Raw genomic sequence first — 57,671 nt, 5'->3', positions numbered from 1 at the left:
GCCGGGCCCACCTCGTTACCATGCGTGGACGCAACCAGGGTCCGTCAGGGCGACCCTGGCGACTGCGACCAACCGCAACAGACGACAGGGACGGACGTGCGCGTGGCCGAGGCGGCAGTCTTCCAGGGGGGCTCTTCCCCTTCCCCGGCCCGCCGGTGGCTGCGCCACAGAGCCTCGGCGCTGGTCGGTGCGGTGCTGCTGACGGGGCTGCTGGGCGGGACGCTGCCCGCCACGGCCCAGGCGGCTCCCCGGGACGCCTCCGAGGCCCGGTCGGACGCGGATACGGTCGATGTGTCCCTCACCACATTCTCACCGGCGGCTCCGGTGGCCGGCCAGACCCTGAAGATCAGCGGAACGGTGGTCAACCAGGGCAAGCGGCCCATCCAGGACGCCGAGGTCACCCTGCGGGTGGGGCCCCCGCTGTTCGGCCGGACCGGGATCGACCGGGCGACCGAGCGGACCGACTTCCATCCGAGCTTCGACGGCACCCCGGTCGACGACTCCTTCACCTACAAGCTGCCCAAGCTGGCCTCCGGGATAAGCCGGGACTTCTCCCTGCGGGTCCCGGTCGACGAGCTGAACCTCGGCGCCGACGGGGTCTACCAGCTCGGGGTGACCGTCTCCGGCCGGACGGGCCAGCACTCCTTCAGCGAGGTGCTGGGCATCGAGCGGACCTTCCTGCCCTGGCAGCCGGACGCACTGGAGAAGAAGACCCGGATCACCTACCTCTGGCCGCTGATCTCCTCGTCCCATCTGACCTCCCAGACCACCTCCGGGAACCAGCAGGTCCCCGTCTTCAAGGACGAGTCGCTGGCCCGGGAGATCGCCCCGGACGGCAGGCTGGGCCAGATGGTCTCCCTCGGCCGGGATCTGCCGGTCACCTGGGTGATCGACCCCGATCTGCTGACCAGTGTCGCCGCCATGGCCGAGGGCTACCGGGTGCAGCGCGAGAACGGTGAGGGCACGGTCGCCGGGGAGAGCCAGGAGGTCGCCAAGAGCTGGCTCAAGGAACTCCAGCAGGCGGTCGCGGACGACGAGGACGGCACGGTGGTCGCCCTGCCGTTCGCCGACCCCGATCTGGCCTCGCTGGCCCACCGGGGCAAGGAGGTCTCCGGCTCCCTGAACCAGCTCCAGCAGGCCACGGAGGTCGCCGCCGACACGGTGGAGACGGTGCTCCATGTCGAGCCGTCCACGGACTTCGCCTGGCCGGTGGAGGGGGCGATCGACTCCTCGATCGTGGATGTCGCCACCTCGGCGGGGGCCGACAAGATCATCACCCGGAGCGACAGCCTCCAGGACAACCTCACCTACACGGCCAGTGCCGCCCGGCCGATCGGCGGCGGCACCACCGCCGTGGTCGCCGACTCCCGGCTCTCCAAGGCGTTCCAGGGCGACATGCTCAGCTCCGGCGCCTCGACCCCGGCCGTCCAGGAGTTCCTCGCGCAGACGCTGGCGGTGACGCTCCAGAACACCGACCAGCAGCGGAGCCTGGTGGTCGCGCCGCAGCGGACACCGACGGCCTCCCAGGCCCGCTCCATGGCGGAGGTGCTGGTCGCGCTGGGTGCCCAGCGGTGGACCCAGCCGATGGACCTGGTCCCGGCGGCCGGGATCAAGCCCGACCCCAGCGCCAACAGCAAGGTGCCCCCGGCCTCCCGCTACCCCGCCGCCCTGCGCAAGCAGGAGCTGCCGGTGGAGGCGTTCCAGGACATCCGGGACACCCAGGACGCCCTCAACAAGTTCTCCGTGATCCTCACGCAGAAGGACCGGGTGGAGACGCCCTTCGGCCGGGCCATCGACCGGGAGCTGTCCACCACCTGGCGGGGGCAGCCGGTCGAGGCGGCGGAGTACCGCTCGGCGGTCCGGGACAATCTGCGGGTCCTCACCGAGCAGGTGCGGCTCATCAAGAAGTCCCAGATCACCCTCTCGGGGCGGAGCGCGACGATCCCCATCACCGTGCAGAACCGGCTGATGCAGGATGTCGACCGGCTGGTCCTGCGGCTCAGCTCGAACAACGCGGGCCGGCTCAGCCTCGACGGCGACCGGGGCGGGGTCGCCAGCCGGCCGATCGAGATCCAGGCCGGCCACAGCCAGTCCGTGAAGTTCGACGCCAACGCGAACGCCAACGGCCAGGTACGGATGAAGGCCCGTCTCTACACCGAGGACGGCAAGCCGTACGGTCCGGAGATGGAGTTCACGGTGATGGTCTCGGAGATCACTCCGACCGTGATGCTCGTCATCGCGGGCGGGGTGCTGCTCCTGGTCCTCGCCGGTGTGCGGATGTACACCCAGCGCAAGCGCGCGGCGGCCCAGGACCGGGCGGCCGCCGCCGGGGACGGTCCGGACGGCGGGGACGGTCCGGACGGCGGGCAGCCGGAGGACTCCGGGAACGGCGCTCCGGAGGGGCCCGGGACGCCCGGGGCCGACGGTGGCTCCGGATCCGGCGAGGACGCCCCGGAGCAATCCCCGGAGGACTCCCCCAAGGAGGGGCCCCGCTCCGAGGGCGGCATGGGCGCCGCCGATCCCGGGCAGCCGAGTGACCCGACGCCGGACACCGGTCCCGAAACCGGCAAGCCGTCGGGCACGGGTGAGAAAGTGGACCGTTGAGCGATGTCGTGGCCGGCCCGGCCCGGGACGATGAGGTGGGGTACTGATGAACGCGCCGTACGACGGTGACCGAGGCCAGGGCCCGGGTGTGGACCCGGCAGGCCAGGTCCCGCCGCAGCCCGCCCCGGACCCCTCCTCGCAGGATCCCTACGCCCCGGGGGCGTACCCCCCTGCCCAGGGTCCCCAGGACCAGCAGATGTACCCGCAGGGTGGCTACGCGCCGGAGGGGTACGGCTATCCCCCGTACACCCAGAACGCCCAGAACACGCAGAACATCCAGGACGCTCCGGGCCAGGGTGCCCCCGGTCAGGGCGGTCCGGGCCAGGATCCGCAGCTCCAGGATCCCTACGCCCAGGACCCCTATATCCAGGACGCCTACGCCCAGGATCCCTACCGGCGCCAGGATCTGTCCGCCCAGGACCCGGTGACCGAGGCCCTGTACGACCGGTCCGCGCACCCCCCGCCGCCGCCCGGCACCTACCCGGAGCCGCAGCCGCTCTACCAGCAGCCCCCGGCCTCCCCGTACGCGCCGGACCCGCGGGTCTGGGCCCAGACCCCGCCGCCCGAGCCCGCCGGCCCCTCCCGGCACCTGCCCTATGGCGACGACGCCCGGACCACCCAGTACACGGGCGTCGACGAGCTGGTCACCGGTGACCGCAGGGCCGAGCCCGACGCGTTCGCCCATCTCTTCCGGGACCAGCAGGTCACGGCGCAGACCGTGCCCGCGCCCGCCGCCGCCCCCGAGCCGCCCGCCGAACCCGCTCCGGCCCCGGCGCCGAAGAGCTCCGGCGGCGGCCGGACCTCCGGTCTGCTGAAGTCCAGCGCGGTGATGGCCGCCGGAACCATCGTCTCCCGGCTCACCGGCTTCCTCCGGACGCTGGTGATGGCCGCCGCGATCGGTGTCAGCGGCCTCAACGACTCGTACCAGATCGCCAATGTGCTGCCGACGATGATCTACGTCCTCGTCGGCGGCGGCGCCCTCAACGCGGTCTTCATCCCCCAGCTCGTCCGGGCGATGAAGAACGACGACGACGGCGGCGAGGCCTACGCCAACCGGCTGCTGACGCTGGTCGTCGTCCTTCTCGCGGCCGTCACCACCGTCTGTGTGCTCGCCGCCCCGCTGCTCATCCAGATGATGTCGGACCCCATCGCCTCCGATCCGGAGCGCATGGAGGTCGCGGTCACCTTCGCCCAGTACTGCATCCCGACCATGTTCTTCATGGGTCTGCATGTGGTGCTCGGGCAGATCCTCAACGCCCGGGGCCGCTTCGGCGCGATGATGTGGACCCCGGTCCTCAACAACATCATCACCATCGTGACCTTCACCGCCTTCATCTGGGCGTTCGGCGGCTTCACCAGCACCGGGGTCACCGAGTCGACCATCACCCCCGAGGGGGTCCGGCTGCTCGGCATCGGCACCCTCCTCGGGCTCGCCGTCCAGTCGCTGGCGATGATCCCGTATCTGCGGGACGCCGGTTTCAAGCTGCGGTTCCGCTTCGACTTCAAGGGCCAGGGCCTCAGCAAGGAGCTGGGCCTCGCCAAGTGGACCTTCCTCTTCGTCCTCGCCAACCAGCTGGGCATGATCGTGGTGACCCAGCTGGCGACCTGGGCGGGCTCCGAGGCCGCCAAGGACAACGTCGAGGGCGCCGGTATCACCGCGTACAACTACGCGCTGCTCCTCTGGCAGATGCCCCAGGCCATCATCACCGTCTCCGTGATGACCGCCGTCCTGCCCAGGATCTCCCGCTCCGCCCACGACGGCGACCACGCGGCCGTCCGGGACGACATCTCGTACGGGCTCCGCACCTCGGCCGTCGCGATCGTGCCCTGCTCCTTCGCCTTCCTCGCCCTCGGACTGCCGATGGCGACCCTGCTGTACGCGGGCTCCGGAGACGGCGCCCGGGGCATCGGATTCACTCTGATGGCCTTCGGTCTCGGACTGATTCCGTACTCCGTGCAGTACGTCGTCCTCCGCGGCTTCTACGCCTACGAGGACACCCGGACGCCGTTCTACAACACGGTCGTCGTCGCCCTGGTCAACGCCGCCGCCTCCACCGTCTGCTTCATGCTGCTCCCGGCCCGCTGGGCGGTCGTCGGCATGGCCGCCTCCTACGGCCTCGCCTACATGGTCGGCGTGGGCATCGCCTGGCGTCGGCTGAAGCGGCTCCTCGGCGGTGACCTGGACGGTGCCCATGTCATGCGTACCTACGCCCGGCTCTGCATCGCCTCCGTCCCGGCCGCCGCGGCCGCCGGAGCGGTCGCCTACCTCGTCCTCCAGACCCTGGGCAGCGGCGCCCTCGGTTCGCTCGCGGCGCTCGCCTCCGGTGGGCTCGTCCTGCTGGCCGTCTTCTTCCTCGCCGCGAAGAAGATGCGCATCGCCGAGCTGAACTCCATGGTCGGCATGGTGCGGGGGCGCCTCGGCCGCTAGCGGGACCGCCCGCTCGCACAACCATCGCCCTCGGCCGTGTGTCGTGCATAGCAGCGGACTGTGGGCACAATTGGCTTGGCTGTTGGATATGCGCAACGGATGGGGAGGCAGGAACGACGGTGGCGGAACGTAGCACGGCCGCCGTCGACGTGGCCGACAACAGCGGGAAGGAACCGCTGACCGCGCAGGCGGACAAGGCCACGGCCGACGGGGCGGACCGATCCCAGGAGACAGCGGAGCGGACGACACCGGACACGGACGGTGCCCCAACCGGCACCGAGCCCGCCATCGTCACGCCCGAGCTGCACAGTGGCCACAAGCTGGCCAGACGGTACCGGCTTGAGGAGTGCATCACCCGGCTGGACGGCTTCAGCAGCTGGCGGGCGGTGGACGAGAAGCTGCGCCGGGCCGTGGGGGTGCATATCCTCCCCGCCGACCACCCGCGCGCCCGTTCCGTCCTCGCCGCGGCCCGCTCCGCCGCACTCCTCGGCGACCCCCGCTTTGTCATGGTCCTCGACGCCGTCGAGGAGAACGACCTGGTCTATGTCGTCCATGAGTGGCTTCCCGACGCCGAGGAGCTGACGACCCTCCTCGCCCTCGGCCCGATGGAGCCGCACGACGCCTACCAGCTGGTCGACCAGGTCTCCCAGGCCATGGCGGCGGCCCACCGCGAGGGGCTGGCCCATCTCCGGCTCACCCCCGGGGCGGTGCTGCGCACCTCCACCGGGCAGTACCGCATCCGCGGACTCGCGGTGAACGCCGCCCTGCGCGGCATCACGGCCGAGCGGCCCCAGCGCACCGACACCGAGGCGATCGGGGCGCTGCTGTACGCCGCCCTGACCCAGCGCTGGCCCTATGAGTCCCAGGCCCATGGGCTCGCCGGGCTGCCCAAGGGGGTCGGTCTCCTCCCGCCGGACCAGGTGAAGGCGGGGATCCACCGCGGTCTCTCCGAGCTGGCCATGCGGGCCCTCGTCAACGACGGTGCCACCGCCTCCCGCCAGGAACCGCCCTGCACCACTCCGGAGGAGCTGGTGAGGGCGGTGGCGGCCATGCCCCGCATCCGCCGCCCCGAGACCACCTTCGCCTCCCCCGACGAGTACCGGCGCACGGGCTATGCCTCGGGGGGCTACGGCCCTCCCGGGGTGCGTCCGGGACAGGGCTCCGCCCAGCCGGTACCGCTTCCCCCGCCGCCCCTGGAGAGCCGCCTGGGCCGGGCCCTGAAGTGGACGGCCTCCGCCCTGCTGATCGCCGCCCTGGGACTGGGCAGCTGGCAGATCGCCGACCAGGTGATCGACCGGGACAAGAAGCAGGGGACCGAGCAGGAGAAGTCCATCACCGGCGACGAGAAGAACACCAAGAAGTCGCAGGCCGGTGCCCGCACCGGAAAGCCGGTCGCCATCCAGCACGCCCGGGACTTCGACCCCTTCGGCCAGGACCCGTCGGAGAAGCCCCTGGAGATAGGGAAGGCCCACGACGGTGACGCCGGCACCTACTGGTACACCGATGTCTATGCCACCTCGGACTTCGGACGGCTGAAGCGCGGCCTCGGGGTCATGCTCGACCTGGGCTCGGTCCAGCAGATCGGCTCGGCGAATGTCTCCTTCATCGGGACCACCTCGGTCGAACTGCTCACCGCTCCCGAGGGCACGGCCGTGCAGCCGACCGACTTCGCGCAGTTCTCCAAGGCCGCCGAGGCCTCGGGCACCAATGTGGCGCTGACCCCTCGGAAACCGGTCCGATCACGATACGTTCTGGTCTGGCTGACGAATCTTCCTTCCGATCCGGGTGGGTTCCGGGGCAAGGTCACGGAGATCAAGATCACCAGCTGAGGGCCGCAGGGGAGGGGGCACACCGGTGGAGGACGCGCCACTCCAGGGCGCCAGCGACCAGGAGCTCCTGGCCCGCCATGTGGAGGGTCACCCGGAGGCATTCGGTGAGCTGGTCCGCAGGCATCGCGACCGCCTCTGGGCGGTCGCCCTGCGGACCCTCGGCGATCGTGAGGAAGCGGCCGACGCCGTCCAGGACGCCCTGGTCTCCGCCTTCCGGGCGGCCCACACCTTCCGCGGCCACTCCGCCGTGACCACCTGGCTGCACCGCATCACCGTGAACGCCTGCCTCGACCGCGCGCGGAAGACCGCCTCCCGGAGAACCTCTCCGGTCGAGGACACCGAGCGGCTGGAGCAGTTGTTGGAGCCCCATGAGTCCGCCGAGGCACCCGCCGAGCGCCAGGCTCTGCACCATGAACTTCTCACCGCTCTGGCACAGCTTCCCGCGGAACAACGGGCGGTCCTGGTACTGGTGGACATGCAGGGATATCCAGTGGCCGAGGCCGCGCGAATCCTCGATGTACCGACCGGCACCGTCAAGAGCCGCTGCGCCCGGGGACGGGCGCGGCTGCTGCCGCTCCTCACCCATCTGCGCGGTGACGGCGGGGGTAGCAGAGAACCGGCCGGGGGAAGGAACCGGACGCCGGGGGATTCCGTCCCACCGGCGACGAGACACAGGGACGCGGGGCCACATGACCCTGCCGAGGTGAAGGGCGGAGGTGGGCGCACATGACATCGACGGCCGACTCGACTCAGCACCCCGACGTCTCCGAGATCTCCGACCTCACGGAAGGGCTGCTGCCGCCCGCGCGGAGCACTGAACTCCGTCAGCATCTCGATGCCTGTGAGCTGTGCGCCGATGTCCGCGCGTCGCTGGAGGAGATCCGGGGGCTGCTCGGCACCCTGCCGGGAGCCTCCCGGATGCCCGCCGATGTCGCCGAGCGCATCGACGCGGCACTGGCCGCCGAGGCCCTGCTGGCCTCCACCGCCCCGGATACCGCGCCCGCCACCGCACACGGCACCGCACCCGCCACCGCGCCGGGCGATGTTTCACGTGAAACATCGCCCGCCGTCCCCGTCGCGGAACCCTCTCCCGCCCGGGAGACCGCACCGGGACCCCTGGTCCCCGCACAGTCCGTGCCGTCCCCGGAGAGCCACTCCGCCGAGCGACCGGCGAGCGACCGGCCCGCCGGCCATACCCGGGGCGCGGCCGGACCCGGCCGCCGCCCCCGCGCCCGACGGGGACGCCGGGCGCTCAGCGCCGTACTCGCCGTGGCCGCCATCGGTGTGAGCGTGCTGCTGATCCAGTCCTTCACCGGTACCGAGAGCCCACAGCGCCCCAACACCACGGACCAGACCGTCACCACCCCGCTGGGAGCCACCACGGAGTTCTCCGGCTCCCGGCTGGAGGACCATGTCCGTGCCCTCGCCTCCCCGTCCTCTCCGGTGCCACCACGGACCCGTGACGGCTCCGGCTTCCATACGCATGAGCTGGGCCCCAGCCCACTGAAGGGCGCGACCACGGCACCCCCCTGTGTCGAGAGGGCCACCGGTCGCACCGATCCCCCGCTGGGGGTCGAAGCCGGTACCTATCGCGGCACCGACGCGTTCCTGTTCGTCTACACCGACCCCACGGATCCCGACCAGCTCCTGGCCCTGGTGATCGGTGCGGAGTGCACCGACTCAGAAGGAACCTCCAGCGGGAAGGTCCTCTTCAGGCACTCCTACCCCCGCGGCTGAACTCGGCTCTCCTGCGCTGCGCCGCCGTCTCGGGAATGTCAGCCCCTTAGGATCCGTTGGGTGGGGTGAGAGTCATTGACCGGCCCCGTAGACAGCAGCGCAGTCTTCAGAGACGAGGAATCCATCCGTGAGCGACGTCCGTAACGTGATCATCATCGGCTCCGGTCCGGCCGGCTACACGGCGGCGCTCTACACGGCGCGCGCTTCCCTCAAGCCGCTGGTGTTCGAGGGAGCCGTCACCGCCGGTGGCGCCCTGATGAACACCACCGATGTGGAGAACTTCCCGGGCTTCCGTGACGGCATCATGGGTCCGGATCTGATGGACAACATGCGCGCCCAGGCCGAGCGCTTCGGTGCCGAGCTGATCCCCGACGATGTGGTCTCCGTCGATCTGACCGGCGAGATCAAGACCGTCACGGACACCGCCGGTACGGTGCACCGGGCCAAGGCCGTCATCGTCACCACCGGCTCGCAGCACCGCAAGCTGGGTCTGCCCAATGAGGACGCGCTCTCGGGCCGCGGCGTCTCCTGGTGCGCGACCTGTGACGGCTTCTTCTTCAAGGACCAGGACATCGCTGTGATCGGTGGCGGTGACACCGCGATGGAGGAGGCGACCTTCCTCTCCCGGTTCGCCAAGTCCGTCACCATCGTGCACCGCCGGGACTCGCTGCGTGCCTCCAAGGCCATGCAGGAGCGCGCCTTCGCCGACCCGAAGATCTCCTTCGCCTGGGACAGCGAGGTCGCCGAGATCCACGGAGACCAGAAGCTCACCGGTCTGACGCTGCGCAACACCAAGACGGGGGAGACCTCGGAGCTGGCCGTCACCGGTCTCTTCATCGCCGTGGGCCACGACCCCCGCACGGAGCTGTTCAAGGGCCAGCTCGACCTGGACGACGAGGGTTACCTCAAGGTCCAGGCGCCGTCCACCCGTACCAACATCACCGGCGTCTTCGCCGCGGGCGACGTGGTCGACCACACCTACCGCCAGGCCATCACGGCCGCCGGTACGGGCTGCTCCGCCGCGCTGGACTCCGAGCGGTTCCTCGCCGCTCTCGCCGACAGCGAGAAGGCCGCCGAGACGACCCCTGCGGTCTGATCGTTCCCCCCACCCACCCCACTCAAGGAGGCCGCCGTGGCCGGCGTGCTGAAGACCGTTACCGAATCCAGCTTCGACGCTGATGTCCTCAAGAACGACAAGCCTGTCCTGGTGGACTTCTGGGCCGAATGGTGCGGGCCGTGCCGTCAGATCGCGCCCTCCCTGGAGGCCATCGCGGCCGAGCACGGCGACAAGATCGAGATCGTCAAGCTCAACATCGACCAGAACCCCGGCATCGCCGCGCGCTACGGCGTGATGTCGATTCCGACGCTGAACGTCTACCAGAACGGCGAGGTCGTCAAGACGATCGTCGGCGCCAAGCCCAAGGCCGCGCTCCTCCGCGACCTGGACGAGTTCATCACCAAGTAGCGGCTCACCGCCGCCGCGTATCGCGGCGGCACCGGTCGCCGGGCACCGCACCGCGACGCGATGTTTCACGTGAAACATCATGAGGGCTCATCCCACCCGGGATGAGCCCTCTTCGCTGTCCGTCCTCAGAGAGGTCGCAGCGCCGGTTCCTTCTGGACCGCCCCCAGCAGGCGGTCGAGCGCCATCTCGACATCCTCTTTCCAGGAGAGGGTCGTCCTCAGCTCCAGTCGCAGCCGGGGGGAAGTCTGATGGGGGCGTACGGTCTTGAAGCCCACCGCCAGCAGATGATCGGCGGGGAGCATACAGGCGGGCTCCTTCCACCGTGCGTCGCCAAAGGCCTCGATCGCCCGGAACCCCCGCCGCAGCAGATCCTTGGCGACGGTCTGCACCATCACCCGGCCCAGCCCCTGTCCCTGGTAGGCGGGGTTGATCCAGGCGGTCATCAGCTGGACGGCATCGGCCGATACCGGGCTGGTGGGAAAGGCCATGGAGCGGGGGACATAGGCCGGAGGGGCGTAGAGAACAAAGCCCACCGGGACATCGTCCACGCGAACCACCCGGCCGCAGGAGCCCCACTCCAGCAGGACGGCGGAGATCCAGGCTTCCTTCTCCTGCTCCGAGCGCCCCGCCTTCACCGCGGCACCTCCGCTGACGGGGTCCAGCTCCCAGAAGACACAGGACCGGCAGCGCCGGGGCAACTCGGAGAGGTTGTCCAGGGTGAGCGGTACAAGCCGGCGCCCCATGGGAGCAGTTCCTCGCTTCCGGCACAGCGGCGGGCTGTGGAGACCACAGCCCGCCTCTCTGGTCCTGCGGTGGTCGGTCAGTCCTCGTCGTCCACGGCCGTGTCGCCGCGCGGTCCCTGATCCAGGACCCGGCCCTCGCCCGGTGCGAGGGTGCCGAGGATCCGCTCCAGATCGTCCATCGAGGCGAACTCCACGACGATCTTCCCCTTCTTCTGCCCGAGGTCGACCTTCACCCGGGTCTCAAAGCGATCGGAGAGCCGTGCGGCCAGATCGGAGAGAGCGGGGGAGAGCCGGGTACCGGCCCGGGGACCCTTGGGCTTGGCCGCACTCGTGGGGTGTGCGTTGAGGAGCGTGACGATCTCCTCGACCGCCCGCACGGAAAGCCCCTCGGCCACAATGCGATGGGCCAGCCGGTCCTGTGCCTCGGAGTCGTCCACCGAGAGGAGTGCGCGGGCATGACCGGCCGAGAGCACCCCGGCCGCGACCCGTCGCTGGACGGAGGGCGAAAGCCGCAGCAGCCGGAGGGTATTGGAGACCTGCGGGCGGGAGCGTCCGATCCGGTCGGCCAGCTGGTCATGGGTGCAGTTGAAGTCCCTCAGCAGCTGGTCATAGGCCGCCGCCTCTTCCAGCGGGTTGAGCTGGGCCCGGTGCAGGTTCTCCAGCAGGGCGTCCAGCAGCAACTTCTCGTCGTCGGTATGACGGACGATCGCCGGGATGTAGTCGAGTCCGGCGTCACGGCAGGCGCGCCAGCGGCGCTCCCCCATGATCAGCTCATAGCGCTCCGGGGAGAGCTGACGGACCACCACCGGCTGGAGCAGTCCCACCTCCTTGATGGAGGTGACCAGCTCCGCCAGGGCGTCCTCGTCGAAGACCTCACGGGGCTGGCGCGGGTTGGGGGTGATCGCGTCGAGAGGCAACTCGGCGAAGTGCGCCTCGGAGGGTTCCCGGTCGATCCGGCCCGGTTCCGATGCCGGAGCGGGCACCAGCACTTCGGGCGCCGCCGGGGGCAGGGTGGTCACCTTGGCGGCGGCCACACCACGGTCCCCGGCCACCGCCGGAATCGCCCCCGGAGAGCCGACGACCCCGCTGGGGGTCACCTGCTTCTCCTGGGGAGCGGCAGGAATCAGGGCACCCAGCCCACGCCCCAATCCCCTACGACGCTCAGTCACTGGATCCCCTCCGAGATATTCCGCTGGCTGTTCTGGCTGCCCAGATGGGCATGCTGCGGGTCGTACTGAACTCCCACGCCGCGCAAGGCGATCTCACGAGCCGCCTCAAGATAGGACAGGGCCCCGCTGGAGCCCGGGTCATAGGTCAGTACCGTCTGCCCATAGCTCGGGGCCTCCGAGATACGGACCGAGCGAGGGATGCTGGTCCGCAGCACCTCTTCGCCGAAGTGGCTGCGGACTTCCTCGGCCACCTGCGAGGCAAGACGGGTCCGCCCGTCGTACATGGTGAGCAGGATGGTGGACACATGGAGCGTCGGATTCAGGTGCCCCCGCACCAGATCCACGTTCCTCAGCAGCTGTCCCAGGCCCTCCAGGGCGTAGTACTCGCACTGGATGGGGATCAGGACCTCGGCCCCGGCCACCATCGCATTGACGGTCAGCAGACCGAGCGACGGAGGGCAGTCGATGAGGATGTAGTCGAGGGGCTGCTCATAGGCGAGGATGGCCCGCTGGAGCCGGCTCTCCCTGGCGACCAGCGAGACCAGCTCGATCTCCGCACCGGCGAGGTCGATGGTGGCGGGGGCGCAGAAGAGTCCTTCGACATCCGGGACCGGCTGCACCACATCCGCGAGCGGCCTGCTCTCCACCAGGACGTCATAGATGGAGGGGACTTCGGCGTGGTGGTCGATCCCCAGCGCCGTCGAGGCATTGCCCTGCGGGTCGAGGTCGACCACCAGGACCCGCGCCCCGTGCAGGGCGAGCGAGGCGGCGAGATTGACCGTCGTCGTGGTCTTCCCTACGCCGCCCTTCTGGTTGGCGACGACCATGATCCGGGTCTGCTGGGGACGGGGCAGCGCCGAACCGGCCCGCCCCAGCGCCTCCACCGCCAGCTGGGCTGCTCGACCGATGGGGGTGTCGTCCATCGGAGGCGGTGTTTCACGTGAAACATCGTCTCCCAGCGACTCGGTGCGGGGACCGGGGACCGGATCGGCCATCGGCCCCGCGATGTTGGCGTCGGACCGCAACGGTTCACTCTCCTCGACTTCAGGCTCGCGATGAACAGAGCCTGCCATGCTTTCGGGTTCATGAACCAGCGAGGCCCGTGCTTCTGTGGATGAATCCACCTCTGTGGACAACTCCGTAGCCCGTCCAAGGGGCTGCCTGAAGCTCCGGATCGGGGCGGCAGCGCGCCCGCGGCTGATGATTCCGTGCAGCAGTGAGCGACGTTTCACGTGAAACACGATGCCCGCGCAGGGGGATCAGCTCAGCCCGACACTCCGAGCAAAGAGCGCAAAACGACTTTTATTGAGCATTCCGGACAGGAATCTCGATAGGTGCTGCGGCCATGGGCCCGTGGTCCACCCCCGGGCCCATGCCTGTGGTCCACCCCGGACCCATGGAGCACCGTTCAGCGACGGCGGCGGGTACGGCCCGTCCGGGCCGCCTTGGCGCGCTTGGTCGCGAACCGCACACCGCCGGGGCTCTCCCCGACCTCCACCCGGACCACCGTGGAGAGCGGATCGACCAGCCCCTCGCCGACCTGGAGCACGGAGGTCGCGACCGCACCGAGCTTGCTGAGCGCCGCCCGCGCGCTCTGCAGCTCCTCCTCGGCCGTGTCCCCCTTGAGCAACAGCATCTCCCCATAGGGGCGGAGCAGCGGCACCCCCCAGCCCGCGAGCCGGTCCAGCGGAGCGACCGCCCGTGCGGTCACCACATGCACCGGGGGCAGCTTCCCCAGTACCTCCTCCGCCCGGCCCCGCACCACGGTCACATGGTCGAGCCCCAGCAGCTCGACCACTTCCTGGAGGAAGTTCGTCCGCCGCAGCAGGGGCTCCAGGAGCGTGATCTTCAGATCGGGCCGTACCAGCGCCAGCGGGATCCCCGGCAGACCGGCACCGGACCCCACATCACAGACGGTGACACCCTCCGGGACCACCTCCGAGAGCACGGCACAGTTCAGCAGATGGCGCTCCCACAGTCGGGGCACCTCACGCGGACCGATGAGGCCGCGTTTCACTCCGGCGTCCGCGAGCAGCTCCGCGTAGCGCACCGCCTCGGGGAAGAACTCCCCGAAGATCGTCCGCGCAGCGTCGGGTGCCTCGGGAAGCTCCTGTGCTGCCTCCGTCACGGGGACCGTCCTTCCATACCGCACTGTCGCAATGGTGAACTCAGGCTGACAAAGATCGGCCCCGCCTGCGCGACAGACGGGGCCGAGAAAACGCTGGAGACTCAGGCAGGGAGCACGACGACGAAGCGCTGCGGCTCCTCGCCCTCGGACTCACTGCGCAGACCTGCGGCGGCGACCGCGTCGTGGACGACCTTGCGCTCGAAGGGCGTCATGGGATTCAGCTTCACCGGCTCGCCGGAGCTCTTGACCTCGTCGGCCGCCTGGGCGCCCAGGTGGGCCAGCTCAGTGCGCTTCTTCGCCCGGAAGCCCGCGATGTCCAGCATCAGTCGGCTGCGGTCACCGGTCTCCCGGTGCACGGCGAGCCGGGTCAGCTCCTGGAGCGCCTCCAGGACCTCACCGTCACGGCCGACCAGCTTCTGAAGCTCCCGGCTGGAACTGTCGCTGATGATGGAGACAGCGGCCCGGTCGGCCTCGACGTCCATGTCGATGTCGCCGTCGAGATCGGCGATGTCAAGAAGACCTTCGAGGTAGTCGGCGGCGATCTCACCCTCCTGCTCCAGGCGGGTCAGGGTGTCGCCCTCGGCCTCGGCGGCGGCGGGGATGGTGCCTTCCGTCACGGATGGACTCCTTCTTACTTCTTGGACGACGGGTGCTTGGGCCGCTGCTGGCCCTTGCGCTGTCCCGCCTTGGGCTGCTGGCGGCCGGCGGGCTTGCCGGGAGTCTTCGGCTTGCTGTCCTTCTCCGTCTCCTCCGCCGTCTCCTTCTCCAGGGAGATCGCGTCGGATTCGCCCGCGGCCTTGGCGACGGTCTGGGCACGCTGGGACTTGGACTGGCGCTTGGGCTGCTGGCGCCGGCCGCCCGCGGCGGTGGTGCCCGACTCGTCGACCGTCTCCTCGCCCCGGATCACGGTGCCGTCGGCCTGGGGGACAAAGCCGGCCTTCGACAGGCTGCTGATGAACTTGCGCTCGTTGTCGTTGCGGTTCGGGCCCTTGGCCACGATGCCCTGGACGACCTTGCGCTTGCGCCGCGAGCGCAGCTCGCCCCGGTGGGAGACGGCCTTCAGCAGACGGCCGAGGTACTCGTCCTGGGCCTTGGAGCCCGGGGTCGGGTTCTGGTTGATCACGTACATCTGCTGGCCCATGGTCCACACATTGGTGGTCAGCCAGTAGACGAGAACACCGACGGGGAAGTTGATGCCCATCACGGCGAAGATGACCGGGAAGATGTACATGAGCATCTTCTGCTGCTGCATGTACGGCGTCTTGACCGAGAGGTCGACGTTCTTCTGCATCAGCTGGCGCTGCGTGTAGAACTGCGACGCCGACATCATGATGATCATGATCGCGGTGACGATGCGGACCGAGGTCAGCGAGGCGTCCAGCGAGGCGACCTTCTCCGGGCTGTCCATGAACTTGGCGGCCAGCGGGGCGCCGAAGATATGGGCCTGACGAGCGCTTTCGAGCAGCGACTCGTTGATCACGCCGACGGTCTTGCCGGAGGCGATGTTGGAGAGCACGTAGTACAGCGCGAAGAAGAACGGCGACTGCGCCAGAATCGGCAGACACGAGGAGAGCGGGTTGGTACCCGTCTCCTTGTACAGCTTCATCATCTCTTCGGACTGACGCTGCCGGTCGTTCTTGTAGCGCTCCTGGATCGCCTTCATCTTCGGCTGGAGCGCCTGCATGTTCCGCATCGACTTGATCTGCTTCACAAAGAGCGGGATCAGACAGATACGGATGAGGACCACGAGGGAGACGATCGAGAGACCCCAGGCCCAGCCCGTGTCAGGGCCGAAGATGGCCCCGTAGAGCTTGTGGAACTGGACAATGATCCACGAGACCGGTGTGGTGATAAAGCTGAAGAAACTGGCAATCGTGTCCACTAATCAGGCTCCTTGAGCATGGGGCGGGGTCTCTGCGGCCGGACCCGGGAGCTCGGAGACGGGCTCCCGGCTGGGCTTTTCGGCGGCGGAGTTCCCGCCCTTGCTGCCCCGGAGGGCATCACGCAGCGTTTCGTGCCAGCGCGGTCGCTTACGGGGCGGGACGTGATCCACGCCACCCGGCGACCAGGGATTGCACCGCAGGATCCGCCAGGCGGTCAGCACCGTGCCCTTGACCGCGCCGTGCCGGTCGATGGCCGTGTATCCGTAGTGGGAACACGACGGGTAGTACCTGCAGACGGGCCCCAGCAGGGGACTGATCGTCCACTGGTACAGCTTGATCAGAGCCAGCAGCGGGTACTTCATCGCGCGCCCCCTCCCAGCAGCCGCTGGAAGGCGGCATCCAGGTCTTGGGCCAGCTGTTCGTGATCGGCGTCGCCCGCGCCGGGCAGCGCCCGTACCACCACCAGGCTACCGGGGGGCAGCTCGGCGAGACGGTCACGTATGAGGTGCCGCAGCCGGCGTTTGACCTGGTTGCGTACGACCGCTCCGCCCACTGCCTTGCTCACGACGAAACCCGCACACGCCGGGGGAGCGCTCTCCCCAGGCGCGTGCGGGTCCGGTGAACCGCTGCGTAGATGGACGACGAGGAGCGGGCGTCCTGCCCGCCGCCCTCGTCGTACCGCGGTCGCGAAGTCCTCGCGCCGCCTCAGCCGATTCTCGGTAGGCAGCACGTCATGACCTGTTCGCGGTCAGGCGGACAGGCGGGCGCGACCCTTGTCACGGCGAGACGCGAGAATCGCGCGGCCGGCGCGGGTACGCATGCGCAGACGGAAACCGTGGGTCTTGGCCCGACGACGGTTGTTCGGCTGGAAGGTGCGCTTGCTCACTCGGGGGCTCCAGAAATGGCTCGTAGATGGCGGGACATCGCCTGGCTGTCACCGTGCGCCCACGAGAAGCTCGCGTTTACGCCCGAGTGCACCGCTTCATAATCACAGAGAGTGATCTTTGCCCATCGGAGGCAGGCGGCAGCAGCCATCGACAACTCGACCTGGTTACGGTACGCGCGGCTACGCCATCCGGTCAAACCAGGGCGATGGCGGGGGCCACTGTGCACAGGCTGTGGACAACAACTTGAACCGCGCGGGTCGCCCTGACTACCGTGGCTGGACTCCGGAACTTTTCCTTTCTGTCCTTGCCTGTCTGAGACTCCCCCCACCCCATCCCATCGTCCCGAGAACCACACATTCGTGGGACCTGCGAGAGAGCGTGCCCTGTGGCTGACGTACCTGCCGATCTTGCCGCAGTGTGGCCGCGAGTGCTGGAACACCTTCTCGCCGAGGGACGGCAGGGGATCGAGCCGAAGGACAAGCAGTGGATCGAGCGCTGCCGTCCGCTGGCCCTGGTCGCGGGCACCGCGCTGCTCTCCGTCCCCAATGAGTGGGGCAAGCGGGTCCTGGAGGGCCGGCTCGCGCCGCTGATCAGCGAGACGCTGAGCCGTGAGTGCGGCGGACCGATCCGGATCGCGATCACCGTCGACGACTCCGCCCCCGACGCCCCGGTGTCGCAGGAGCCCGGAGCGCAGCAGCCCTCCGGATACCCGGGACCCTCCCACGACGAACCGCAGGGCTACCGGGACGACCCGTACGGCGGCTACCCGACGCATCGCGGCCCCGACGACGGGCTGCCCGAGGTCCGTCCCGCGTACCCCGACTACCCGCAGCAGCGCCCCGAGCCCGGCTCCTGGCCGCGTACCCAGGAGGATCTGTCCTGGCAGCAGCCCCGGCTCGGCGGCTTCCCGGAGCGGGACGCCTACCAGGAACGCGACCCCTACGCCACGGCACGGCCGGAGCGGACCCCGCACGACTACCGCTCGCCCCAGCCGCCGGAGCGCTCCGGGTACGAGACCCGGCCGGAGCGCCGGCAGCTGCCCGAGCCCGGACCGGCGCACCGCGGCGGCCCCGGGGGTACGGGTCCGCTGGGAGGGCAGTCGTCGTCCTCCGGCGCCGGTGAGCCGCACGCCCGGCTGAACCCCAAGTACCTCTTCGACACCTTTGTCATCGGCGCCTCCAACCGCTTCGCGCACGCGGCGGCGGTCGCGGTCGCCGAGGCGCCGGCGAAGGCGTACAACCCGCTCTTCGTCTATGGCGAGTCGGGGCTCGGCAAGACCCATCTCCTCCATGCCATCGGGCACTACGCGCGCAGCCTCTACCCGGGCACCCGGGTGCGCTACGTCAGCTCGGAGGAGTTCACCAACGAGTTCATCAACTCGATCCGCGACGGCAAGGGCGACGCCTTCCGCAAGCGGTACCGCGATGTGGACATCCTGCTCGTGGACGACATCCAGTTCCTGGCGAGCAAGGAGTCGACGCAGGAGGAGTTCTTCCACACCTTCAACACCCTCCACAACGCCAACAAGCAGATCGTGCTCTCCTCCGACCGGCCGCCGAAACAGCTGGTGACGCTGGAGGACCGGCTCCGGAACCGCTTCGAGTGGGGGCTCACCACCGATGTCCAGCCGCCGGAGCTGGAGACCCGGATCGCGATCCTGCGCAAGAAGGCGGTCCAGGAGCAGCTGAACGCCCCGCCGGAGGTGCTGGAGTTCATCGCCTCCCGGATCTCGCGGAACATCCGTGAGCTGGAGGGTGCGCTGATCCGGGTGACGGCGTTCGCGTCGCTCAACCGGCAGCCGGTGGATCTCGGGCTCACCGAGATCGTGCTCAAGGATCTGATCCCGGGGGGCGAGGACTCCGCTCCCGAGATCACCGCCGGGGCGATCATGGCGGCGACGGCGGACTACTTCGGGCTGACCGTGGAGGACCTCTGCGGCTCCTCGCGCAGCCGGGTGCTGGTCACCGCGCGCCAGATCGCGATGTACCTCTGCCGCGAGCTGACCGATCTGTCGCTGCCGAAGATCGGGGCGCAGTTCGGCGGGCGGGACCATACGACGGTGATGCACGCGGACCGGAAGATCCGTGCGCTGATGGCCGAACGGCGCTCGATCTACAACCAGGTCACCGAGCTGACCAACCGCATCAAGAACGGCTGACGGCGCCCCTGGCGGCACGGGCATGCCTGCCCCGGCCGTCTGCCGTCTCTGGCATCTCTCCTGCCTCTTCTGCCTCTTCTGCCCCCTTCGCATCTCCCGCCCCCGGAGCCCTCAGGGCCGCTCCGGGGGTCCGTCATGCCCGCCCACCGGCCGCGCCCGCTGGGACGTGCAGCGGCCCCGAGGGTGCCCGTACGGCGGCTCCCTGGACATCCGTATGGGCGGCTTCGCAGGGCCCGCACAGCGGCTTCGCGGTGCCCGTACGGCGGCTTCGCGGGGGTCTTTACGGGCTTCCGCGCCCCTTCCCGGTGCCTCCGGGCCGCCCTGGCCGACCGCGCCGTCCCCAGGGCGCTGTTCGATTAGGGAGGTGTGTCACCGTGTTCTCCACAGCTGAGGCGAAAATCCACCGTCCACAGCCTGGGGACTCCGAAGTTGTCCAGACGCTGTCCACAGCTCACCCGGAAGAAAGATCATCACAGCAGGTCAGGTGGCTGTGGAATTGTGGCAAACCTTCGTCCACAGCCTGTGGACAGATCATCCGTCCACAGCGGCCCGGTCGCGTTGTCCACCGGCAACCCACAGGCAGCGGCCGGTTGCCCACAGCTTCTCCACAGCGCTGTCCACTGTTCGGCAACGAACGAGCCCCTCTCACCGTGTCGAGTGAAAGCGGTCACACCGATGCGCGGGATTGGGCTGTGGGGAACCGGGGTAAAGCTGGGGACAGAGCTGGGGAGAACTCCCCGTGGGCTGTGCATGGCCTGTGCAGAACTTTCCGGTGTCCACAGAGGACCCCGGTTGTCCACCGGCTCCACCCACAGGCGCAGTGGATAAAAAAGCGGCCCTGAGCTGCGAAAACGGGGTTATCCACCGTTTCCACAGGCCCTACTACTACTCCCACATAGAGTTAGCTGGGATTTCGCTTCGAAGTGGGCCCTGTGCACAACTCGACGCCGGGCGCCGCGACACCCCCGGTCACGACTTGACCCCGACCCGCGCCGACTGTCAGTGCGGTGCGTCAGACTGGTCCCCGGCAACACAGCCGACGAGAAGGCCAGCAAGGCGAGCCAGCAACAGCAGGAGGCGGTTTCCGGTGAAGATCCGGGTTGAGCGCGATGTACTCGCGGAGGCGGTGGCCTGGGTGGCCCGGAGCCTCCCGGCCCGTCCGCCGGCGCCCGTGCTCGCGGGGCTGCTGCTGAAGGCCGAGGACGGCGCTCTCAGCTTCTCCAGCTTCGACTACGAGGTCTCCGCCCGTGTCTCCGTCGAGGCCGAGGTGGACGAGGACGGCACCGTGCTGGTCTCCGGACGCCTCCTCGCCGACATCTGCCGTGCCCTCCCCAACCGCCCGGTGGAGATCTCCACGGACGGTGTCCGGGCCACCGTGGTCTGCGGCTCCTCCCGCTTCACCCTCCACACCCTCCCGGTGGAGGAGTACCCGGCGCTGCCGCAGATGCCCACCGCCACCGGCACCGTCCCCGGCGAGGTCTTCGCCTCCGCCGCCGCCCAGGTCGCCATCGCCGCGGGCCGTGACGACACCCTGCCCGTGCTCACCGGTGTCCGGATCGAGATCGAGGGCGACACCGTCACCCTGGCCTCCACCGACCGCTACCGCTTCGCCGTCCGCGAGTTCCTGTGGAAGCCGGAGAACCCGGAGGCCTCCGCGGTCGCCCTGGTCCCCGCCAAGACCCTTCTCGACACCGCCAAGTCGCTGACCAGCGGTGACACCGTCTCCATCGCCCTCTCGGGCTCGGGCGCCGGTGAGGGCCTGATCGGTTTCGAGGGCGCCGGCCGCCGGACCACCACCCGGCTGCTCGAAGGCGATCTCCCGAAGTACCGCACCCTCTTCCCGACCGAGTTCAACTCGGTGGCGGTCATCGAGACCGCGCCCTTCGTCGAGGCCGTGAAGCGAGTGGCCCTCGTCGCCGAGCGGAACACCCCGGTCCGGCTGAGCTTCGAGCAGGGCGTGCTGATCCTGGAGGCCGGATCCAGCGACGACGCACAGGCTGTGGAGCGGGTCGACGCGCAGCTGGAGGGCGACGACATCTCCATCGCCTTCAACCCGACCTTCCTGCTGGACGGTCTGAGCGCCATCGACTCCCCGGTCGCCCAGCTCTCCTTCACCACCTCCACCAAGCCCGCCCTGCTCAGCGGCAAGCCCGCCCTGGACGCCGAGGCGGACGAGGCGTACAAGTACCTGATCATGCCCGTACGGCTGTCGGGCTGAGCCCCCGTACCGGAGCACCGATCACGCCGTCATGACGGGCCTGTTCCCAGCCGGACAGGCCCGTCGGGCTGCGCGGCCCGCTCCGGCGTAGGCTCGGAACGTTCACGCACCCGACGTTTAAGGACAGTGAGATGCAGCTCGGCCTCGTCGGCCTCGGCAAAATGGGCGGCAACATGCGCGAGCGCATCCGCCGCGCGGGCCACACCGTCATCGGTTACGACCGCAACCCGGACGTCTCCGACGTCCACAGCCTCCAGGAGCTTGTGGACAGCCTGGAGGGTCCGCGGGTGGTGTGGGTGATGGTCCCGGCCGGCGCCGCGACCCAGTCCACCATCGACGAGCTGGCCGAGCTGCTCTCCCCCGGCGATGTCGTCGTGGACGGCGGCAACTCCCGCTGGACCGATGACGAGCGTCACGCCGTCGAGCTGGGCATCAAGGGCATCGGCTTCGTCGACTGCGGTGTCTCCGGCGGTGTCTGGGGCCTGGAGAACGGCTATGCGCTGATGTACGGCGGCGACGCCGAGCATGTCGCCCGGGTGCAGCCGGTCCTCGACGCCCTCAAGCCCGCCGGCCCGTACGGCTCGGTCCACGCGGGCAAGGTCGGCGCCGGTCACTTCGCCAAGATGGTCCACAACGGCATCGAGTACGCGATGATGCAGGCGTACGCCGAGGGCTGGGAGCTGCTGGAGAAGGTCGACTCCGTCACCGATGTGCGCGAGGTCTTCCGCTCCTGGCAGGAGGGCACGGTCATCCGTTCCTGGCTGCTCGACCTGGCGGTCAACGCCCTGGACGAGGACGAGCACCTCGACAAGCTGCGCGGCTACGCCTCGGACAGCGGCGAGGGCCGGTGGACGGTCGAGGCCGCCATCGACAACGCCGTCCCGCTCCCGGCGATCACCGCCTCGCTCTTCGCGCGGTTCGCCTCCCGTCAGGACGACTCCCCGCAGATGAAGATGATCGCCGCGCTGCGCAACCAGTTCGGCGGCCACGCGGTGGAGACCAAGTAACACACCCTTCAGCCGGGGGAGGTCGGCGATCACCATGCATGTCACGCATCTGTCGCTGGCCGACTTCCGCTCGTACACCCGGGTCGAGGTTCCGCTCGATCCGGGTGTCACCTCCTTCGTGGGGGCGAACGGACAGGGCAAGACCAATCTGGTGGAGGCGGTCGGCTATCTGGCCACCCTCGCCAGCCATCGGGTCGCCTCCGACGCCCCGCTGGTCCGCGCCGGTGCCCAGCGCGCGGTGATCCGGGCGGCCGTCGCCCAGGGCGACCGCTCCCAGCTGGTCGAGCTGGAGCTGAACCCGGGCCGGGCCAACCGCGCCCGGATCAACCGCTCGTCCCAGGTCCGGCCGCGCGATGTGCTGGGGATCGTCCGCACGGTGCTCTTCGCCCCCGAGGACCTGGCCCTGGTCAAGGGTGACCCCGGGGACCGCCGGCGCTTCCTGGACGAGCTGATCACCGCGCGTTCCCCCCGGATGGCCGGGGTCCGCTCCGACTACGAGCGGGTGCTCAAGCAGCGCAACACCCTGCTGAAGTCGGCGGCGCTGGCCCGGCGCCACGGCGGGGGCCGTTCCGGGGCCGATCTCTCCACGCTCGATGTATGGGACCAGCATCTGGCCCGTACCGGCGCCGAGCTGCTGGCCCACCGGCTCGATCTGGTGGCGACCCTGCTGCCGCTGGCCGACAAGGCGTACGAGTCACTGGCGCCCGGCGGCGGCCCGCTCGCCCTGGAGTACCGCTCCTCCGCCGGGCCCGCCGCGAGCGGCACCGCCGGGCCCGAGGGCCCGCCGCCCGGCACCCCGGACCGCGAGGAGCTGTACACCCTGCTGCTCGCCGCGCTGGGCGAGGCGCGCAAGCAGGAGATCGAGCGCGGGGTGACCCTGGTCGGGCCGCACCGCGACGAGCTGCTGCTCAAGCTGGGCGAGCTGCCCGCCAAGGGGTACGCCAGCCATGGCGAGTGCTGGTCCTACGCGCTGGCGCTGCGGCTGGCCTCGTACGAGCTGCTGCGCTCCGAGGGCCATGAGCCGGTGCTGGTGCTGGACGATGTCTTCGCCGAGCTGGACGCCCGGCGGCGGGAGCGGCTGGCGGAGCTGGTCGCCCCCGGTGAGCAGGTCCTGGTGACCGCAGCGGTGGAAGAAGACGTTCCGGGGGTGCTGACCGGGGCGCGGTACGCGGTCTCCGGTGGAGAGGTGACCCGGGTATGAACGACTTCCCGTCCGGCCCGACCCTGCCCGGCGTGGGCCCCGGGGCCCCCATGGCCCCGCTGCCCGGTGCCGGTGTGCCCGGGGCCGGTGAGCCGGTCCCCCCGGCCGCCCCGGCCCCCTCCGGTGTCGACCTGGCCCGGGTGGCGCTGCGCGCGGCCCGGGAGCAGGCCCGTGCCCGGGGTGCGGCGGCCCAGGAGAAGCGGCAGGCCAGAAGGGGCGGCGGGCTGCGTTCCGGCGCCCGCGCCGATGGCCGGGACCCCTTGGCGCTGGGTGCGGCGATCAACCGCCTGATCACCGAGCGGGGCTGGGAGACCCCGGCCGCCGTGGGCGGGGTGATGGGCCGCTGGCCGCAGATCGTCGGCGAGAACCTGGCCAATCACTGCGTACCGCTGCGTTATGACGAGGCGCCGGACGAGCGGGTGCTCACGGTGCAGTGCGACTCCACGGCCTGGGCGACCGAGCTGCGGCTGCTGGCCCCCCGGCTGGTGGCCCGGCTCAATGAGGACCTGGGGCAGGGCACGGTCCGGATGATCAAGGTGCTGGGTCCGGGGGCGCCGAGGCGGGGATACGGGCTGCTGCGGGCACCGGGGAGCACGGGTCCCGGGGACACCTGGGGCTGACCGGCGCCGGGGCCGGCGGCCGACGCACCCGACCCGCGCGCCCGATTTCTCCGGCTTCAAGATCTTTTGTGATGCTGCTCACGCCCTCGGAATGATCGATTCCGGGGGCGTCGGCGGTTCTTCCGCCCCCTCTCCGGACCCCCTGCGGTGAGGGGTCCGTCACCGGTTTCGCCCATTGACAGGCCAAAGCGCTCAACGCCCGTGTGAGCCTCCTGGAGCCCCTTCCCGAATATGGGGAGTCGGACCGACCGTGTTCAGGGCGGCACATGCGGACTCAGGTACCGGCAAACCCCCATTCGTGTCAGCGGTACCGGTAGACTGATGGACAATCCCGCCACCTTGCGGAACATGTCGAACGACGCAGCCGCTCCCGTATGCCCGGAGAACGGCCTGTGCTGTGCCAGAAAGGGCGCTTCGTGGCCGATTCCGGCAACCCCAACGAGAACATCCCGTCCACCCCCGCAGGCTCGTCGAGCGAGGTCACCGCCTCGTACGACGCCAGCGCGATCACCGTCCTCGAAGGGCTGGACGCGGTTCGCAAGCGCCCCGGCATGTACATCGGGTCGACCGGTGAGAGGGGTCTGCACCACCTGGTCCAGGAGGTCGTCGACAACTCCGTCGACGAGGCCATGGCCGGGCACGCGGACACCATCCAGGTGACGATCCTGGCCGACGGCGGTGTCCGCGTCGTCGACAACGGCCGCGGTATCCCCGTGGGCATCGTCCCCTCGGAGAACAAGCCCGCCGTCGAGGTCGTCCTCACCGTCCTGCACGCGGGCGGCAAGTTCGGCGGCGGCGGATACGCGGTCTCCGGCGGTCTGCACGGTGTCGGTGTCTCGGTCGTCAACGCCCTCTCCAGCAAGGTCGCCGTCGAGGTGAAGACCGACGGCTACCGCTGGACCCAGGACTACAAGCTCGGTGTCCCCACCGCCCCGCTGGCGCGGAACGAGGAGACCGACGAGACCGGCACCACGGTCACCTTCTGGGCCGACGGCGACATCTTCGAGACCACCGAGTACTCCTTCGAGACGCTCGCGCGCCGCTTCCAGGAGATGGCCTTCCTCAACAAGGGCCTCACCCTGTCGCTCACCGACGAGCGGGAGTCGGCCAAGGCCACGGTCGGTGCCGACACCGCCGAGGAGGCCGAGCAGGAGCAGGTGCGCACGGTCACGTACCACTACGAGGGCGGCATCGTCGACTTCGTGAAGTACCTGAACTCGCGCAAGGGCGAGCTGGTGCACCCCACCGTGATCGACATCGAGTCGGAGGACAAGGAGCGCCTCCTCTCGGTCGAGATCGCGATGCAGTGGAACTCCCAGTACACCGAGGGTGTCTACTCCTTCGCCAACACGATCCACACCCATGAGGGCGGTACCCACGAAGAGGGTTTCCGCGCCGCGCTCACCGGTCTGGTCAATCGTTACGCCCGGGACAAGAAGCTGCTCCGGGAGAAGGACGACAACCTCTCCGGCGAGGACATCCGCGAGGGTCTGACCGCGATCATCTCGGTCAAGCTGGGCGAGCCGCAGTTCGAGGGCCAGACCAAGACCAAGCTGGGCAACACCGAGGCGAAGACCTTTGTCCAGAAGGTCGTGCACGAGCACCTCACCGACTGGTTCGACCGCAATCCGAACGAGGCCGCGGACATCATCCGCAAGTCGATCCAGGCGCAGACCGCCCGGGTGGCGGCCCGCAAGGCCCGCGATCTGACCCGCCGCAAGGGGCTGCTGGAGTCCGCCTCCCTCCCCGGCAAGCTCAGCGACTGCCAGTCGAACGACCCCACCAAGTGCGAGATCTTCATCGTCGAGGGTGACTCCGCCGGCGGTTCCGCGAAGTCCGGCCGTAACCCGATGTACCAGGCCATCCTGCCCATCCGCGGCAAGATCCTGAACGTCGAGAAGGCCCGTATCGACAAGATCCTCCAGAACACCGAGGTCCAGGCGCTGATCTCCGCCTTCGGCACCGGTATCCACGAGGACTTCGACATCGAGAAGCTCCGCTATCACAAGATCATTCTGATGGCGGACGCCGATGTCGACGGTCAGCACATCAACACCCTGCTGCTGACCTTCCTCTTCCGCTTCATGCGCCCCCTGGTCGAGGCCGGGCATGTCTTCCTCTCCCGTCCCCCGCTGTACAAGATCAAGTGGGGCCGGGACGACTTCGAGTACGCCTACTCCGACCGGGAGCGCGACGCCCTGGTCGAGCTGGGCAAGCAGCAGGGCAAGCGGATCCGCGAGGACTCGATCCAGCGCTTCAAGGGTCTGGGCGAGATGAACGCCGAGGAGCTGCGCGTCACCACGATGGATGTCGAGCACCGGGTGCTCGGCCAGGTCACCCTGGACGACGCCGCCCAGGCCGACGACCTCTTCTCGGTACTGATGGGTGAGGACGTCGAGGCCCGGCGCTCCTTCATCCAGCGCAACGCCAAGGACGTCCGCTTCCTCGACATCTGAGTCGGCCCGAGCAGACCGCACGAAAGGACTTGAAGACCGGCCATGGCCGACGAGACTTCCACCCCCGCCCCCGCCGAGGAAGAGCAGCAGCAGCGGATCGAGCCCGTCGGGCTCGAAACCGAGATGCAGCGCTCCTACCTCGACTACGCGATGTCCGTCATCGTGTCGCGCGCGCTGCCCGACGTACGGGACGGCCTCAAGCCCGTCCACCGACGGGTGCTGTACGCGATGTACGACGGCGGCTACCGGCCCGAGAAGGGCTTCTACAAGTGCGCCCGTGTCGTCGGTGACGTCATGGGTACGTACCACCCGCACGGCGACACCTCGATCTACGACGCCCTGGTCCGTCTGGCCCAGCCGTGGTCCATGCGGATGCCGCTGGTCGACTCCAACGGAAACTTCGGCTCCCCGGGCAACGACCCCGCCGCCGCCATGCGCTACACCGAGTGCAAGATGGCGCCGCTCTCCATGGAGATGCTGCGGGACATCGACGAGGAGACCGTCGACTTCCAGGACAACTACGACGGCCGGAACCAGGAGCCGACGGTCCTCCCGGCGCGCATCCCCAACCTGCTGGTCAACGGCTCGGCGGGCATCGCGGTCGGTATGGCGACCAATATCCCGCCGCACAATCTGCGCGAGGTCGCGGCCGGTGCCCAGTGGGCGCTGGAGCACCCGGAGGCCACCCACGAGGAGCTGCTGGACGCGCTGGTCGAGCGGATCAAGGGCCCGGACTTCCCGACCGGTGCCCTGGTCGTGGGCCGCAAGGGCATCGAGGAGGCGTACCGCACCGGTCGCGGCTCCATCACCATGCGCGCGGTGGTCGAGGTCGAGGAGATCCAGAACCGCCAGTGCCTGGTCGTCACCGAGCTGCCCTACCAGGTCAACCCGGACAACCTCGCGCAGAAGATCGCCGACCTGGTGAAGGACGCCCGGATCGGCGGGATCGCCGATGTCCGCGACGAGACCTCCTCCCGTACGGGCCAGCGTCTGGTGATCGTCCTCAAGCGGGACGCCGTCGCCAAGGTCGTGCTGAACAACCTCTACAAGCACACCGACCTCCAGACCAACTTCGGCGCCAATATGCTGGCGCTGGTCGACGGGGTGCCGCGCACCCTCTCGCTGGACGCGTTTATCCGCCACTGGGTGACCCATCAGATCGAGGTCATCGTGCGCCGGACCCGCTTCCGGCTGCGGAAGGCGGAGGAGCGGGCGCACATCCTGCGCGGTCTGCTCAAGGCGCTGGACGGTATCGACGAGGTCATCGCGCTCATCCGGCGCAGCGACACCGTCGACATCGCGCGCGCCGGGCTGATGGACCTGCTGACCATCGACGAGATCCAGGCCAACGCCATCCTGGAGATGCAGCTCCGCCGGCTGGCGGCGCTGGAGCGTCAGAAGATCGTCCAGGAGCACGACGAGCTCCAGGCGAAGATCAACGAGTACAACGGGATCCTGGCCTCGCCCGAGAAGCAGCGCCGGATCGTCAGCGACGAGCTGACCGTGATCGTCGACAAGTTCGGCGACGACCGCCGCAGCCAGCTGGTGCCCTTCGACGGTGACATGTCCATCGAGGACCTGATCGCCGAGGAGGACATCGTCGTCACCATCAGCCGGGGCGGCTATGTGAAGCGCACCCGGACGGACGACTACCGCTCGCAGAAGCGCGGCGGCAAGGGCGTCCGGGGGACGAAGCTGAAGTCGGACGACATCGTCGACCACTTCTTTGTCTCCACCACCCACCACTGGCTGCTCTTCTTCACCAATAAGGGCCGGGTGTACCGGGCCAAGGCGTATGAGCTGCCGGACGCGGGCAGGGACGCGCGGGGTCAGCATGTGGCCAATCTGCTGGCCTTCCAGCCGGACGAGCGGATCGCCCAGATCCTCGCGGTACGGGACTACGACGTCGCGCCGTACCTGGTCCTGGCGACCAAGGCCGGTCTGGTGAAGAAGACCTCGCTGAAGGATTACGACTCGCCGCGCTCCGGTGGTGTCATCGCCATCAATCTGCGGGAGACCGAGGCCGGCGGCGACGACGAGCTGATCGGCGCGGAGCTGGTATCGGCCGCCGACGATCTGCTGCTCATCAGCAAGAAGGCCCAGTCGATCCGGTTCACCGCGACGGACGACGCACTGCGCCCGATGGGCCGCGCCACCTCGGGTGTGAAGGGGATGAGTTTCCGCGAAGGGGACGAACTCCTGTCGATGAATGTGGTGCGTCCGGGTACTTTCGTCTTCACCGCCACGGATGGTGGGTACGCGAAGCGAACCGGAGTGGACGAATATCGCGTCCAAGGACGTGGGGGCCTGGGTATCAAGGCCGCCAAGATCGTTGAGGACCGTGGATCGCTGGTCGGCGCGCTGGTGGTGGAGGAGAGCGATGAGATTCTCGCCATCACCCTCGGCGGCGGTGTGATTCGCACGCGAGTCAATGAAGTCAGGGAGACGGGCCGTGACACCATGGGCGTCCAACTGATCAACCTGGGCAAGCGGGACGCCGTTGTCGGCATCGCGCGCAACGCCGAGGCAGGGCGTGAGGCTGAAGAGGTCGATGGGACCGACGAGGCCACAGTGACAGAGGGAACCGACACCGGTACGGCCGTGTCGGCAGGCGAGGGCACGGAGCCCTTGGCCGGGGAGCGCGAGGAGTAGAAGCGTGAGTGGAGCCACGGGCGCCGGTTCGGCCGCTGGAGCGGCTGGAGCAGCTGGAAAGAACGGTGCCCGTGGCCCCGCCGCGGACTCCCAGGGGGTTACGGTGACGGAGACCCGGGGCGGCAAGCCCCCGTACGACCGGACCGGTCCGGGCAAGAAGCCCGAGCAGGCCCGTACGCCGGACGCGGCGGCCCGCAAGGCCGATCCGGTCCGCAGGAACGACACGGCGGGCGGCGGCTCCGTCCGTCCGTCCGAGCCGCTGCGTACGACGACGACGGCCCAGCAGCCCTACCGGCCGCCGCAGGCGTACCAGACGCCTCAGATGCCCCAGGACGACGACGGCCCGGACGGGACGGCGCGCTTCCCGCGCACCGGCGCCCGGACCACCCCGCGCACCCGCAAGGCCCGGCTGCGGGTGGCCAAGGCCGACCCGTGGTCGGTGATGAAGGTCAGCTTCCTGCTCTCGATCGCGCTGGGCATCTGCACGGTGATCGCCGCGGCGGTGCTGTGGATGGTCATGGACGCGATGGGCGTGTTCTCGACGGTCGGCGGCACCATCAGCGAGGCGACCGGCTCCAATGAGAGCAACGGCTTTGACCTCCAGTCGTTCCTCTCGCTGCCCCGGGTGCTGATCTTCACCTCGGTGGTCGCGGTGATCGATGTGGTTCTCGCCACCGCGCTGGCCACCCTCGGTGCCTTCATCTACAACCTCTCCGCCGGCTTTGTGGGCGGTGTGGAGCTGACGCTGGCCGAGGACGAGTAGTCCGGGCCCGGTCCCCGGGGACCGGATTTGGGCGCAGCCCGCCACGTGCGCTAATCTTCAGAGGTCAGCGCGCAGCGCGGCGGGGCTATAGCTCAGTTGGTTAGAGCGCATCCCTGATAAGGATGAGGCCACAGGTTCAAATCCTGTTAGCCCCACCAGTGCAAAAACCCCCAGTCGATCATGACTGGGGGTTTTTGACATCCATGGGTGACATCAGCCGATGAGCGGGTCTTCCAGCAGTTCCGCGAGCATGGCTGCGGCTTCCCTTTCACTGCCGCCCACGACGTGGGTATAGACATCCATGGTCATGCTGATCTGGCTGTGGCGGAGTATCGCCTGAGCGACCTTGGGGTGCACCTTGAGGAAGGCCAGCAGAGTGCCGCAGGTGTGCCGGGCGAGGCGGATCGTGATCCGGCGGACCTTGGAGCGCCTGACGAGGGCGTTGAAGGTCCGGTAGAAGCCCACGGGGTCGGTCAGGCCACCGTGGTCCGCCGAGAAGATCACGTCATGGTCAGGGGCTTGTCCCCAGGCGTCGCCCGCGATCCTCCGTTCCAGCTCTTGCAGCTCCCTGCGCTCCTCCAGGGCGCGGGCACAGAACTCGGGAAGGGGCAAGGCCGCCTGTGAGGACTCGGTTTTCAGATCTTTAAGCACCAGCCCCACCTTGGGTATCCGCTGGACCTGTTTGGTGGGGGTGAACTGGCGGCGGTCGAAGTCGATGTCCTGCCAGCGCAGCCCCATCACCTCACTGCGGCGCAGGCCCAGCACCAGGACCAGGACACAGGCCGCGTAGAACCGGTGGGCCCGGCAGGAACGCAGAAAGGTGATCGCCTCCGGGGCGTCCCACGGCTTGGGCTTCCCCTTGTCGACCTTGGGCATGTCCACGAGGAGGGCGACATTGCGCGTCAGGATCTCCTCCTTGATCGCCCGGTTGAGTGCGTTGCGGAGCGTCCGCAGGATCTCGAAACGGGTGGCCGCCGGTACCTTCTGGCGCTTGAGGGCCGCCATGAAGGTGCGGATCTGGGCGGCGGAGAGCCGGACGAGGGGCTTGGTCCCCAGGCGGGGCCGGAGGTAGAGACGTACCTTCGACTCGTACTTGGCGTAGGTGTTGTGCTCCAGGTTGGGCCGGACGATATGGGTGAGCCAGTAGTCCAGCCACTCCCCGAGCTGCCAGGACCGGGAGGGTACGGGGACGCCGTCGCGCTCCTGCTGCTGAAGCTTGCCCAGCTTCTCGTTGGCCTCGTCCCAGGTCGAGCCGTAGACATACTTGCGGACGCGGTCACCGTCGGTATTGGTGACGTAAGCGGCCCCCTGGTACCGGCCGTCCTTCCGCTGAGTGATCGTGCCACCGCCGTTGGGGCGTCGCTTGGCCATCAGGCGGCACTCCTCAGCTCACCCGCGATGAAGTCCCGTACGGACTGGGCGGGCACCCGGCGGGCACGGCCGACCCGGATGGAGCCCAGGCGGCGGGTGCGGATCAGGTCGTAGACCATCGTCCGGCCGAGTCTGAGTCTGGCCATGACTTCGGGGACGGTCAGCAGTTCGTCGGTCATCCGAGTCCCCTGTCGTCCTCATTCGTACGGGCCTCACGTGCTGCCTCACGACCGGCGTGGAGGTCGCGGTGAATGGTGGCGGCGAGCCAGCTCTCACCGGGGGTGTGGCCGTGTCCGGCGTAGGTCCAGTGGGCGAGGGTGAGGGTGGTGCCCTCCGTGTCGCCGAGGTCTTCGGGGAGTCCTCGTTCACGGCGTTCCTGGCGGGCGCGGTAGTCGGCGCGGGTCTGCCGGAGGGCGCCGAGGGTGGTGGAGTAGCGGGTGCTCTTGGTGGAGAAGTGGCCGCGGAACCCGAGCATGTGGGCCCAGGGCCGGAGCCTGCGGCCGGGGTAGTGGGGGTGGAGATCGAGGCAGGCGGCTATGAGTCGCCGGGTGTGGTCGGGCACGTCCAGGAGGAAGAGCGCCTCATGGTTGCCGACGGGCCGGTCAGGGGTGCCGGTGGTCTCGGCCGCCTTGGTCGCGTACTTGGCGACGTAGGCAGCCACGGCCTGATCGGTCAGCTCACTGCCGTCGTCGGCGGTGGTGATGGGGCGGACATCGACCTGTTCTCCCCAGCGCAGATCGAGGGCGGGAAAAGCGCCGGCCGCCGGGACGGAGACGCGGGCGCGGGCGGCGGCGGCGCGGATCGCGTCGTCCAGGAGACCGGTGGTCGCCCAGGCCGGGGGCGGGGAGTCGGGACCGTCGGCGCCATCGAGTCGGATCACGGCGTGGAAGTGGACCGCCCCGCGCTTCTGGAACTCCGCCACCTTGCCGAAGGAGACCCGTGCCTGAGCGGCGAACGCCTTCTGGGTGCGACCGGTGCGGGCTGCCAGCTCCCGGCGGAGGTAGATGGTGAACCGCCTCCAGAGGTCACCCGCGTGGTTGTTCCACAGCACGGCGCCCTCATAGTCGTACCGGTCGGGGTCCAGCGCCGTGCCCAGGGCGGAGTCGTCCTCCGGGTGCCGGACGCCGCAGCGGCAGGGCCGGAGACCGGGCCGGTTGTGGACAGGGCCGAAGGATGGCGCGGTCAGGGTCGCGAACACCCGGGGGTGGGCCCGTACCCGGTGCGGGGTGCCCTTGGCGGGGTCGCCGGAGAGTCCGGCACGGATCAGGTGGTAGGTGTCCCCGGCGTACGTCCAGGCGCAGGCGGGGCAGCGGGAGGCCCGCCGGTTTCCGCAGGCGATCCGGAGCCGGGCGCCCGGTTCGGCGGCGGTCGAGTAGGTGTGGAGGATCTGCCTGGTGGCCGCGTCGCGGGTGACGGTGGTCCCCTGGAGATGGATCGGGTCGGAGCATCCGCCGGTCCGCTTGATCTGCTCTCGCCAGCGGTCGAAGCCGGGATCCCCGGCCACCCGCAGCGCGTCGCTGAGGGTGGCGGGGGCCGGGCCCGCCGAAAGGGCGGTCGGGGTCACCGGGAGAACCACCCCTTCTTCTGGGGCGTGGACGCGGTGGCGCAGGAGGGGCCGGAGGCCGTGGGCGACTTGGCGGCGGGCGGGCAGGAGAGCGTGCGGTGGGCGTCCTTGATCCGGAGCAGTTCGCTACCCGCGAGCTTGACGCGGTCGATGTCCTCACCATGGTCAGGTCCGTCATCCTGGCCGCGACGGCTGAACAAGCCCATCAGACGGTCACCACCCGGCGAGCGGGGGCGACGGTGCCGGTGCCGTGGCAGGTGGGGCAGGAGACCGGGGTGGTGGGGCGGGTGCTGTCGGCCGGGCGGGGGCCGGTGGTAATGGCGACGACGGGGAAGCCGTCGCAGTCCGGGCAGATCTGCCCCGGCGCGGGGGTGCTGTGCGGCATCATGGGAGTGCCTTTCGGGTCCGTTGGATCAGGAAGGAGTCCAGGCGCCCGGGGCGGCGGAAGTTTGGCGACCGAGGCCGCCCCGGGTGCCGTTCAGAGAGTCGAGGCGGGAGGGGTGTCGTCCATCACGACCCAGCCCCAGGCCCATTCGCTGGCGCCCCGCGCGGCGGGAGTCCAGCCGCTGAGAGGGCTGCCGCTCTTGATGAAGCCGAAGGCCACGGGGGCGCCACTCCCGGGAGCGCTGCTCACGGCGACGCAGTGGAAGTAGCGCCACTCCTCGGGCGGCGTGTAGCCGTCACGGCGGTGGAAGTACGTGGTGCCTGGGGCGAAGAAGTCGGTCATCGGTGTGTCCTTTCGATCGGCGAACGGTGAGGTCAGTGCCGGTCAGCGCTTGCGGGAACGGTTGACGGTGAGGCCGATGCCGCCGGTCGCGGAGAGCACGGCGACAGCAGCGAGCGAGGCCACGTGCAGGGTCACGGCGATCATCAGCACGACCAGGGCGACGCCGCCGGTGATCGCGAGGGTCAGCAGGATCGGCCCGGCGTACGAGCGGGGCGCGGCCTGGACGATGACGACGCGGCGGGGGTCGGTGCCGGGCGGGAGCTGCCGCAGCAGGTAGGCCGGGATGTGACCGGCGTTGATCTGGTTCTCGGGCTGGGCCATGGCAGGTCTCTCCTCAGGCCGTGCACTGGTGGGTACGGGCGGCGAGTTCGGCGGCGGACCGGTTGCGGTAGTCGGCGGAGAAGCCGCACTGCGGCGCGGTGCACGCGGCGGTGTGCCGGTCACGGCCACGGCCGTCGTAGTAGCTGCCGACCTGGACCAGGCCGATGCGGATCACATCGCGGAAGTGGTTGGGACGAGGCATGACGATCTCTCCTCTCAGGTGAGCTGCGCGGCGATGGCTGCGGCCATCGGGGCGGGGACGCCGAGCCGGGTCCGCAAGGTGTCGGTGTCGATCACGAAGCCGGTCCGGGCGCGGTGCTCGGCCGCGATCTTCCGGGCGTGCTCCACCAGAGCCACCGGCACCGCCGGAGCCGGAGCGGCCGGGGGCAGGGCAGGGATGATCTCGGGTTCAGGGGCAGGAGCGAGGGCCTTGGCCGGAGGCTCAGGCTCGGGTTGGACTTCCGGCTGAGGCTCGGGCTCCGGCGCCACGGGATCTTCGATCGGCGCGGGGTCCGGCTCCGGCGAGGGTTCTTCCACCACCGGAGCGGGGGTGTGAGCGAGGAGGGTTCCGCCGAGGAAGGCGAGGGCGGGCCATCCGGCGACGAGGATCCGCAGCCACGCGGGCGGCGAGTCCAGGTCGAGGAGTCCGGCGGTGGCGACGTTCGCGCCGAGGCTGGCGGCGAGCGCGATGAGGAACCAGCACCAGCCGGACGCTTTTGCTGTGCCGGAGCGGAGGCGGCGCCAGGCGGCGACCATCAGAAGATCGACGGAGACGGGATAGGCCCAGGCTTTCCATCCGGTCTGACCAGCAGCGGCGGCAAGGTCGTGCAGATGAGCGAAGGACAGAGCGGCGGCGATCACCGCTTGGATCAGGACCGCGTCCACCTTGGCCTTGATCGATTCGAGCAAGGGGTTCACCTCCTTTCAGGAGGTATGCATGGGGCGGACTCTCACTCGGTCACGGACCGGGCCTTGGCCAGCGTCAGCGCACCGCCCGGGGAATCGGCCAGCACAACCGCAGGGCGGAAGGCGGCGAGCGCGGGAAGGTCCGGGGTGAGGTCCGCGTAGCGCTGGCAGGCGGCGGCGGTTTCGTCCGTGGTGACCTTCGGGGTGCGGATCCGGGACCAGCCGCCGGAGGCGTCCCCGGCGACGGCGAGCCCGGGGCGGTCGGGGCGGATCTGGGTCGCGGCCACCATCGCCTCAGGGGAGATGTCGGAGAGCGCCATCTCAGCGGTCTGCTTGTCGTTGACGCGGTGGCAGACCCGCCCGGTGAGCTGGGCGCGGAGCATGGTGGCCCCTCGGCCGAGTTCGGAGCCGAAGCGCTGGCCGCAGACTTCCAGGTAGATCCCCACGGCGCGGGCCATCTGGGCGAGGCGGATCATCTGCTTCACGATCCGGTCGCGGCGTTCCTCGTCCGCCTTGGCGGAGGTCAGGAACAGCTCCGCCACCTCGTCCACCAGGATCACGATCGGCACCGGCCGGGCGTCGTCAGGCAGCTCCCACAGGTCCGACACCTGATGGAGACTCAGCAGGTCGAACCGGTCCTCCATCTCCCCGACCAGTGCGTCCATCAGCCCGGCGGCGTCCTCCGGAGTGGTCGCGAAGCCGGAGAAACGGGAGGTGAACCGTCCCTGTTCCACGCCTCGCTTGCAATCGATGCCCACCAGCGCCACATCCTGGGAAGCGAGCCCCTTGATCAGGTTCCGCTGGTACATCGACTTCCCGGACTGGTTCGCCCCCAGGGTGAGTGAGTGCGGAACGGCCCGGTAGTCCCGGGTGTAGACGCCGCCGTCCTCCCGCAGCGCCACCGGCACGACCAGCCCCGGACCGGACCTCAGCGGGCGGAGGAGCCTGCGGGGCATCTGCACACGGCGCAGTACGTCGTACCCGGTCATCCGGAGTTCGATGAAGCCGGGCTTGGTCTCCGCCACCGCGACCGAGTAGACGCCGAAGGCGTGCCGGAGCCGGGCCGAGGCCGACACCACGTCGGCAGGCTCAAGACCGGCGGTCAGCCGCAGGGTGACCCGGATCCCGGTCGCGGTGGGCCGTACCCGGTGGACCCGGGGCGCCACCGGGACGACTTCCTGACGCGTCGCCCGCAGCAGCGCCGCCCGAGCCCGGGAGGGCTGCACCGTCAGGCCGCACACGTCCATGGTCGACTGGTAGGTCAGGGAGAACCTGACCCGCGTCACCGGGAGTCCCACCAGGGACCACCACACCCGGGGCGCACGCACCTTGGCGTAGCCGAGGCCGCCCGCAGCCGATAAGACCCCGGCCACCTCTGCCGCCGTCACCAGGTCCGACACGATCAGACCCCCGTCACGACGGACACGGCGCGGAACGAGATCCCGTGGCGCTTCTGGCCGTTGAACTCGCTCTCCCAGTCACGGGCCCGAAGACCGATCACCGAGACCGGCAGGCCGGGCGTCAGCTTCTCCGGGAGCCCCGTCACCGGGACCGTCACCGTGTAGAGGTTCCCCTCGCCGTCGTCGGACACCAGCAGCCCGACCGTAGCCAGATCCGCACCGGTCTCCCGGTCCTTGGCGATCTCACCCGACTGACGGTTCACCAGCTTCGGAACCGGAGCGGTCGCCACGAAGACGACAGCGGTCGAAAGATCGATCTTGAACGAAGGCATAGGTCTCTCCCTGTTCGGGGGCGTGGGCCAAAGATCGCCCAACTGGCTTGAGCCACTTACTGGCTTAAGCCAGTAGGCCACAGGGAGGCGTCGCGGGTCAAGCATCTGGCTTGAGCCAGTTGCTAGACTCGGCGCATGACTCCGTCCGCCCTGTCCCCTCAGCAGCCCCCGAGCAGGCGTATCGCCGAAGAACTCCGTCGTCGGATCGAGAGTGGAGAGCTGCGCAGCGGCGACAAGTTGCCGTCTGAGCGGGTGCTCGCGGAGGAGTACGGCTCCGCCCGGAACACCGCGCGCGAGGCGATTCGTCTGCTCGCCGAACAAGGGCTGGTGACCGCCAAGCACGGCAAGGGCGTCTTCGTGCGCGAACCTCAGCGGCTGTTCCGGTTCGGAAGTGATCGCTACTCGATCAAGAACCGTGAGACCGGACTGACCCCGTTCCGGCTGGAGGCCCAGCGACAGGGCAAGGTCGCACGGATCGATGTCCCGTCGATCGCCCGGGAGAAACCGCCGGCCGATGTGGCCGAGCGCCTAAACGTTCCAGCGGACGAGGAGAGCGTCGTTCACCGGGAGAACCACTACTACGCGGACGACGAGCCCGTACAGATCGTCTCGACCTATCTGCGCTGGGACGAAGCGCGAGACACCTTGCTCATGCAGGCCAAGACGGGCAAGGACGGGATCTACGGCCGCCTTGAGGACCTTGGCCATGTCATGACCAGGGTCCGGGACGAGATCAGCGCTCGGATGCCCACCCCGGCGGAGGCCAGGACACTGAATCTGCTTCCCGGCGTGCCGGTCCTGGAGGTCCTGCACACGAGCCTTGACCAGGAAGGGGTGCCATTCGAGGTCTCACGCTATGTGCACCGCGCCGACAGGACTGGACTGCTGTACGAACTGCCCGTCGAGAAGTGAGGAACAGCCAGGTGAAGCCTTCCGTTGTACGCCGCTTCAACGCAGATGACCTGAGTGGTGCCGCCAAGGCGCTGGTCGAGGTGCATGAGACCGACGGGTACCCGGTGGAGGGCATCGAGGACCCTGACGCGTGGCTCAGTTCCGAGGATGTATTGGCTGCGTGGGTGGCCGAGACTGACGAGGGAATCGCCGGACACGTGTCCGTCATGCGTCCGCATGGCGAGGACGCGGTGTCTCTGTGGATCGAGCAGAGCGGCGACGACGAAGCTCACGTGGCCGTTCTGGCGAGACTGTTCGTGATCAAGGCGGCGCGGGAGCATGCCACGGGCAGACGCCTGATGGAAGCGGCCATGGAGTACGCGCGGGAGAGAGGTCTCCGTCTGGTGCTCGATGTCATGGCGAAGGATGCTGCCGCCATTCGTCTCTACGAGAGGCTCGGGTGGTGCAGGATCGGTGAGGCCACTCATAGCTATGGATCCGGCCAAAGTATTCAGGCCATTTGCTTCGTTGCTCCCGAAGTGTGAGCTGTTACGGGTTTCTCTACTTGTTCAAGGCTCGCTGCGCTCGCTGTCGGCCAACCAGCCGGGGTGTGTGCCCGCTTCCTGCGGCAGGGCCCACGGCCTGAGGAGTGGGCCTCTCTTCCGCCGACGGACCGCCGCGAATCCGGCCTCGTCAGGGGAAACAGGGGGCGTGCGCCGGACCGGAAGCCGGGGGCATCACTCGCTTCCCCACCATCACCTGACTGCCCGGGGTCAGCTCGAAGGCCGCGCACGGCGCGGCGGGCCCTGGCTCCCGGGCCCCGCCCTGCCTACGGCGGCGGGGCCCGGGGCCTGGCCCACCCGGCACCGGCAGCCACGAGATACCAGGTGATCCATGGGCGGGGGAAGGTGCACAGGTGCGGGTCAACGACGCTTTGGTTGCACGCGGGAGGCCGGATTCGCGGCGGTCCGTCGGCGGGAGGCCCGCTCCTGTGGCCGGGGCCCGGTGGCTGGGGCGGTCGGCTCCACGGCTTTAGGCAGCCACCATGGGGCGAGCCTCGAAGATCGGGGCCCACATCGGGCCTTAGCGGGCAGGTCCACGGACTGCCCGAGTCGCCGGAAGCTTACGGGCCCCGATCTCTCGCCCCACGGCAGCTCCCGCCCAAAGCCGCCGAGCCGACCTAGGGTGGTGAAAGTGCCGGCCGCGCGTGGTCCCGTGTGTCAAGCGGGAGAGGTCTCGCTGACATCACCGGCTGACACCAACAGCGGCGGACACCGGCGGTCGAAGGCGGACCCCGGAGGACGGTGGACCCCGGCCGGGCAGGCAGGATGCAGGGCGATCGGGCGTCTGTCGCCGACCTGATAAGGATGAGGCCACAGGTTCAAATCCTGTTAGCCCCACAGTGTCGATCGGCCCGTACGGAATATCCGTACGGGCCGATTCGCATATCCCCCCGGTGGGGGCGGTGCGGGCCCGGGTGGGGGGATACGCAGGTCACCGATCGGTATCGGTCGGTGTGTATAGTCGGGCGGCAGAAGTCCTCATACGTCATACGCCAAGAAAGACGAGGTCGCGCGGTGAAGAAGCTTCTCCTGGTCGCACTGGCCGCCATCGGCGGGCTCCTCGTGTACCGCCAGATCCAGGCGGATCGCGCCGAGCAGGATCTGTGGACGGAGGCGACCGACTCCGTGCCCGCAGGTTCGGGTGTGTGAGACGCACACATATTTTCGGCTGAGCCCCGGCGCCCTGAGCGGTGACCGGGGCTCCGTGCTGTCCGGGGGCGCCCGGGGGTGTGGCGGGGCCTTTGCGAAGTGGGAAGAGGGTGTCCACGGCGGCGGGCGCCCGGGGTGCGCACGGCGCCGGGCGCAGGGCGGTCGGAGCGGGGCGGTCAGGCTTCGACGAGGGCCCAGAACCCCACGGTGAAGCAGACCAGGGCCAGGAGCAGCACCGGGATCACGACTTTGGCGGGCGGGCCCTGGGGGCGGCGGGCCGGGCGGACGGCCGGGGGCCGGGCCGGGGTGAGCGGGGCGGGTACGTGGTATCCCTCGGTGAACGGGACGAGCGCCGAGTGCCCCGGGGGCTGCTCGGGGGCGGAGGAGTACCGGGTCCCCTGGGCCGTGACGGGATGCTGGGGTGTGGGCTCCTGCGGCAGCGGTACGGGCGACGACGGCGGCGTCGGGGGCGGGGCGGCCGGCGGCGCGGGGTGCGGCGGTGGGACGGGTGGGGGCGGCACCGGGAAGCCGCCCGTCGCCGGAGGGTGCGCGGGATAGCTGCCCGGGAGGGCCGGGGTGCCCCCGGTCTCCGGGTGGTGCGGCCCGGCCGGGGCCGGTGGCCTGCCGCCGGTCGGTGTGCCGCCCGAGGGTTCCGGGGTCCCGGGGAGCGGCGGGGGCATCGGTACGGGTGGGTTCGGAGACGGCCGCTGATGGGTACGGGGCGCCGGTACGGAGGGAGCACCCGGGGCGGCCGGAGCACCCGGGGTGCCCGGAGAGCCTGGCGCGCCCGGTGCGGGCCGGGAGGGCGTCCAGGGGCCCGAACCGGTGTCCCCGGCCGTCCCGGCCGCGGCCGAGCGCAGCAGCCCCGTGGAGGGGGTGTGCTCGGGCCCCTCGGGGCCGAACCCGGGCGGCAGTGGACCGAGTTGATCGAATATTTCCACCGGTTCGTCGTCCGGACCGGTCTCGGGCAGCAGCTCCACGGCGGAGGCGAGCGCCTTGCGCGCCCCGGTGGCCGTACGGAACCGGAGGTCGGGGTCGGGCTGGATCAGCCCCGCCAGCACCTGCCACAGCGCTTCCGGGATGCCCTGCGGAGCCCCCGGGGTGCCATGGGCGGTGAAGAAGTCCACCAGGGCCTTGGCGTCGGGCTTCTGGCCCTCCAGCAGATACAGCGCGACCAGGCCGGCGGCGAAGAGATCGGCGGGGAAGTCCGGCTCCGCCCCCTCGACCTGTTCCGGCGCGAAGTAACCGGGGGTCCCCACAACATAGTTGGTCTCGGTCAGCCGGGGCTCGCCCTTGCGCATGGAGATCCCGAAGTCGGACAGCCGCAGATGCGGCCGTCCGGTCCCGGTGGCCTCCATCAGGATGTTCGCCGGCTTGATGTCCCGGTGCACCACGCCCTCGGCGTGCACCGCGGCGAGTCCCGAGAGCAGCTGGTCCAGCAGGGTGCAGACATAGCGGGGCGGCAACGGACCGTAGTCGCCGATGACATGCGCCAGCGATCCGCCGCTCACGAGGTCCATGGTGAAGAGGACCTTGTCGTCGTCGGCCGCCCAGCTGGCCGGGGCGAGGACATGCGGATGGTCGATCCTCAGGGCCTGTTCGCGGACGAAGCGCAGCAGGGTGTGGGCGTCGCTCTGCTGGAGCACCTTGGCCGCGACATAGCGTCGCCGCCGGTGGTCCCAGGCACGCCAGACCGCGCCGACTCCGCCGCGCCCGATCGGGTCGACCAGCTCGTACCGACCGGCGAAGACCTCACCCATGGTGCTGCGTCCGCTCCCCGTTCCCTCATGAGGCTGTGCTCCGCGCGGGGCCGGCCTCGGTCGTCAGCTCTGGTGCGACTCGTAGTGCGCGACCGCGTCGGCGGTACGCCCGGCTCCGTACACCCGCAGGAACTCTGCCAGCTCGGGATGGGTCGGGGCGAGGGAGTTCGCCGCGTCGATGATGTCGCCCGCGGCGGCGACGGACCGCAGCAGGGACTGGATCTTCCGGACGACCCGGCGCACCGTGGGGGCGCCCGAGCTGTTGGTGGTCTGGCTGTTCGCGGTCAGGACCGAACCCCCCTGGGACTTCTTGATCTCCTCCATGCGGTCGGTGGCCTCGACGGCGCTGACGCTGCCGTCGGCCACCTGGCTCGCCAATTCCTGGAGCGCCTGGACCCGTTGGACGACGGCGGGGTTGCCGATCTTGGCCCGCTGGCCGCTCATCAGCTGGGAGAGCATGGGGGCGGAGAGCCCCAGCACCGCGGCGAGCCGGGCCTGGTTGAGCCCGAGATCGTCTATGAGCCGGCGGAACAGCGCGCCCAGGGGCTCCCCGTACCAGCTGCGCTGTAGTTCACGGGCTCTTGCGGTCGTCTCCTGCTGAGCGGCGTCCATGCGCGTCTCCCCATCGCTTCCCCAAGCGGGCTTCGCTGCTGCGAACCACGACGAGCATCTTACGGAGCGTGGTCGCCCACCGGGAGACCTCAATACGGGGGAGGAGGCCTGGGAATGCCGGTCACCACGGGTGCCCGGCCCGCCGGGCCCGCCCGGAAGCCTCCCTTCGGGTGACGGTACGGGATCGCCTCGAACAGCCTGTACGGACCGCCCGGCCGGCTCGTACGGACCGCGTGGCCGACCCGTACGGGCCGCGCGGCGGTACGGGCCCCGCGCGACCCGTCCCCGGCGGGCCGGGGGGCGCCCCGGGGCGGGGGTGGCGGCCGGTGTTTGGAGGAACACCGGGAACACCCGGTACTCTGTTGTGCGGCGGTGGCCGGGACGATCGGGTCCCTGGTCGCAGCCGTCCCTCGGGGCCTTAGCTCAGTTGGTAGAGCGCTGTCTTTGCATGGCAGATGTCAGGGGTTCGACTCCCCTAGGCTCCACTGATGAAAGCCCCTCTGACCTGCGGATACGTGGTTCAGAGGGGCTTTTTTCGATGGTCGCGTGCCACCGCGCCCGCGCCGCCCGTCAGGCGCGCAGTTCGATCACCGTGATCTCCGGGTCGGCACCGATCCGTACCGGCGGGCCGAAGAAGCCGGCGCCGTTGGTGACGTACAGCTGGGTGTTGTCGACCTTCCCGAGGCCGGAGACGACGGGGTTGGCGAGCTTGGTCAGCTCCGTGAGCGGGAACATCTGCCCGCCGTGGGTATGGCCCGACAGCTGGAGGTCGACCCCGTGCCGGGCGGCCTCCTCGATCATCACCGGCTGGTGGGCCATGAGGACGACCGGGCGGTCGGTGTCCCGCCCGCCGAGGGCCCGGTCGTAGTCCGGCCCGCGCCCGTGCTCGGCGGCGGACAGGTCCTCGACCCCGGCCAGATCGAGTACGGCGCCGTGGTGGCGGATCTCCCTCCGTTCGTTGAGGAGCGTGGTGACCCCGAGGCCGTGCAGCTCATCGACCCATGCCTCGGCGCCGTCGAACATGTATTCGTGGTTGCCCGTCACGAAGAAGGCGCCGTGTGTCGATTCCAGATGACGCAGCGGACGGGCGGCGGGAGCCAGTTCGGAGGGTGTTCCGTCCGCCAGGTCGCCGACGACCGTGACGATGTCGGCCTCCAGTGCGTTGATCATCCGGACGATGCGCTCGGTGTGGGCGCGGCCCAGCAGCGGACCGAGGTGCAGGTCGCTGACGACCGCGATCCGCAGCCCGGAGAGCGGCCGCGCCAGTCCGGCGATACGGATGGGCACCCGCTTGACCACCGGGTCGCCGAGGGCCGTCAGCATGCCGAACCCGGTGGTGGTGACGGCGATCCCGCCCGCGGTGAGGGCGGCCGCGCGGCTCAGGAAGAGACGCCGGTCCGGACGCGCCGGCGGGGGAGTCGCGGGCGGGGCAACGCCGGGTGCGGGAGTCGCGGGGGCGGGGGCCGCCGGCGTGGGCACCGGGCCGTTCCGTCGCCGTGCGAGCGACCGGATCCCGAGGACCGCCCGCGGGACCTCCATCACCAGCAGCGCCAGGATCAGATACAGCAGCACCCCCAGCCAGACATACCCCGCCCAGGCCAGCGGCCGTCCCGTGGCCGGGCCCAGCGCCGGGACGAGGACGCGCGGGGCGGCCGCGAGCACCGCCGAGGCGACCATCGCGATGGCGCCCACCCGCCGGGCGGTGCCGCCCGGCCGGGTGGTGTCGCGCACCAGCCTGACCCACAGCCAGCGGTGGACCAGGACGGAGGCCACGACGATGAGCAGGTTCACCAGGGGCGGAAGCATCTACTTCGCCCCGATCGGGTCCCGGCGGGGCGTCCCGGCGGCGGGTGCCTCACTGATGCCGTACCGGGTGTGCAGACGGCGCAGCGGGGCCGGTGCCCACCAGTTGGCCCGGCCCGCGAGCCCCATGAAGGCGGGGACGAGGAGGGTACGGATCAGCAGGGCGTCGACCAGGACGGCCAGCGCCATGCCGATGCCCAGCTCCTTCAGGAAGACCACCCCGCCGGTGGCGTAGGTCGCGAAGGTGAGGGCGAGGATCGCGGCGGCCGATGTGACGAGCGGGGCGCTGCGCTGGATGCCTTCGGCGACCGCGCTCGTGTTGTCCCCGGTCCGGTCGTACGCCTCCTTGATCCTGGCCATGATGAAGACCTCGTAGTCCATGGACAGCCCGTAGGCGACGCAGAACATCAGGATGGGGATGCTCGGCTCGACGCGGCCGCTCGCGGTGAAGCCGAGGAGACCGGAGAGATTGCCGTCCTGGAAGATCCAGACGAGTACGCCGAACATCACGCCGAGGCTGAGGATGTTGGCGATCGTGGCCTTCAGCGGAATGAGCAGGCTGCCCGTCATCAGGAAGAGGATGGCGAAGGTGACCAGCAGGATCAGGGCGACGACGAACGGCAGACGGTCGAGGAGCGCCTCGCGGAAGTCCGTCATCGCGGCGGGGAATCCGCCCACCCGCACCTCGGGGTACGGGGTGTCCACCGCGCGTACCCGCTCGACGAACCGTGCCATGTCGCCGGCCAGCGCCTCCTGGTCGGGGACGACGGTGAGACGGGTGTGCCCACCGGCCTCGAAGCGGCCGGGGTCGGACGTCGCGCCCACCCGGTCGCCGTCGCGGTACGTGCCGCTCCCGGTGTCCACCTGGAAGACGCCGGGGAGCCGCGACAGCCGTTCCGCGTACTCCGGGCCGGAGGCGTCCGCCGCCACCGCGCCGGTGGTGACGATCTGTAGCGCGTCGGTCTCCTCGGCCGCGAAGCCGGTACGGATCTCCTCCTGCACGATGCGGCTGGAGGCGCTCGCGGGAAGCACGCGCTCGTCGGGCAGGCCGAACCGGGCGCCGAGGGCGGGCGCGGCCAGGGCGAGCAGGGCGATCAGTACGGGAAGGCCGTAGCGGAGCGGTCCGCGCAGGACCCTCAGGGTGTGGCGGTACCAGCGGCCGGTCTCCACGGCGGCCTCGGTCCGGCCCGGCCGCAGGGTGCGCCGGCCGACGGCGGCCAGTGCGGCGGGCAGCAGGACGACCGCGCCGAACACCGCTGACCCGACCACCGCGATCCCGGCCCATGCGAAGGACCGGAGGAACGGGAAGGGGAAGAGGAAGAGTGCCGCCAGCGAGGCGGCGACCGTGAGGCCACTGAACAGGACGGTGCGACCGGCGCCCGCGACGGTACGGACGACTGCCGCGTGCCGGTCCGCGACGGTACGGACGACTGCCGCGTGCCGGTCCGCGTCGGTACGGACGGCCGCCGCGTGCCGCTCCGCGTCGGTAGCGCCCGGAGTGGCGGCCATCTCCTCACGGAAGCGGGAGATGATGAACAGGCTGTAGTCCAGTCCGAGCCCCAGGCCCAGGACGAGTGCCAGGTTGGCGGCGAAGGTGGAGACCTCGGTGAACGCGGTGACCCCGCGGAGTATGGCGAGCGTGGCCAGTACCGAGAAGAAGCCGACGCCGAGTGTCAGCCCCGCGGCGGACCAGCGGCGGTAGACCCACAGGAGCAGCAGGAGCACGGCGGGGACGACGATGGCCTCCGCGCGGAGGAAGTCCCGCCGGGTCTCCTCGCCGACCTGGCGGAAGACCTCGTCCTGGCCGCCGGGGCGCACGGTGAGAAGCTCGGTCTCCCGGGTGAAATCAGGGGTGATGGTGGCCAGTTCGGCCCGTACCGCGGTGGCCGATCCCCGGAGCCAGGCCACCACGAGCGCCTGCGAGCGGTCCTCGCTGACCAGGGCGCTGTTCTCGCCGCGTGACCAGTAGGAGCCGACCGTGTCGACGCCCTCGCGTCCGGCCAGGTCGTCGGCCAGCCTCCGGCCCTCGGCGGCCACCGCGGGGTCGTCGACCGTCCCGCCGTCCTTGGCGGTGACCAGGAGGACGTAGTTCGGGGAGCCGTCCTCGAACTCCTGGCGCAGGATCTGTTCCGCGGTGCCCGACTCGGAGCCCGGTGTCTCGAAGCGGGACAGCGACAGGGCGTTCTGGGCCCCCGCGCCGAATGCCGCGGCGAGCAGGAAGAGGACCGCGCCCGCGATCAGGACGGTGCGCCGCCGGGCCACGGCGAGGGCGCCGAGCCGGTGGAGCGTGGACGGTGTGGCTGACATGGGACGAACTCCCTGGGGATCGGGGTGGGGGAAGGCGTGAGGGCTCCGTTCGGTCGACGATGACCGTCGCCGCTGACCACTCGCTGGAAGATCCGCTGAAGCCCGCCGGGTCCCTGCTCGCCCGGCCCCCGTCCGCTCGGGCTCCGCTCGCCCGGTCCCTGCCTGCCCGCCCGGTCGCCGCCCCGTCCCCGCCGCCCCGTCCCCGCCGCCCCGTCCCCGTCCGCCCGGGCCCCGCCGGTCCGGCGGACCACCGCTCATCACCCGGAGATGGGACCGGCCGGCGGCTTACGCTCTCCTCACCGGCGCCGGGAGGGACATGCTCGACTCAGCTGTGCGTTTCGAAGTGATGGGCTCGCTGCGGGCGTCGGCCGGCGACCGATCACTGCCGCTCGGACCGCCCCGCCGGCGCGCGGTGCTGGTGGCCCTGCTGCTCGGCGGCCCGCGTCCCGTTCCCGCCGACCGGATCATCGCGATGGTCTGGGGCGACGACGCGCCGGCCCACGCCCTCAATCTCGTCCAGAAGTACGTCTCGGGACTGCGGCGCTGCCTTCCCGCCTCCCTGCCCCTCACCCACTCCGAGGCCGGCTACGCACTCGGTACGCCGGGCGGGTTCGCCTGCGATCTCCTGGAGTTCGAGGAGCTGTTCGCCTCCGCCCGTGCCCTGAGCGGGTCGGGCCGGACCGCGGACGCCGCCGAGACCCTGGCCAGGGCGGTCGCCCTGGTCCGCGGCCCGCTCGCCGAGGGAACCGAGGGCCGCGGTATCGAACTGGAGCGGGATCGATTCCAGGAGCGCCTGCTGTCCGCCCGGGAGGAGCTGTACGCCCTGGAGGTCTCGCTGGGGCGGGGGGAGCGCCACCTGCCCGAACTGGTGCGCCTCATCGGCGAGCACCCGCTCCGGGAGCGCCCGCACGCCCTGCTGATGCGGACGCTCGCCGACAGCGGCCGGCAGGTGGAGGCCCTCCACGCCTACGCGCGGATCCGCGACCGGCTGGTCGAGGAGTACGGCATCGAGCCGGGCGCCGGGCTGAGGGAGGCGCACCGGTTCGTCCTGAACGCGGTGCCTCCGGCGGAACGGCCACCGGAAGCACCCCCCGTACCGCACCAATTACCGAACGCGGTACGGGACTTCACCGGACGTACGGCGGAGATCGCGCGGGTCACGGACCGGCTGCGCTCCGGAGGGATGCCCGTCGTCTGTGTGGAGGGCACCGCGGGGATCGGCAAGACCGCGCTGGCCGTGCACTGCGCCCACCGGGTCGCCGACGACTTCCCCGACGGCCGGCTCTTCATCGACCTGAGGGGCTTCGACCGGCTCGGCGCGGCCGACCCGTCCGAGGTCCTCGGCTCGTTCCTGCGCGCGCTGGGGGTGGCCGCCCAGCACGTCCCCACGGATGTCCTTGAGCGCGGTACGCGGTTCCGCTCGCTCCTCGCCACCCGCCGGGTGCTCATCGTCCTGGACAACGCGGCCGACGCCCATCACGTACGGCATCTGCTTCCCGGCGCGCCGGGCTGCGCCGTCCTCGTCACCAGCCGCCGCGCCCTGGTCAGCCTGGCGGTGCACGAGGACGCGCACCGCGTCGTGCTGCCCGTGCTGAGTCCCGGCGAGTCGGCGGAGCTGCTGAGAAGCGCGCTGGGCGGTACGCGGCCCCTGGGGAGGAAGCAGGATCCCGCGGTCGCCGAGATCTCCCGGCTCTGCGGCCATCTCCCGCTGGCCCTGCGGGTGGTGGCGGCCGGGTCCGCGGTCGCACCGCACTTCGACCTCTCCTCCGTGGCCAGGGAACTCGCGGCGGCCGGACCACTGGCCGGAGCCTCCGTGGCGGACGACGAGCGGGCGTCCGTGGGTGCCTCGCTCGACCTGTCCTACCAGCGGCTCGACGACCGGGGCCGACGGGCCCTGCGCCTGCTCGGCCTTCTCCCGGGCCCCGATCTGACCCCTGCGGCCGCGGCCGCCCTGACCGGCGTGGACGAGGGCGCCGTCCGCCCCGCCCTCAGCGCCCTCACCGCCGCGAATCTCCTGGTCCAGCACGCCCCCGGCCGCTTCCGCTTCCCGCACGACCTGCTCCGCGAGTACGCCTGGAACCGGGCCGGCGACGAGGAGCCGGCCGCCTCCCGGCAGGACGCGCTGAACCGGCTCATGGGCTGGTACACCCAGGTCGCGACCGTCCTCGACGGGCGTGTCGGCCGGATCCACGTGGTGGGACAGGAGTCCCGTACCGCCGAGTACGCGCCGGTCTCGGCGGAGGACGCGGAGGCCGAACTGCGCAACCTCGCCGCAGCGGTGGAGCACACCGCCGAGCACGGCCCGTACGCCGCCGCCTGGACGCTCGCGGGGATGCTGCGGGAGACCTGCAAGCGCCGGTCGCGGGTGCCCGAGTGGCTCGCCGTCGCACGGGCCGGGCTGCGGGCCGCGCAGCGGGGCGCGAACCCCCGCGCGGAGGCCGAGCTGTCCCTCAGCCTTGTCGACGCCTCCCTCACCGCCGGTCTCGTCGATGCCGCCGAGCGGCATGTCCGGCGCGCCCGCCACCTCAGCGAGGCGCACGACTGGCCGGATCTGCTGGCCGCCTCCCGTGAGCAGCTGGGGCGTGCCCGCTGGACCACCGGTGCGCTGGACGAGGCGCGCCGGCATCTGACGGAGTCCGTCCGGCTCCACTCGGCGGGCCCCGACCATCTGCGGACCGCCCTCGCCTACGGTGCGCTCGGCCGGGTCGAGCTGGACGCCGGGGCTCCCGGCGCCGCCCGCCGGCTTTACCTCCGCTGTCTGCGGTTGGGCCGCTCGCGGGCCCACCGGGGGGTCGAGGCGATGGCCCTCGTCGAGCTGGGCCTGGTCCATGAGGCGCTCGGCGACCCGCGCACCGCCGCGCTCTCCCTCGAAGCCGGGCTCGCGCTCAGCGGGGGCGACCGTGCGCTCCAGCGTTCGGAGGCGCTCTCCCGGTCCTATCTGGGTGCCCTGCGGGCGAGGGCGGGCGACCGCGTGGCCGCACGCGCCTTGTGCCTGGCCGGTATCAGGGCCGCGGAGGAGCTCGGCGACCTCTGGGCCCAGGCGGAGTGCCGCAACGCGGCAGGGCGCGCGATGTCCGCACTCGGTTTCCCCCACGAGGCCGCGGAGCACCACCGCGAGGCCCTGCGCATCGCCCGCGGTCTCCGCTTCCACCGGGCCGAACAGCACGCCCTGGCGGGCCTTCGCACCGTCGGCGCCGAACCCCTCGTGGTCGGGTGACGGCTCGTGCACACGACGGAGGGGCGCCGGAAGGCGTCCCGGTGGGTCATCGGGGGAGGGTCGCGGCGCGCGGGGTTTCCCCGTTTCCTACTTGTTTGACACAATGGCCGTATGTCCGAGACGACGTACAGCATCGGTGAGGGGCCCGCGACCCGGGTCAGTCTCTCTCTGCCGGAGGGGACCGCGGAGGCGATCCGTGCGAGGGTCGGCAAGCGGGAGTTCTCCGCGTTCATCGCGGCGGCTGTCGAGCGGGAGCTGCGGGGGCAGGTGCTGGACGAGTACCTGGCCGACTACGAGAGCCGTCAGGGGCCGGTGTCCGAGCGGGCGAGGCAGCGGGCGCGGCAGGTGTTCGACGAGGTGTTCACGGAGGAAGACCAGTGGCCCGCCGCAAGCTGAGCCATGAGGGGACGCTCGTCCTGGACGGTGAGGGGCTCTCCGGGCTGCTCGCCGATGACGAGACCGTGGTGGCGCTGGTCGCGGAGGCGCGGTCCCGGGGGATGGAGGTGGTGATCTGCGCGCTCACCATCATCGAGGCCGTGCACGCCCGTACCGACAAGGCCCGGCTGGGTTGGCTGCTGTCCGGACTGCGGGTGATCCCGGTGGGTGACGAGGAGGCGAGGGCCGCGTCGGCGCTGCTGATGGGGGCGGGGCTGCACGGCCACAAGTACGCCATCGATGCGGCCGTGGCCGAGGCCGCCCTGAGGCAGCAGCGTCCGGTGGTCATGCTGACCTCGGATGTCGATGACATGACCAAGCTCTGCGGTGAACGGGTCCGGCTCGTTTCCGTGTGACCCGCTCCCGCCGGGTGCCCCGGGGGTCAGCCGGCCGCCGCGGGGGTCGAGGTGTCGATCGCCAGGGAGAGGGCGAGGGCGAGGAGGACCGTGCCCATCGCATAGCGCTGGACCGTGAGCCAGGTGGGGCGGCGGGCGAGGAAGACGGCGATGGTGCCGGCGGCCAGCACGATGGCCAGGTTGACCCCGACGCTCACCACGATCTGGGCGGCGCCGAGGACGAAGCCCTGGAAGAGGACATGGCCCGCGTCCAGGTCGACGAATTGCGGGATGAGCGAGATGTACATGATGGCGATCTTGGGGTTGAGCAGATTGGTCATCAGCCCCATGGTGAACAGCTTGCGCGGGGAGTCGTGCGGGACGTCCTGGGGGGAGAAGACATCGACCCCGCCGGGCTTCAGGGCGTTCCAGGCGAGATGGGCGAGGTACGCGGCGCCCGCCAGCTTGAGGGCGACATACAGCTCGGGGACGGCGATGAAGATCACCGAGAGGCCCAGATTGGCGGCCAGGAGGTAGATCATGAAGCCCAGGGCGACCCCGCCCAGCGAGATGACACCGGCGCGACGGCCCTGGGTGATGCTGCGGGAGACGAGATAGATCATGTTCGGGCCCGGTGTGAGCACCATGCCCAGGGCGACCGTCACCACACCGGCGAACGCGCTCGTCTCGATCATGTGCACCCCTGTTCTCTGTGGTGGTGCGGGCCGGTTCCCGTCGGAAGGTGATGGTCGGTCAACCTCGGTGCGAAGGAGGGGAATCGATGAGTTCATCGGAGCAATTTCGAGTCTAGAACCCTTACGTGACTCGGGGCAATATGTAATATTGCCCTCGGTGCAATCCAGGGGACAAGGAGAGCGGTTCATGGGGGACTACCGGCTGGTCGCCGACACCGTGGCGGCCGACATCGGAGCGGGGCGGCTGCGCCCGGGGGACCGGCTGCCCACCCAGCGGGACTTCGCCCGCCGCCACGGCATCGCCAACTCCACCGCCACCCGCGTCTACCAGGAACTCGCCCGCCGCGGCCTCACCGTCGGCGAGGTCGGCCGGGGCACCTTCGTCCGCGCGGCCGGGGACGACATCGCGGCGCCGCTGCTCACCGAACCGGCCCGCACCCGGGTCGACCTGGAGCTGAACTACCCGGTCGTCCCCGAACAGGCCCGGCTCCTCGGCGCCGGTCTCGCCGGGCTGCTGCGGCCCGACGCCCTGGCGGGCACGCTGCGCCCGGTCGGCGCGGCCGGCACCCCCGCAGCCCGCGAGGCCGCGGCCGGGCTGCTGGCGCGCGGGGGCTGGCGACCCGACCCCCACCGGGTGCTCTTCGCCGGGAACGGCCGTCAGGCGATCTCCGCCGTGGTCACCGCCCTGGTCCCGCCCGGCTCCCGGCTCGGGGTCGAGGAACTGACCTATCCCGTGCTCAAGTCCATCGCCGCCCGGCTGGGGATCACCCTGGTCCCCCTCGCCATGGACGACGAGGGAATGCTCCCCGAAGCCGTGGAGGAGGCCCACCGGGCCGCTCCGCTCCGGGCGGTCTATGTCCAGCCGACCCTGCACAACCCGCTCTCGCTCACCATGTCCGCCGAGCGGATGACCCGGCTCGCCGCCACCGTCCGCCGGATCGGCGTCCAGGTGATCGAGGACGCCGTCTGGTCCTTCCTCCGGGACGACGTCCCGCCCCTCGCCGCCCTCGCGCCCGAGCGGACCCTGCTGGTCGACAGCCTCTCCAAGCGGATCGCCCCGGGGCTCACCCTCGGCTTCGCGGTGGTGCCCCCGGAGCTGACCGACCGGGTCGCCGCCGCACTGCGCTCGGGCGGTTGGACGCCCATGCGGTTCGCCCTGGAGGCCGCGACCCGGTGGCAGCACGAGGGCGTCGTGACGGAGCTGGTCCGGGCCAAGCGGCGGGACGCCGCCGTACGGCAGGGGATCGCCCGGCGCCATCTCGGGGAGTTCGCGGTACGGACCGATCCGCACTCGTACTCCTGCTGGTGGGAGCTGCCCCGCCCGTGGCGCGCGGACACCTTTGTCGCCGCGGCGGCGCGGCACGGGATCGGGGTGGCTCCGGCGGCCGCGTTCTCGGTCGGGCGCAGCCGCACCCCCGACGCCATCCGGCTGGGGCTCGCATCGCCCACCGCCGAGGTGCTGGGGCAGGCGCTCGACACCCTCGCGGCCCTGGCCCGCTCCGCCCCGGACGACCTGGTCACCGACTGAGACGCCCCCGCGCAGCCACCACCCTCGGCTCGCCGGGGGTGACGACCTGCCGGAACCCGGCCCCGGTACACCGGGCCCTGGCACCGGTACACCCGGGGTTGCGGTACGGGGCAGTACACCCGGGGTTGCGGTACGGGCGGTGCACCCGGGGGAGCCGCGGCCCGGCGCCGGGCACGACCGGCCCGACGCACGGCATGACCGGGACCCCGTGATCACCTGGGTCCGCCCTCGCGGCGCTCCAGACGGCGTCGGGTCCCCGCCCGTACGCTGCTGCTGTCGGCCGCCCGGGATCCACCGTGATCCGCCCGCCCGAGGAGGAGCCCTGTCCCGTCCACACCACTCCCCCGGGGTCCGCCGCATCACCCTGGACGCGGGCGGGCCACACCTCTCCGCCCTGCTCGCCGAGGCCCAGGGGCCGCCCCGGGCCACCGTCGTCGCCCTGCACGGCGGCGGGATGACCGCCGCCTACTTCGACGGGCAGGCCCACCCCAGCCTCTCCCTGCTCACCCTCGGCGCGGCGCTCGGCTGCACCGTGCTCGCCGTCGACCGGCCCGGGTACGGGGAGTCCGCCGCCGCGCTCCCCGACGGCCAGCCCCTCGCCGAACAGGCCACGGCGCTGCGCCACGCCCTCACCGGGTACGGCGGCCGGTACCCGCTGGGCGCCGGGATCTTCGTGGTCGCCCACTCGTACGGCGGGAAACTGGCCCTCACCGCGGCCGCCCAGGGGTTCCACGACGACCTCGTCGGCATCGACATCTCGGGCTGCGGCCACCGCTACGCCGCCCCGCCCCCCGGCGAGCGCCCGCCCCCCTTCGGGGGCCATGGCGGACCCCGGCTGAACTGGGGCCCCCTGCGGCTCTATCCCCCCGACACCTTCACCCTCGCCGGATCGGTGGTGGCCCCCATGCCGCTGCGCGAGGCGGCCGAGGCGGCGCGCTGGGAGAAGACCTTTCCCGAGGTCGCGGCCCGGGTCCGGGTGCCCGTCCGGCTCACCTTCGCCGAGTACGAGCGCTGGTGGCGGCATGACACCGAGGCCGTGGCGGAGCTGACCGGACTGCTCGCCGCCCCCCGGCTGCTGATCGACCGCCAGCCGGCCGCCGGGCACAACATCAGCCTGGGCTGGGCGGCCCGCGCCTACCATCTGCGGGCCCTGGCCTTCCTGGAGGAGTGCCTCCAGACCCGTACGGCGGAGATCGACGGCCGTCCGATGTGACCCGGGGCCGGGCGTACGGCAGGCGGCCCAGGGCGTACGGCTCACGGCAGATGGCGCGGCGTGTGATCCACATCATGGGAACCACCCCCCGCGTTCCGGACAACCACCCATGTGGACTACACGATGCACGCCCGGATACGCGACGGCGACCCGTCGGCGTTCAGGGAGCTGTTCGCCGCCCACGCCCCCCTGGTCCACCGGCACGCGGTACGGACCACCGGTGACTGGGCCCTCGCCGAGGATGTCGTCTCCCTCACCTTCCTGGAGGCATGGCGGCTGCGGCACCGGCTGCGGGACGAAGGGCCGGGCCCACGGCCCTGGCTGATGGGGATCGCGGTCAATGTGCTGCGGAACACCACCCGCGCCGCCCGCCGCCATCGCGCCGCCCTCGACCGGCTGCCCCCGCGCGACGCCGTCCCCGACTTCGCCGACGAACTCGTCGGCCGCCTCGCCGACGCCGCCCAGCTCGCCGCCGCCCAGCGCGCGCTGGGCCGGCTGCGCCGCGCCGACCGGGAGGTCTTCACCCTCTGCGTCTGGTCGGGGCTGGAGTACGCCGAGGCGGCCGAGGCACTCGGCATCCCCGTCGGCACGGTCCGCTCCCGGCTCTCCCGGGCCCGGAAGCGGCTGCGCGCCCTCGCCCAGCAGGAGCTGCGCGGCGAAGCGGGCGGTGCCCGGCGCGGTGCCCCGCCCGGCAAACCGCACGGCGAACCACCCGGCGAACCGCACGCCGAACCGGCGGGGACGCGGACCCACCCGGAAAAAGGCGGGGAACCCGCCACGCGCCGCGGACAAGTACAGGGTGGCCGCGCGGAAGCGGCCCGGTCGTACGAGGAGAGAACCCGATGAACCGCACCCCCTGGCGGCGGCAGGAGCCGCTCGACCACGCGGAGCTGGCGCGGCTGCTGCCCGCGCCCGGTGAGCCGGATCTGCCGGGCGACCGCCGATATGTGCTGGAGGAGCATCTGATGCGTGAGATACAGCGAGCGGACACCAGGACCCCGGCCACCCGGGTGAGGCGGTCGCTGCTCGTCGCCGTCCCGGTCACCGCGCTCGCCCTCGCCGGGGTGGTGCTCACCGGCGTCCTGGGCGGACCGGCGGCGGAGGGCGGGAAGAGGGCCGGCGGCTCCGTCGAGCTGGACTCCGGCACCAGCCGGAAGGTGGCCGCCACCGTCGCCCTGATCTCGGACGCCGCGGCCAGGCGGAAGATCCAGGAGCCCCGCGACGGCCAGTTCCTCTATACGCGGGCCACCGTCTCGTCCACCGTCACCACCTTTGACGGCGACGGGATGCGCAACCGGCCGGTCGCCCCGCACACCCGGGAGGACTGGAACTCCCCCGACGGACGGAACGGCTGGTACATCGAGGAGGGCGTGAACGCCCCCCGGGGGGAGCCGCTGGGGGAGGGCGAACCCTTCACCCCCTCGGTGGAGGCGCCCACCTATGGCTACCTCAAGACCCTGCCGACCGACCCGGATGCGCTGCTCGCGAAGATCTACCGGGACACCGAGGGCTCCGACCAGGGCCGGCACGAGAAGGCGTTCACCACCATCGGCGATCTGCTGCGCGGGCAGATCGCCCCGCCGAGGCTCTCCGCCGCGCTCTACCGGGCCGCGGCGAAGATCCCGGGTGTGCGGGTGATCGAGGGCGTCGAGGACGGCATCGGCCGGGACGCCCTCGCCATCGCCCGGCACAACGGCGGGGTCCGCAGCGAGTGGCACTTCGACCCCGTCACCTATGAGCACCTGGGGGAGCGCTCCGTGGCGCTGAAGGGCGGCAAGTGGCACCGGAAGGGCGCCGTGCTCTCGATGATCGCCAACCGGGGCCACGCCGTCGTGGACGAGAAGGGCGAGCGCCCCGGCTCTTGGACGCGGCGGGGATGACCCGCTCCGGTCCCACGACCGCACGCCGGGGCGTTTTCCGCACGCCGGAATGGTCCGTACGGGTGGTGTTCATCAGAAGAACTGCGTAGCGGCTGCGTCGGTCCTTCGCAACCGGAGACGCATACACATCATGAGAAAGGTATGTAGATCGCCCAACCCGAAAGCGAGGGGTCATGGCTTCCGTCACGGTCAGAAATCTGTGGACCGCGCTGGTCACCGCTTTTGTCTCACTGCTCACCTGGATGGGGCTGAGCAACGCGCTCACCGCCCGCCGGGCCGCCGCCCCGGTGGCGCCCGAGGGGTCCGCACCCCGGACCGTCCCCGCGACCCCCGCCCCGGTGGAGGTCCACGGCCCGGCGCCGGACCGGCCCGGGACACCGGTCGTCCCCCGGGCGGTACGGGGGGAAAGGACCGGGGCACACGCCACCGGCCGCCGGACCCCTACCCGTACAGGGGTACGAACGGCGCCCGCCCGGCGTACCGTACCGGCCACCCGGCGTCCCGCCGGACGGGTGGACGGCTCCCGGCCCGGCTCCCGGTCCGGATCCCGTCCCGGCGGCAGGTCCGCACTCCGCACGGCGCCCTGCGGGACACCCCGGGTGCCTCGCACGGCCCGTGGAGCGCAGTGCCCGACGGACGGCCGGACGGCGGTACGTGCCACCGCGCGCTCCTCGGTACGGTCCACCGCGCGCTCGGTGGCCCTGGCGCACCGGGTGCCCGCACAGAGTCGCTGGACTCCTGGATCCCGGGCCCGCTCGCTGCCGCCCACCATCAAGCAGCGCATCCGGGCCGAGGCCCACAACTCCTCGCCCTCCGTGCGCAAACTGCCCTCGCTCGACCCGGTCGCACTGGACTCGGGCTCGGTGACGGTCGTCTCCCGGGCGGTACGGGGAGCGGAGCGCACACCGGACCGCTCACGGCTGACGACGGCGGCATGAGGCCCCGGCGATCCGGAGTGTTCGGCTCCGGTCCCCCTTCATCCGCCCGCCCGGCCGCCCGCTTGTCCGCCCGCCGCCGGCACGGCACCCGCTCGCCAGGTCCCGTGCCTCCCGCACCCCGGGTGCTCCCGGCGCCCCCTGCGCACCCGGGGTGCCCGAAGCTCCAGAAGTCCCCGGGCGGCCCGGTCCGCCGGTGCGGGAGCCCGTCCCCGCCGACCGTCCCGGGCCGGACGCTCCCGGCCCGGCCCTCCGTACCCGTCCGCCGTCAGTGCTCCCGGGGCTCCGGGGCCCCCGCCTCCGGGCTGCCGTCCACCGAGGACAGCCCGCCCGGCTCCGGCACCTCGGTCGCCGCCGGCGGCTCCACCAGCCAGTCGGGATTGGCCTGCCGGTCCCACCAGCTCCACAGCGCGAAGGCGCCCACCGCGACCGCGCCCACGATCACCACGACCTTCCCGGCGTGGGCGGCCCTCGACCGCCGCTCGTGCCGTCGTACCGCCTTCCGTACGTCGTCCGGCGTCACCTGACCGCGCAGCGCGGCCAGCGCGGCGGAGGAGCGGGCCAGCGCCTCGTCCCGTGCGGGACCGGCGGCGGCCAGCGCGTGCTCCACCCGGGGCCTGCTGAAGTCGGCCGCCTGACGTGCGGCCCTGCGGGCCTGTAGCGCGGCCCGGTGAGCGGCGTCGTCCACCGCGGGCGGCACATGCGGCGCCAGATGGGCGTCGTACTGATGACGGGCCTGGAGACGGGCCCGATGCGTGGCGGCCGAGACCTTCGGCGCGATCCGTACGCGCGCCTCGTGCGCGTAGTGCGTCGCCTGGTCACGGGCCGTACCGGCGTAGGGTGCCACCACTTCCGCGGCGTGCAGCACGCTTTCCCTGGCCGAATCGGTCGCGGCGCGCACGCTGTCCATGCGGGTCACGGGGATCCTCCTCCTCGGTGACGTCCCGGGGCGCGATGAAGCTCCCGGTTCAGTACATTTCACCTTTCCGCCTGTTGGCACATCATGCCCGCTGACCGTGTGCCCGGCATGCGGGACGGGCAACCGGGTCATCCACGCCTCCGCTCCCCCGGAGGCTTTTCCGCGTGTGCGGCCGTCCGTGCGAGGATCGTGGCGACCCAGAAATATCCCTGAGCAGTCATACGGAAGGCAGGACCGTGGCCGAGCAGCTTTACGCCACCCTGAAGACCAACCACGGCGACATCGAGATCCGGCTGCTGCCGGACCACGCGCCCAAGACGGTCAAGAACTTCGTCGAGCTGGCCAAGGGCGAGCGGGAGTGGGTCAACCCCGCGACCGGCGCCAAGACCACCGACAAGCTCTACGACGGCACGGTCTTCCACCGCGTGATCGAGGGCTTCATGATCCAGGGCGGGGACCCGCTGGGCAACGGCACCGGTGGTCCGGGCTACAAGTTCGCCGACGAGTTCCACCCGGAGCTGGCCTTCACCAAGCCGTACCTGCTGGCCATGGCCAACGCCGGCCCGGGCACCAACGGCTCGCAGTTCTTCATCACGGTGTCGCCGACCACCTGGCTGACCGGCAAGCACACCATCTTCGGCGAGGTCAGCACCGAGGCTGGCAAGAAGGTCGTGGACGCCATCATCGCCACCGACACCAACCCGCGCACCGACCGCCCGGTCAACGATGTCGTGATCGAGTCCGTGGTGATCGAGACCCGACAGGGCTGATTCCCGCCGCTTCGGCCGGGCCGGAGGAAGACCCGGGCCGGGCCCAGGGAACAAAGGCGCCCCGTCCATCCGTCTGGATGGACGGGGCGG

The 57,671-nt window shown here is 70.7% G+C and carries 53 protein-coding genes and 2 tRNA genes; 29 read left to right on the top strand and 26 right to left on the bottom strand.

Annotation, left to right across the window (positions count from 1 at the left end; genetic code table 11):
* Positions 1-102 precede the first annotated feature (102 nt).
* The 7 genes from ABT354_RS26665 (at position 103) to trxA (ending at position 10,063) form a co-directional block, all read left to right on the top strand.
* A complete protein-coding gene (locus tag ABT354_RS26665; protein WP_351498208.1) occupies positions 103-2,604 on the top strand; it encodes a DUF6049 family protein in 2,502 nt (833 codons plus the stop codon).
* 46 nt (positions 2,605-2,650) lie between these two features.
* Positions 2,651-5,032 carry a murein biosynthesis integral membrane protein MurJ gene (gene murJ / locus ABT354_RS26660; protein WP_351498206.1) on the top strand — a complete coding sequence of 794 codons (2,382 nt, stop codon included), beginning with the start codon at positions 2,651-2,653 and terminating at the stop codon, positions 5,030-5,032.
* Positions 5,033-5,151: 119 nt separating this feature from the next.
* A complete protein-coding gene (locus tag ABT354_RS26655; protein ID WP_351498204.1) occupies positions 5,152-6,861 on the top strand; it encodes a protein kinase family protein in 1,710 nt (569 codons plus the stop codon).
* A 25-nt stretch (positions 6,862-6,886) separates the two neighbouring features.
* Positions 6,887-7,591: an RNA polymerase sigma factor SigM gene (gene sigM, locus ABT354_RS26650; RefSeq protein WP_351498202.1), complete on the top strand. Its 705-nt coding sequence runs from the start codon at positions 6,887-6,889 to the stop codon at positions 7,589-7,591.
* Positions 7,588-8,598 (top strand): anti-sigma factor family protein, encoded by a 1,011-nt coding sequence (locus ABT354_RS26645; protein WP_351498200.1) that lies wholly within the window; start codon positions 7,588-7,590, stop codon positions 8,596-8,598. The genes sigM and ABT354_RS26645 overlap by 4 nt, the downstream gene beginning before the upstream one ends.
* 127 nt (positions 8,599-8,725) lie before the next feature.
* Positions 8,726-9,694 (top strand): thioredoxin-disulfide reductase, encoded by a 969-nt coding sequence (trxB, locus tag ABT354_RS26640; RefSeq protein WP_351498198.1) that lies wholly within the window; start codon positions 8,726-8,728, stop codon positions 9,692-9,694.
* Between the two features lie 36 nt (positions 9,695-9,730).
* On the top strand, positions 9,731-10,063 hold the full coding sequence (gene trxA, locus ABT354_RS26635) for a thioredoxin (RefSeq protein ID WP_351498196.1): 333 nt from the start codon (positions 9,731-9,733) through the stop codon (positions 10,061-10,063).
* Positions 10,064-10,188: 125 nt separating this feature from the next.
* Here trxA and ABT354_RS26630 read toward each other — a convergent pair whose 3' ends face one another.
* The 9 genes from ABT354_RS26630 to rpmH form a co-directional block, all read right to left on the bottom strand.
* Entirely contained in the window at positions 10,189-10,806 is a 618-nt protein-coding gene (locus ABT354_RS26630) for a GNAT family N-acetyltransferase (protein WP_351498194.1), read from the bottom strand.
* Positions 10,807-10,883: 77 nt separating this feature from the next.
* Positions 10,884-11,975 carry a ParB/RepB/Spo0J family partition protein gene (locus ABT354_RS26625; RefSeq protein WP_351498192.1) on the bottom strand — a complete coding sequence of 364 codons (1,092 nt, stop codon included), beginning with the start codon at positions 11,973-11,975 and terminating at the stop codon, positions 10,884-10,886.
* Positions 11,972-13,048 carry a ParA family protein gene (locus tag ABT354_RS26620; protein WP_351498190.1) on the bottom strand — a complete coding sequence of 359 codons (1,077 nt, stop codon included), beginning with the start codon at positions 13,046-13,048 and terminating at the stop codon, positions 11,972-11,974. Before ABT354_RS26620 ends, ABT354_RS26625 begins: the two co-directional genes overlap by 4 nt.
* A gap of 335 nt (positions 13,049-13,383) precedes the next feature.
* Positions 13,384-14,127 carry a 16S rRNA (guanine(527)-N(7))-methyltransferase RsmG gene (rsmG, locus tag ABT354_RS26615; RefSeq protein ID WP_351498189.1) on the bottom strand — a complete coding sequence of 248 codons (744 nt, stop codon included), beginning with the start codon at positions 14,125-14,127 and terminating at the stop codon, positions 13,384-13,386.
* A gap of 77 nt (positions 14,128-14,204) precedes the next feature.
* Complete coding sequence (locus tag ABT354_RS26610; RefSeq protein WP_351498187.1) at positions 14,205-14,720, bottom strand: Jag family protein; 516 nt, start codon at positions 14,718-14,720, stop codon at positions 14,205-14,207.
* A 14-nt stretch (positions 14,721-14,734) separates the two neighbouring features.
* Positions 14,735-15,985 carry a membrane protein insertase YidC gene (yidC, locus tag ABT354_RS26605; protein WP_351498185.1) on the bottom strand — a complete coding sequence of 417 codons (1,251 nt, stop codon included), beginning with the start codon at positions 15,983-15,985 and terminating at the stop codon, positions 14,735-14,737.
* 3 nt (positions 15,986-15,988) lie between these two features.
* Entirely contained in the window at positions 15,989-16,348 is a 360-nt protein-coding gene (gene yidD / locus ABT354_RS26600; RefSeq protein WP_351498183.1) for a membrane protein insertion efficiency factor YidD, read from the bottom strand.
* A complete protein-coding gene (gene rnpA / locus ABT354_RS26595) occupies positions 16,345-16,716 on the bottom strand; it encodes a ribonuclease P protein component (RefSeq protein WP_351498181.1) in 372 nt (123 codons plus the stop codon). Before rnpA ends, yidD begins: the two co-directional genes overlap by 4 nt.
* Before the next feature lie 18 nt (positions 16,717-16,734).
* A complete protein-coding gene (gene rpmH / locus ABT354_RS26590) occupies positions 16,735-16,872 on the bottom strand; it encodes a 50S ribosomal protein L34 (protein ID WP_073787211.1) in 138 nt (45 codons plus the stop codon).
* A 386-nt stretch (positions 16,873-17,258) separates the two neighbouring features.
* On the opposite strand from rpmH, the gene dnaA reads away from it, so the two are divergent.
* From dnaA to ABT354_RS26545, 9 genes are all read left to right on the top strand, one after another.
* The gene (gene dnaA, locus ABT354_RS26585; RefSeq protein ID WP_351498179.1) at positions 17,259-19,031 is read left to right on the top strand and encodes a chromosomal replication initiator protein DnaA; all 1,773 of its coding nucleotides are present in this window, start codon (positions 17,259-17,261) and stop codon (positions 19,029-19,031) included.
* 1,087 nt (positions 19,032-20,118) lie between these two features.
* Positions 20,119-21,249: a DNA polymerase III subunit beta gene (gene dnaN / locus ABT354_RS26580; RefSeq protein WP_351498177.1), complete on the top strand. Its 1,131-nt coding sequence runs from the start codon at positions 20,119-20,121 to the stop codon at positions 21,247-21,249.
* 131 nt (positions 21,250-21,380) lie between these two features.
* The gene (gene gnd, locus ABT354_RS26575; protein ID WP_351498175.1) at positions 21,381-22,256 is read left to right on the top strand and encodes a phosphogluconate dehydrogenase (NAD(+)-dependent, decarboxylating); all 876 of its coding nucleotides are present in this window, start codon (positions 21,381-21,383) and stop codon (positions 22,254-22,256) included.
* 34 nt (positions 22,257-22,290) lie between these two features.
* Positions 22,291-23,457, top strand: a complete 1,167-nt coding sequence (gene recF, locus ABT354_RS26570) for a DNA replication/repair protein RecF (protein WP_351498173.1) — start codon at positions 22,291-22,293, stop codon at positions 23,455-23,457.
* Positions 23,454-24,077, top strand: coding sequence for a DciA family protein (locus ABT354_RS26565; RefSeq protein ID WP_502983508.1), 624 nt, complete (start codon positions 23,454-23,456; stop codon positions 24,075-24,077). The genes recF and ABT354_RS26565 overlap by 4 nt, the downstream gene beginning before the upstream one ends.
* 392 nt (positions 24,078-24,469) lie before the next feature.
* Positions 24,470-26,533 carry a DNA topoisomerase (ATP-hydrolyzing) subunit B gene (gyrB, locus tag ABT354_RS26560; RefSeq protein ID WP_351498171.1) on the top strand — a complete coding sequence of 688 codons (2,064 nt, stop codon included), beginning with the start codon at positions 24,470-24,472 and terminating at the stop codon, positions 26,531-26,533.
* A 42-nt stretch (positions 26,534-26,575) separates the two neighbouring features.
* The gene (gyrA, locus tag ABT354_RS26555) at positions 26,576-29,185 is read left to right on the top strand and encodes a DNA gyrase subunit A (RefSeq protein WP_351498169.1); all 2,610 of its coding nucleotides are present in this window, start codon (positions 26,576-26,578) and stop codon (positions 29,183-29,185) included.
* 4 nt (positions 29,186-29,189) lie between these two features.
* Positions 29,190-29,948 (top strand): DUF3566 domain-containing protein, encoded by a 759-nt coding sequence (locus ABT354_RS26550; RefSeq protein WP_351498167.1) that lies wholly within the window; start codon positions 29,190-29,192, stop codon positions 29,946-29,948.
* An 81-nt stretch (positions 29,949-30,029) separates the two neighbouring features.
* Positions 30,030-30,106: transfer RNA gene (locus ABT354_RS26545), tRNA-Ile, on the top strand.
* A gap of 55 nt (positions 30,107-30,161) precedes the next feature.
* Here the strand turns inward: ABT354_RS26545 and ABT354_RS26540 are convergent.
* The 11 genes from ABT354_RS26540 to ABT354_RS26490 all read right to left on the bottom strand — a co-directional run bounded on the left by ABT354_RS26540 (position 30,162) and on the right by ABT354_RS26490 (position 36,569).
* A complete protein-coding gene (locus tag ABT354_RS26540; RefSeq protein ID WP_351498165.1) occupies positions 30,162-31,319 on the bottom strand; it encodes a site-specific integrase in 1,158 nt (385 codons plus the stop codon).
* The gene (locus ABT354_RS26535) at positions 31,319-31,498 is read right to left on the bottom strand and encodes a helix-turn-helix domain-containing protein (protein ID WP_351498163.1); all 180 of its coding nucleotides are present in this window, start codon (positions 31,496-31,498) and stop codon (positions 31,319-31,321) included. Before ABT354_RS26535 ends, ABT354_RS26540 begins: the two co-directional genes overlap by 1 nt.
* Positions 31,495-32,883, bottom strand: a complete 1,389-nt coding sequence (gene repSA, locus ABT354_RS26530) for a replication initiator protein RepSA (protein ID WP_351498161.1) — start codon at positions 32,881-32,883, stop codon at positions 31,495-31,497. Before repSA ends, ABT354_RS26535 begins: the two co-directional genes overlap by 4 nt.
* Entirely contained in the window at positions 32,880-33,089 is a 210-nt protein-coding gene (locus ABT354_RS26525; RefSeq protein ID WP_351498159.1) for a hypothetical protein, read from the bottom strand. The genes repSA and ABT354_RS26525 overlap by 4 nt, the downstream gene beginning before the upstream one ends.
* Entirely contained in the window at positions 33,089-33,271 is a 183-nt protein-coding gene (locus ABT354_RS26520; RefSeq protein ID WP_351498157.1) for a hypothetical protein, read from the bottom strand. Before ABT354_RS26520 ends, ABT354_RS26525 begins: the two co-directional genes overlap by 1 nt.
* A gap of 90 nt (positions 33,272-33,361) precedes the next feature.
* Entirely contained in the window at positions 33,362-33,610 is a 249-nt protein-coding gene (locus ABT354_RS26515; RefSeq protein WP_351498155.1) for a hypothetical protein, read from the bottom strand.
* A gap of 42 nt (positions 33,611-33,652) precedes the next feature.
* The gene (locus ABT354_RS26510; RefSeq protein ID WP_351498153.1) at positions 33,653-33,931 is read right to left on the bottom strand and encodes a hypothetical protein; all 279 of its coding nucleotides are present in this window, start codon (positions 33,929-33,931) and stop codon (positions 33,653-33,655) included.
* 13 nt (positions 33,932-33,944) lie between these two features.
* Positions 33,945-34,133 (bottom strand): mobile element transfer protein, encoded by a 189-nt coding sequence (locus ABT354_RS26505; RefSeq protein ID WP_351498151.1) that lies wholly within the window; start codon positions 34,131-34,133, stop codon positions 33,945-33,947.
* A gap of 14 nt (positions 34,134-34,147) precedes the next feature.
* Entirely contained in the window at positions 34,148-34,840 is a 693-nt protein-coding gene (locus ABT354_RS26500; RefSeq protein WP_351498149.1) for a DUF2637 domain-containing protein, read from the bottom strand.
* A 41-nt stretch (positions 34,841-34,881) separates the two neighbouring features.
* Positions 34,882-36,237, bottom strand: a complete 1,356-nt coding sequence (locus tag ABT354_RS26495) for an FtsK/SpoIIIE domain-containing protein (RefSeq protein WP_351498147.1) — start codon at positions 36,235-36,237, stop codon at positions 34,882-34,884.
* A gap of 2 nt (positions 36,238-36,239) precedes the next feature.
* Entirely contained in the window at positions 36,240-36,569 is a 330-nt protein-coding gene (locus ABT354_RS26490) for an SCO3933 family regulatory protein (protein WP_351498145.1), read from the bottom strand.
* A gap of 135 nt (positions 36,570-36,704) precedes the next feature.
* Between ABT354_RS26490 and ABT354_RS26485 the strand changes: the two genes are divergently transcribed.
* The 3 genes from ABT354_RS26485 to ABT354_RS26475 all read left to right on the top strand — a co-directional run bounded on the left by ABT354_RS26485 (position 36,705) and on the right by ABT354_RS26475 (position 39,172).
* Complete coding sequence (locus tag ABT354_RS26485; protein ID WP_351498143.1) at positions 36,705-37,481, top strand: GntR family transcriptional regulator; 777 nt, start codon at positions 36,705-36,707, stop codon at positions 37,479-37,481.
* A gap of 11 nt (positions 37,482-37,492) precedes the next feature.
* Positions 37,493-38,005, top strand: coding sequence for a GNAT family N-acetyltransferase (locus tag ABT354_RS26480; protein ID WP_351498141.1), 513 nt, complete (start codon positions 37,493-37,495; stop codon positions 38,003-38,005).
* Between the two features lie 1,032 nt (positions 38,006-39,037).
* The gene (locus tag ABT354_RS26475) at positions 39,038-39,172 is read left to right on the top strand and encodes a DLW-39 family protein (RefSeq protein ID WP_003958712.1); all 135 of its coding nucleotides are present in this window, start codon (positions 39,038-39,040) and stop codon (positions 39,170-39,172) included.
* 176 nt (positions 39,173-39,348) lie between these two features.
* Here ABT354_RS26475 and ABT354_RS26470 read toward each other — a convergent pair whose 3' ends face one another.
* Positions 39,349-40,932 (bottom strand): serine/threonine-protein kinase, encoded by a 1,584-nt coding sequence (locus ABT354_RS26470; RefSeq protein WP_351498139.1) that lies wholly within the window; start codon positions 40,930-40,932, stop codon positions 39,349-39,351.
* A gap of 63 nt (positions 40,933-40,995) precedes the next feature.
* Positions 40,996-41,544 carry a helix-turn-helix domain-containing protein gene (locus tag ABT354_RS26465; protein WP_351498137.1) on the bottom strand — a complete coding sequence of 183 codons (549 nt, stop codon included), beginning with the start codon at positions 41,542-41,544 and terminating at the stop codon, positions 40,996-40,998.
* A 412-nt stretch (positions 41,545-41,956) separates the two neighbouring features.
* Between ABT354_RS26465 and ABT354_RS26460 the strand changes: the two genes are divergently transcribed.
* Positions 41,957-42,029: transfer RNA gene (locus ABT354_RS26460), tRNA-Ala, on the top strand.
* Between the two features lie 85 nt (positions 42,030-42,114).
* On the opposite strand, the gene ABT354_RS26455 is transcribed toward ABT354_RS26460, so the two are convergent.
* Both ABT354_RS26455 and ABT354_RS26450 read right to left on the bottom strand, forming a co-directional pair.
* Positions 42,115-43,335: a metallophosphoesterase gene (locus ABT354_RS26455; RefSeq protein WP_351498135.1), complete on the bottom strand. Its 1,221-nt coding sequence runs from the start codon at positions 43,333-43,335 to the stop codon at positions 42,115-42,117.
* A gap of 15 nt (positions 43,336-43,350) precedes the next feature.
* Positions 43,351-45,654 (bottom strand): MMPL family transporter, encoded by a 2,304-nt coding sequence (locus tag ABT354_RS26450; protein WP_351498133.1) that lies wholly within the window; start codon positions 45,652-45,654, stop codon positions 43,351-43,353.
* 316 nt (positions 45,655-45,970) lie between these two features.
* Here ABT354_RS26450 and ABT354_RS26445 point away from each other — a divergent pair, with 316 nt between their 5' ends.
* From ABT354_RS26445 to ABT354_RS26435, 3 genes are all read left to right on the top strand, one after another.
* Positions 45,971-48,871 carry an AfsR/SARP family transcriptional regulator gene (locus ABT354_RS26445; protein ID WP_351498131.1) on the top strand — a complete coding sequence of 967 codons (2,901 nt, stop codon included), beginning with the start codon at positions 45,971-45,973 and terminating at the stop codon, positions 48,869-48,871.
* A gap of 111 nt (positions 48,872-48,982) precedes the next feature.
* A complete protein-coding gene (locus tag ABT354_RS26440) occupies positions 48,983-49,267 on the top strand; it encodes a hypothetical protein (protein ID WP_351498129.1) in 285 nt (94 codons plus the stop codon).
* Positions 49,249-49,662 (top strand): DNA-binding protein, encoded by a 414-nt coding sequence (locus ABT354_RS26435; protein WP_351498127.1) that lies wholly within the window; start codon positions 49,249-49,251, stop codon positions 49,660-49,662. Before ABT354_RS26440 ends, ABT354_RS26435 begins: the two co-directional genes overlap by 19 nt.
* 26 nt (positions 49,663-49,688) lie before the next feature.
* Here ABT354_RS26435 and ABT354_RS26430 read toward each other — a convergent pair whose 3' ends face one another.
* A complete protein-coding gene (locus ABT354_RS26430; protein WP_351498125.1) occupies positions 49,689-50,336 on the bottom strand; it encodes a LysE family translocator in 648 nt (215 codons plus the stop codon).
* 187 nt (positions 50,337-50,523) lie between these two features.
* Between ABT354_RS26430 and ABT354_RS26425 the strand changes: the two genes are divergently transcribed.
* From ABT354_RS26425 to ABT354_RS38110, 5 genes are all read left to right on the top strand, one after another.
* Positions 50,524-51,864: an aminotransferase-like domain-containing protein gene (locus tag ABT354_RS26425; protein WP_351498123.1), complete on the top strand. Its 1,341-nt coding sequence runs from the start codon at positions 50,524-50,526 to the stop codon at positions 51,862-51,864.
* 322 nt (positions 51,865-52,186) lie between these two features.
* Positions 52,187-53,077 (top strand): alpha/beta hydrolase, encoded by an 891-nt coding sequence (locus ABT354_RS26420; RefSeq protein WP_351498220.1) that lies wholly within the window; start codon positions 52,187-52,189, stop codon positions 53,075-53,077.
* Positions 53,078-53,188: 111 nt separating this feature from the next.
* Positions 53,189-53,923 (top strand): RNA polymerase sigma factor, encoded by a 735-nt coding sequence (locus tag ABT354_RS26415; protein ID WP_351498121.1) that lies wholly within the window; start codon positions 53,189-53,191, stop codon positions 53,921-53,923.
* Positions 53,920-54,957 (top strand): CU044_5270 family protein, encoded by a 1,038-nt coding sequence (locus tag ABT354_RS26410; protein WP_351498119.1) that lies wholly within the window; start codon positions 53,920-53,922, stop codon positions 54,955-54,957. The genes ABT354_RS26415 and ABT354_RS26410 overlap by 4 nt, the downstream gene beginning before the upstream one ends.
* A 173-nt stretch (positions 54,958-55,130) precedes the next feature.
* Positions 55,131-55,895 carry a DUF6344 domain-containing protein gene (locus tag ABT354_RS38110; RefSeq protein WP_502983507.1) on the top strand — a complete coding sequence of 255 codons (765 nt, stop codon included), beginning with the start codon at positions 55,131-55,133 and terminating at the stop codon, positions 55,893-55,895.
* A gap of 265 nt (positions 55,896-56,160) precedes the next feature.
* Here the strand turns inward: ABT354_RS38110 and ABT354_RS26400 are convergent, their stop codons facing one another.
* On the bottom strand, positions 56,161-56,811 hold the full coding sequence (locus ABT354_RS26400; RefSeq protein WP_351498117.1) for a DUF5324 family protein: 651 nt from the start codon (positions 56,809-56,811) through the stop codon (positions 56,161-56,163).
* 236 nt (positions 56,812-57,047) lie between these two features.
* On the opposite strand from ABT354_RS26400, the gene ABT354_RS26395 reads away from it, so the two are divergent.
* On the top strand, positions 57,048-57,581 hold the full coding sequence (locus tag ABT354_RS26395) for a peptidylprolyl isomerase (protein ID WP_351498115.1): 534 nt from the start codon (positions 57,048-57,050) through the stop codon (positions 57,579-57,581).
* Positions 57,582-57,671 lie beyond the last annotated feature (90 nt).

Source organism: Streptomyces sp. NPDC000594 (genome assembly GCF_040299965.1).
Lineage (GTDB): Bacteria > Actinomycetota > Actinomycetes > Streptomycetales > Streptomycetaceae > Streptomyces.
Note: the sequence above shows the minus strand (reverse complement) of the source record. Positions and strands in the feature narration are given on the sequence as shown.

Excerpts from the sequence above, each read along its gene's own strand:
- murJ (WP_351498206.1), top strand. The coding sequence starts at position 2,651 with ATGAACGCGCCGTACGACGGTGACCGAGGCCAGGGCCCGGGTGTGGAC.
- ABT354_RS26645 (WP_351498200.1), top strand. The coding sequence starts at position 7,588 with ATGACATCGACGGCCGACTCGACTCAGCACCCCGACGTCTCCGAGATC.
- ABT354_RS26630 (WP_351498194.1), bottom strand. The coding sequence starts at position 10,806 with ATGGGGCGCCGGCTTGTACCGCTCACCCTGGACAACCTCTCCGAGTTG.
- ABT354_RS26620 (WP_351498190.1), bottom strand. The coding sequence starts at position 13,048 with ATGGCAGGCTCTGTTCATCGCGAGCCTGAAGTCGAGGAGAGTGAACCG.
- yidD (WP_351498183.1), bottom strand. The coding sequence starts at position 16,348 with ATGAAGTACCCGCTGCTGGCTCTGATCAAGCTGTACCAGTGGACGATC.
- gnd (WP_351498175.1), top strand. The coding sequence starts at position 21,381 with ATGCAGCTCGGCCTCGTCGGCCTCGGCAAAATGGGCGGCAACATGCGC.
- recF (WP_351498173.1), top strand. The coding sequence starts at position 22,291 with ATGCATGTCACGCATCTGTCGCTGGCCGACTTCCGCTCGTACACCCGG.
- ABT354_RS26565 (WP_502983508.1), top strand. The coding sequence starts at position 23,454 with ATGAACGACTTCCCGTCCGGCCCGACCCTGCCCGGCGTGGGCCCCGGG.
- gyrA (WP_351498169.1), top strand. The coding sequence starts at position 26,576 with ATGGCCGACGAGACTTCCACCCCCGCCCCCGCCGAGGAAGAGCAGCAG.
- ABT354_RS26540 (WP_351498165.1), bottom strand. The coding sequence starts at position 31,319 with ATGGCCAAGCGACGCCCCAACGGCGGTGGCACGATCACTCAGCGGAAG.
- ABT354_RS26535 (WP_351498163.1), bottom strand. The coding sequence starts at position 31,498 with ATGACCGACGAACTGCTGACCGTCCCCGAAGTCATGGCCAGACTCAGA.
- ABT354_RS26525 (WP_351498159.1), bottom strand. The coding sequence starts at position 33,089 with ATGGGCTTGTTCAGCCGTCGCGGCCAGGATGACGGACCTGACCATGGT.
- ABT354_RS26520 (WP_351498157.1), bottom strand. The coding sequence starts at position 33,271 with ATGATGCCGCACAGCACCCCCGCGCCGGGGCAGATCTGCCCGGACTGC.
- ABT354_RS26515 (WP_351498155.1), bottom strand. The coding sequence starts at position 33,610 with ATGACCGACTTCTTCGCCCCAGGCACCACGTACTTCCACCGCCGTGAC.
- ABT354_RS26510 (WP_351498153.1), bottom strand. The coding sequence starts at position 33,931 with ATGGCCCAGCCCGAGAACCAGATCAACGCCGGTCACATCCCGGCCTAC.
- ABT354_RS26505 (WP_351498151.1), bottom strand. The coding sequence starts at position 34,133 with ATGCCTCGTCCCAACCACTTCCGCGATGTGATCCGCATCGGCCTGGTC.
- ABT354_RS26490 (WP_351498145.1), bottom strand. The coding sequence starts at position 36,569 with ATGCCTTCGTTCAAGATCGATCTTTCGACCGCTGTCGTCTTCGTGGCG.
- ABT354_RS26485 (WP_351498143.1), top strand. The coding sequence starts at position 36,705 with ATGACTCCGTCCGCCCTGTCCCCTCAGCAGCCCCCGAGCAGGCGTATC.
- ABT354_RS26470 (WP_351498139.1), bottom strand. The coding sequence starts at position 40,932 with ATGGGTGAGGTCTTCGCCGGTCGGTACGAGCTGGTCGACCCGATCGGG.
- ABT354_RS26465 (WP_351498137.1), bottom strand. The coding sequence starts at position 41,544 with ATGGACGCCGCTCAGCAGGAGACGACCGCAAGAGCCCGTGAACTACAG.
- ABT354_RS26450 (WP_351498133.1), bottom strand. The coding sequence starts at position 45,654 with ATGTCAGCCACACCGTCCACGCTCCACCGGCTCGGCGCCCTCGCCGTG.
- ABT354_RS26445 (WP_351498131.1), top strand. The coding sequence starts at position 45,971 with ATGCTCGACTCAGCTGTGCGTTTCGAAGTGATGGGCTCGCTGCGGGCG.
- ABT354_RS26440 (WP_351498129.1), top strand. The coding sequence starts at position 48,983 with ATGTCCGAGACGACGTACAGCATCGGTGAGGGGCCCGCGACCCGGGTC.
- ABT354_RS26430 (WP_351498125.1), bottom strand. The coding sequence starts at position 50,336 with ATGATCGAGACGAGCGCGTTCGCCGGTGTGGTGACGGTCGCCCTGGGC.
- ABT354_RS26425 (WP_351498123.1), top strand. The coding sequence starts at position 50,524 with ATGGGGGACTACCGGCTGGTCGCCGACACCGTGGCGGCCGACATCGGA.
- ABT354_RS26410 (WP_351498119.1), top strand. The coding sequence starts at position 53,920 with ATGAACCGCACCCCCTGGCGGCGGCAGGAGCCGCTCGACCACGCGGAG.
- ABT354_RS38110 (WP_502983507.1), top strand. The coding sequence starts at position 55,131 with ATGGCTTCCGTCACGGTCAGAAATCTGTGGACCGCGCTGGTCACCGCT.